Below are 55,048 nucleotides of genomic sequence, written 5' to 3' on the forward strand. Positions count from 1 at the left end.
CCGTGGAATCTTTCAGGATGCGCTCAAGTCGTACGAAGTCTGGCTGATGTTCGATGGCCAGCAGCAAGTGGGCCATGGTGTGATCAATGTGATCATCGATGAAGCGCACCTGCTCAACATCACCGTAAAACCGGAAAACCAAGGCTGCGGCCTGGGCCTGCGCCTGCTCGAACACCTGATGGCCCGGGCCTATCAGCTCAATGGCCGCGAATGCTTCCTGGAAGTACGCGCCAGCAACCAGTCGGCCTATCGTTTATACGAACGTTACGGCTTCAACGAAATTGGCCGCCGCCGCGACTATTATCCGATCGCCGGCGGCCGTGAAGACGCCCTGGTGATGGCCTGTACCCTGTTCGAAGACTGACTTTCCAGCGGCTTACCCCGTCACGCAGGCACCCCTCTGCTTCGGCCACCCGCTGACGCTGCAGTAACGGTTGCGCGTTGAACTAGTATGAGTTCCGGTGAGAGCGCAGGCTTTGTTCTCTGCAGGGACGGATAAAGAATGAGAAAACTGCTTTTGGCAGCGGGCTTGTGTTTAGCGAGTGTTGCCCACGCTGACGAGCGCGACGTGTGGATGTTCGCCCAGTGGGCGGGTGATCATCAAACCCGCCCTTTCCGCGAAATGCTGGTAGATGCCCGGCTTTACGGTGTAGTGCCAATTCACCAGTTGCTGCGCTCGGCTTCGGACTGGAAACTGTGCCACGCATCGCCTTTCGCTGTACCGCCCCCCGGCAATTGGGCGGCTGTACGCTCGACCCTCGCGTTGATCAGGGCACTCGACGATCAAGGCATCCTGCGCCAGTTCGAGGTGGTTTCGGCTTACCGTGAGCCGCGCCTGAACGCCTGTGCGGGCGGGGCAGCCAACAGTGCGCATACCCGCGCGTTCGCCGTCGATATACTGCTGCCGGCCTGGGCCGACCCCAATCCGCTGTGCCGTTTCTGGCAGCAGCACGGCCAAGTCTGGAACATGGGCCTGGGCCGCTACCCGTCAGGCCGCATTCATGTGGATACCGCCGGCTATCGCACCTGGGGCGGCGATGGCGGTGCGGGGTCGTCGTTCTGCGTCAAACCCAAATGAGCCAGGCAACCCCGGCATTCGTCCATTAGCCACTCTGCGAAGCGCTGGCACTTGCTGCTGTCGGCCAGAGGCTGTGGGCTAAGCAGGTGGTAGGCCGAGCCATCGCGCACAAAACCGTACGGTGCCTGCAATTGCCCGCTGTCGAGTTCGTCGCACACCATCAGGGCTGAGGCCATGGCCAGGCCCAGGCCGGCGTTGGCGGCCTGGATCGACAGGTAGAAATGCTCGTAGTCGCTGCGTTCGCAGTGCCGCGCCTGTTGGCCGCTCAGGCGCAGCCAGGTGGGCCAGGCAGCAGGGCGTGTGGTGCTGTGCAGCAGCCGTTGGCCATCGAGTCTGGCGCTGGCGGCGGGGAGGCACACCGGGCCGATCCATTCATCGCAGACCTTCTGGTTGAACAGCTGGTTATTCCAGTGGAAGTCGTCACGGCGGATGGCCATGTCGACCCCACTGCGGGCGAAGTCCGGCGGCCCGCCGGCAGCCACCAGGTGTAACTGCAGGTCGGGATGGGTGGCATGGAAGCGCGGCAGGCGCGGGATCAGCCAGCGCATGGCGATGGTCGGTTCGCAGGACAGCACAAGCACATTGTCGCGGACCTGGTGCTGCAAACGCTGCACGGCGCCTTCCAGCTGCTCGAAGATCGCCTGGGTGGTGCCATGCAGGGCGCGGCCGGCAGGGGTGAGGAAAATGGCCCTGTTGCGCCGTTCGAACAGTTCCACGCCAAGGCTTTCTTCCAGCAGGCGTATTTGGCGGCTGACCGCGCCGTGAGTGACGTGCAAGTGCTCGGCGGCGCGCACGAAGCTCTCGGTCTGGGCGGCAATGTCGAAGTAGCGGAAGGCGTTGAGTGGCGGCAGTTTCATGATTTCCCTGTTCAGCTGTGCCGGCCTCTTCGCGGGTAAACCCGCTGCTACATGGCCACATAGTTCCCTGCAGGAGCGGGTTTAGCCGCGAAGAGGCCAAGGCAGGCTGTACGTATCTGTGAGCAAAACTATCAGATTCATCTCAGCATAAATCGATTTTTCCGCATCTGTAAGCGCTCGATAATCGGCGGTCTGTGCATTTCCATCGCCTATCGAGAGCCCTCAGCATGACCGAACTCATCGCCGTCGCCCTGTTTACCCTGCTCGCCGTCATCAGCCCTGGCGCCGATTTCGCCATGGTCACCCGCAGCAGTTATGCGCAGGGCCGCAAGGCCGGGCTGGCGGCCGCCATAGGTATCGCACTGGGGGTGCAGGTGCATGTGTTGTACACAGTGTTGGGCATTGCCGTAATCATCAGCCAGAGCCCGGCGCTGTTCCTCGTCATGAAAGTGCTGGGTGCGGGCTACCTGATCTACCTCGGGTACAAGTCATTGACCAACACCCGACGCATCAGCCTGGACGGGGTTGGCCAGTCTGCTGCCAGCGTACTGCAAGCGCTGCGCACCGGCTTTTTGACCAACGCCCTCAACCCCAAGACCCTGTTGTTTGTCATCAGTGCCTTCACCCAGGTGGTACAGCCTGGCAGCCCGCTGACGCTGAACTTCGCCTACGGTGCGTTCATGTCCGTTGCCCATTGGCTATGGTTCAGCCTGGTGGCGGTATTTTTTTCCAGCACGGCATTGCGCAAGGCGATGATCGAACGGCAAGTGCTGGTGGACCGGGCCATTGGTCTGGCATTGATCGGGCTTGGCCTGGCTGTGGCGGTGACCGGAATACGTTAAGGCGACGATAGCAGCGCCGAAACCTGTGGTTCGGCGCCCGGCTGCTGCTGGATGGGTTAGCGCGGGCACCAGCAACTTTTTCGCAGGCAAAGAAAAAGGGCTTACCTTGCGGTAAGCCCTTCGTCTTGTTTGGTGGCTACACAGGGACTTGAACCCCGGACCCCAGCATTATGAATGCTATGCTCTAACCAACTGAGCTATGTAGCCGATGGCGCGCATTATTCTCTTGAACGCCCCCTCTGTCAACACTCATTTCAAAAAAAATTTGCACGCTTTCAAAAACTTAGCGGCCAGCCCCGGTTTTAGCGCACCACAAGCCAGTGCCCGAGCACACCCAGCAACTGCAGCTGCTGGGCTGCAGCCAGGGATTGCAGGCTTTGGCCAGGCCGGTCGAGGTTGAAATCGCCGCTCACACGGCGATGAGCCACGTGTTCATCCATGATCCACAGACGCTGCCCTTGGTAACCGGCAAGGCGCTCCAGCACCTGCCTCAATGGCATGTCTGTGGCTTTAAGGCGGCCGTTGCGCCAACTGTCAGCGGTTTTCAGATCAGCCTTACGCACCGGGTCGATGCGTGTGTCATCGAAGGTTACCCGCTCACCTGCCGAGACCATTCGCTGCTCACCCCCCTGGGTGACCATGGCCTTGCCACTGAATACCACGAGTTCGTCACGCCCTGCATGGCGGGCTATCTGCAAGCGAGTGCCGTATACCTGGATGCGTGCGTTGCCCACTTCCACGTCCATGGCCCGCCCGTCGAGCACGACTTCCATATGCACCTGGCCCTGCACCAGGTGCAGTTGGCGGGTGCGGCCGCGCAGGTCGACGTTCATCGCGCTGGCGCTGTCCAGGTTCAATGTCGTGCCATCCGCCAAGCGTATGCTGCGGCGCTCTCCCACATCGGTGTGCAGCTCGCTGGCCAGACGCTGTATCAGCGGCCAGTACAGGTAAGCAGCAGCGCCTAACCCTAGCAAGAACACAAGCGCCAACCCTTTACCCAGGTGACTGCGACGGACAGTGACATGCCGTGGGCGAGGGCGGGCAGGTGCGGGTTGCAGCTGTTGCCAGAACGTCTCCAGCTCGGCGTAGGCGTGGGCGTTCTCTTGTACCTGGCACCAGGCTGCAAATGCCTGGCGCTGGGTTTCGTCGCAACCGGGCTGGCGCAGCAACGAAAACCACGCCAGCGCTTCCTGTTGTGGGTCGGGCTGCAGCTGCTTGGCGGACATCGGGCTCATGGGGGCGGTCTGCTCACGATAGGGGCCGTTTGGCCTAACGATGACAGGAGTCATTGGCAGAGGATGCTAATTATATTGAGAACCATTTTCAAGCGCGTGGCGACAGGGGGATAAAAAAGGTAGCTATGTATCTATTTGATTCCTGATAATCGGATCCCAAACCAGAGGACGGAGATTCAGGCAAATGGCCACCAGTAGTGCCTCCACCGCATCCACCCCGGCAGCGGCAAGCCAAGCCTCGCCGATGGTGATGCGCATCATCGGTTTCTGCGCCTTGGCGCATTTGATCAACGACCTGATCCAGTCGGTGCTGCCGGCGATCTACCCGATGCTCAAGGCCAACTACGACCTGAGCTTCGCCCAGATCGGCATGATCACGCTCACGTTCCAGATCACCGCCTCGCTGTTGCAGCCTTGGGTCGGCTTCTTCACCGACCGCCGGCCCACGCCAAATCTGTTGCCGCTAGGCACCCTGTGCACGTTGGTGGGGATCGTGATGCTGGCCTTCGTTGGCAGTTTCCCGATGATCCTGCTGGCGTCGGCGCTGGTGGGCATTGGCTCGTCGACCTTCCACCCGGAAACCTCGCGTATTGCACGGCTGGCCTCGGGCGGGCGCTTCGGCCTGGCCCAGTCGACCTTCCAGGTCGGTGGCAACACCGGCTCCGCTCTGGGTCCGCTGCTGGCAGCGGCCATCGTCATTCCGTTCGGCCAGACCCATGTGGCCTGGTTCGGCCTGGCCGGGCTGTTCTTCCTCGGCGTTACCCTGATGCTGCGCGGCTGGTACAAGGAGCACCTCAATCAGGCCAAGGCGCGCAAGACGGTTCAGGCCACCCACGGCATTTCGCGCAATCGGGTAATTGCGGCGCTGATCGTGCTGGGCTTGCTGGTGTTCTCCAAGTACTTCTACATGGCCAGCTTCACCAGCTACTTCACCTTTTACCTGATCGAGAAGTTCGGTGTGTCGGTGGCCAGCTCGCAGCTGCATCTGTTCCTGTTCCTCGGCGCGGTGGCGGCGGGCACCTTCTTCGGCGGGCCGATCGGTGACCGTATCGGGCGCAAGGCTGTGATCTGGTTTTCGATACTGGGCGTGGCGCCGTTCACGCTGGCGCTGCCGTATGCCGACTTGTTCTGGACCACGGTGCTGAGCGTGGTGATCGGCTTTATCCTGGCTTCTGCGTTTTCTGCGATCGTGGTGTATGCGCAGGAACTGGTGCCGGGCAGCGTGGGCATGATTGCCGGGATCTTCTTTGGCCTGATGTTCGGTTTTGGCGGCATTGGTGCTGCGCTGTTGGGGTACGTAGCGGACCTGCGTGGTATCGAATACGTGTATGGGTTGTGCTCGTTCCTGCCATTGTTCGGGTTGTTGGCGGTGTTTCTGCCAAGTACAGGTAAACGCTGAACGCGCCGGGGGCCTGGCAGAGGCCCCTGGGCAATTGACGAGCCCCCCCGGAGGTGGCTAGAGTGCCGCCTCTTTTTTCAATCACCTGCGTAGTAGCCAAAGCAATGCGCCGTACCCAGTCCCTCCCACACGCCCGCCAGCCTGCCTTCCAGGCACTGCGTCGTGCATGGCCGAGTGACACGGTGCTCAAGCGCCGCCGCAGCGTGCTGTTTGCCTTCACCTTCTCGCCACACCTCGCCTGAACGGATCTGCGCTTTAGCGTCGCTCGCCGTCTCGGCGTGCGCGCCTGTTTCTGCACGTCTTTTCGGTTTGCCAGGGGTGGTACATGAACATGCGTTTATTGGCGGGCTTGTTGTTCGCCGTTTCTGTCGTGGGTTTCAGTTTGGGGGCCAGCTTGCCGCTGGTGTCGTTGCGCCTGCATGAAGCGGGGGCGAGCACACTGGAAATCGGCATCATCTCGGCCATCCCTGCCGCCGGCATGATGCTCTCTGCTTTTCTGGTCGACATCTGCTGCCGCCATCTCACCCGGCGCACTATCTATCTGCTGTGTTTCAGCCTGTGCACGGTCAGCATCGCCTTGCTCGAGTCCGCGTTCGGCTCGTTGTGGCTGCTGGCGTTGCTGCGCCTGGGCCTGGGGCTTGGCATGGGGATCGCCATCATCCTCGGCGAGTCGTGGGTCAACGAACTGTGCCCCGAACATAACCGCGGCAAGATCATGGCCCTGTACGCCACCAGCTTTACGGGCTTTCAGGTGCTGGGCCCGGCCATGCTGGCAGTGTTGGGCGCCGATAGCCCGTGGATCACGGGTGTCGTCACGGTCTGTTATGGGCTGGCGTTGCTGTGCATTGTGCTGACGGTGCCTAACGACCATGTCGAGCACGAAGAGGGCGAAAAAAGCTTCGGCCTGGCCGGGTTCTTCCGTGTGGCACCGGCGTTGTGCATGGCGGTGCTGTTCTTCTCGTTCTTCGATGCCGTGGTGCTGTCGCTGCTGCCGGTGTACGCCACCAGCCATGGCTTTGCCGTTGGCGTGGCGGCGTTGATGGTGACGGTGGTGTTTGCCGGCGACATGCTGTTCCAGCTGCCGCTGGGCTGGCTGGCCGATCGGGTTGAGCGCACAGGGCTGCACCTGGCGTGCGGGCTGGTGGCGATGGTGATCGGCATCGGTTTGCCTTGGCTGCTGAATCTGACCTGGCTGCTGTGGCCGCTGCTGGTGGTGCTGGGCGCGGTGGCGGGGGGCATCTATACCTTGGCGCTGGTGCTGATCGGGCAGCGCTTCAAGGGCCAGGACCTGGTCACTGCCAACGCCAGTGTGGGCTTGCTCTGGGGCGTAGGCAGCCTGGTCGGGCCGCTGGTCAGTGGGGCGGCCATGAATGTCGCGCCCCACGGTTTGCCCATGGCGCTGGCCCTGATGGCCGGGCTGTTCGTGTGCTTTGCCAGGCAGTCATACCGGCGCCGTGGGCGGATGCGGGCTGTGGCGCAGTGATATCCCTTTACGCCGCGCCGATGCTGACCCAATAGCGCGTTCGGTACTCGACCCGCACGGGCAGGCTGCGGGTGAGCAGTTGCAGGATTTGCCCGGTGTCAGCCAACTGATAGGTGCCGGAAACCTTCAAGCCCGCCACTTCTGGAGCGCAGCGCAACAGGCCCGGTCGGTAGCGGCCGAGTTCGCTGACAAACTCGGCAAGCGGCATCTGCTGCACGCTGAGCACACCTTCGGTCCAACCCCAGGGGTCGTTGTGCAGTGTTCTGGCCTGAATGCTGCCGTTGGCGCTGACTTGCAAGGTTTCACCGGGCAGCACCTGCCTCGCTGAGGCCGAGGCAGGGAACAGCGTGACTTCGCCACGCCGCACCGACAGCAGCAGGCCCTGGCTGTTTTCGCGCAGCAACAGCTGGCCATCGAAGGTGGTCAGCGGGCCGACACGGGTGGCGACGTGGAACGGGCGGTTGTCCTTGGGGTTGCTGTCCAGGCTGACCTCGCCATGGATCAGTTTCAGCTGGCGTTGGTCCGCACTGTAGTGCAAGTCGATGGCACTGGCAGTGTTGAGCTGGATGCGGCTGCCGTCACTGCCTTGCCATTGGCGCCGTTCACCGGTGGCGGTGCTGGTGTCGGCCAGCAGCTGTGGCAGGCCTAGCGGTTCGCGCGCGGCCCAGCCCAGGCTGCCGCCCACGGCCAACAGCCCCAGTAACTTCAGGTGGTCCCTGCGGCTGGCTTTGGGGTGCTGGCTAGCGTCCAGGGTGCGCCGGCTCAGGTCCTTGGGCAGCCCGGCCAGTTCATCGCCCAGATGACTGACCCGCTGCCAGGCCAGGCGGTTGTGTGGGTGGCTGGCCAGCCAGTGTTGAAACTGCTGCTCGGTGCGCGGGCTGGGGGTGTCGAAACGCAGCTTCACCAGCCAGTCGATGGCCTGATCGACCTGCGCCTGTGCGGGCGTACCATCAGGCATCGGCATAGCGCAACCGGTAGCAGACGCCCAGGGCCTTGGCCAGATCGCGCTCAACGGTGGCCCTGGACACCTCCAGACGTTGGGCAACCTGCACGATGCTCAAACCGTCTAGCTGGGCCAGCAGGAACGCTTGGCGGACGCGCGGTTTCAACTGGTGCAAGGCGCGGTCGAGGCGTTCCAGGCTATCGAGGATGACAAGCTTATCCTCTTCGCTGGGCACTTCTGCTTCGGGCAGGTGAGCCAGGCTCTCCTGGTAGGCCCGCTCCAGCGCGCGGCGGCGGAACTGGTCGATCATCAAACCACGGGCGATGCTGCTGAGGTAGGCGCGCGGTTCTTTGAGCGGCGACACGTGGCGGGCGCGCAACAACCGCACGAAGGTATCCTGGGCCAGGTCTGCGGCATGTTCACTGCAACCGACCCGGCTGCGTAACCAGCCACGCAACCAGGCATGGTGAGACTGGTAGAGCAGAGCGACCTCGGTGGGCTTGAGCGTGTCGTTGATCTGCATCGTAGAGAAGGCCCAGTCCAGTGATGTGTGCGATTGTGAATAGTTCTCAATTCTATGCGGGGAAGATGGCGCCGAGCAATGGCATGCCAAAGATTAGCTGCGCAAGAACCGGCGTTTGCCCGATGAACGGCTGCGCTAAGCTGGACCTGCAATCGACTTGATGGAGGTGCCATGATGCTGGCCGACCTTTCGCCTGAGGCCTATCACGAGGCCACGCAACACCTGGCGGCACTTGACCCGGACTGGTCGCGGCATATCGCAGCGATCGGGCCCTGCCTGCACCAGGCTACGCCGGGACGTGAGCCTTATGAGGCATTGGTGCGGGCGATTGCCTACCAGCAACTGCACGCCCGCGCCGCCGAGGCGATCCTGGGGCGTTTGCTGGCACTGTTCCCGGCAGATGATTTTCCGCAGCCAGAGCAGTTGTTGGCGGTAACCCCGGAAACCCTGCGTGCCTGCGGCTTTTCGGCGAGCAAGCTGGTGACGGTCCAGGGCATTGCTCAAGCCACCCTGGAGGGCTTGGTACCGACGCGGGAGCAGGCGTTAACCATGGCTGACGAGGCGTTGATCGAACGCCTGGTGGCGTTGCGTGGGGTAGGGCGGTGGACGGTGGAGATGCTGCTGATCTATAGCCTGGGGCGTTCTGACATTCTGCCGGTGGACGATTTTGGCGTGCGCGAGGGGTATCGGCGGCTCAAAGGGCTGGAGACGGCGCCGACTCCGGCGCAAATGCGTTCGCTGGGCGGCGCTTGGCGGCCGTTTCGTACCGTGGCGGCCTGGTACCTGTGGCGGGCCTGAGGTTTTTGCATCGCCCGTACAGGCAACAACATATCCGGGAATCGAAGATGAACCCCTACACCACCCCCGACCAACGCTGGCAAGCCGTAGAGAGCCGCGACACTGCCGCCACAGGCCACTTTGTCTACGCCGTACGTACCACTGGCGTCTACTGCCACCCCGGCTGCAAATCACGCCAGGCCAAGCGCGTGAACGTCGAGTTCTACGACACTGCCGCGGCTGCCGAGGTTGCCGGCTACCGTGCTTGCAAACGCTGTATCAGCAAGGCCAGCGCCACCCGCCACAGCCAGCTGGTTACCCACGCCTGCCGCTTGATCGAAACCAGCGACCCCGCGCCAAGCCTCGACCAACTCAGTGCACAGCTGGCCGTCAGCCCCTTCCACCTGCATCGGCTGTTCAAGGCCGAAACCGGAGTTACCCCCAAAGCCTACGCCACGGCCTTCCGGGCCCGGCGCCTGCGTGCGCATCTGGAAGACGGCCAGCACTCTGTCACTGATGCTATTTACAACGCCGGCTACAACTCCAACAGCCGCTTCTACGAAAGCGCCGACCAGCGCCTGGGCATGCGCCCCCGGCAATACCGCGCCGGCGGTGCCGGGGCAAGCATTCACTTCGCCCTTGGGCAGTGCTCGCTGGGTGCAATATTGGTCGCCCAGAGCGACAAGGGTATCTGCGCGATTCTGCTGGGCGACGACCCCGAGGGCTTGTTGCACGAGCTGCAGGATCAGTTCCCCAAGGCCCACCTGATTGGCGGCGACAGCGCCTACGAACAGAGGGTGGCCGAAGTGATCGGTTTCGTCGAAGCGCCCGCCTTGGGCCTGGCCCTGCCGCTGGATGTACAAGGCACCGCGTTTCAGGAGCGGGTGTGGCAGGCGCTGCGTGAGGTGCCGGCCGGCAGCCGGGTCAGCTACACCGACATCGCCGAGCGCATTGGCGCCCCCAAGGCCGTGCGGGCGGTAGCCATGGCCTGCGCGGCCAACCGTATTGCCGTGGCCATCCCTTGCCACCGCGTAGTGCGCCGGGATGGCGACATCAGCGGTTACCGCTGGGGCGTGGAGCGCAAACAGCAATTGCTGAAGCGAGAAACGGCACTCTCCTGACGGCCCGAAGCCGCGTAGAATCCCCCGCCAAATCGAATTGCAAAGAGGAATATTCGATGAGGCGTGTCAGCCTTGCCCGTTATTGCCCAGGTCTGATTGCCCTGCTGGCCCTGATGCTGTTGCTTGTCAGCCCGGCCTGGTCGGCCCCGGCCACGCCATTGTCCAACTTGGCGGCTGCCGAAGCGCCCGCACTGGACGAAAACGCCAGCCTCGAACAGCTGAGTGACCGCTTGGACCTGATCCGCCAAGGCGTCACCAGCGAGGCCAACGACGACGTGCTGTCGCAACTGCGCCTGGGCGCGATGCAGGTTCAGCGTCAAGCTGATGCACTGAGTACACAGCGCACTGCCGATGTGGGAAAACTCGACGACCAGCTGAAGGTCATCGGCCCGGCCCAGCCGGACGAGGCTGCTACCCTGACACAGCAGCGCAAAGCGCTGGAGGCCGAGAAAAAGGCGCTGGTAGCCCAGCAGGATCAGGCCACCAAGCTGACCCAGTCGGCCCGTGACCTGTCCACGCAAATCGTCAACCTGCGCCGCAGCCAGTTCAACTCGCAAATCACCAGCCGTGCAGCCTCGCCGCTGAGCCCAGCCTTCTGGCAGAGCATCATCCGCCCCACCCAGGACGACGTGGCGCGCCTGCGTGACCTGCGCAGCGAGGCGGCCGATGCCATCAGCAGCGCCTTCAGCGCCGAAAACCGCTGGCTGTTCGTTGCCAGCCTGGTGGCGGCGATTCTGGTGTGGACGTTGGTGCGGCGCGTGCTTGAACGCTTGCTGGCCAGTGCCATGGTTCACTGGCTGCCGGAAGGCCGCCTGCGCCGCAGCGCCTTGGCTCTGGGCGTTAGCCTGGCAACCCTGGGCACCATCGCCGGCTCGGTGTCGTTGCTGCGCTGGGGGCTGGAAAGCAATGCACGATTGGGTTCGGATATCGCCAGCCTGACCAATCACATTCTCACCCTGGTGGTGTTCAGTGCCTTCATCACAGGCCTGGGCCGCGCCATGCTGATGCTGCAGCGTCCGTCCTGGCGGTTGCCGGCGATCCACGACGAAGTCGCCAGTGCGCTGGGCTGGTTCCCGAAGGTGCTGGCATTGGCACTGATGGTCATGATGACCATGGAGCGCATGAACAGCGTGATCGGCGCCAGCCTGGCCCTGACGGTGGCCGTCAACGGGCTGACCGCGCTGGTGGTGGCGCTCACCTTTGCAGGCGCGCTGCTGTGTTACCGCCGCACCCTGCGCAAGCATGGCCTGGAGCGCCCGACGGGCCTGGCCGGGCTGATCCCGTTCGTGATGGTCATCTGGCTGACGTTGATCCTGCTGGCACTGCTCACCGGCTACCTGACACTCGCCTATTTCCTCACCGCCAAGCTGTTGTGGGTCAGCCTGGTGATCACCTGTGCCTACTTGCTGACCACCTTCTTCGGCGACCTGTGCGAAACCCTGCTGTCACCCCGCCAGCCCGGTGGCCTGGCACTGGCGTCGACCCTGGGCCTGGCGCCTCGCCACCAGGCCCAGGCCAGTACCATACTGGCCGGCATTGGCCGCACGGTCGTGCTGTTCCTGGCACTGTTGCTGGTGTTGATGCCGTCGGGCACCAGCCCTAGCGAATTGCTGTTGAGTCTGGGCGACTGGGATGGGACCGGCGGCAAGCTGCTCGGTAACCTGAACATCGTGCCGCAGGACATCCTGCTGGCCTTGGCCATCTTCCTCGGCGGCCTGTTCGCCATCCGTGTGGTCAAGCGCTGGCTGAGCGACCGCCTGCTGCCGGAAACCGAGATGGACGCCGGCATGCGGGCCTCGCTGGTAACCCTGGTGGGTTACCTGGGTTTCCTGTTCCTGGCCATGCTGGTGATGTCGACCTTGCGTATCAACCTCACCAGCCTGACCTGGGTGGTCAGTGCCCTGTCGGTCGGTATCGGTTTCGGTTTGCAGCAGATCGTGCAGAACTTCATTTCCGGCCTGATCCTGCTGACCGAGCGCCCGGTGAAGGTCGGCGACTGGGTCAGCCTGGCGGGTGTCGAGGGGGATATCCGCCGCATCAATGTCCGCGCCACCGAGATCCAGATGTCTGACCGTTCCACGGTGATCGTGCCCAACTCGCAGTTCATCTCGCAGAACGTGCGCAACGTGACCATGGGCAACGCGCTGGGCGTGGTCAGCATTACCCTGACACTGCCGCTGGAGACCGATGCCAACCGTGTGCGTGAGCTGCTGCTGGCGGCTTACCATGAGCACGAGGCGATTCTGGATGCGCCAGCTACCTCGGTGTCGTTCAAGGACCTGACGGCCAGCGGTATGGTGATCGGTGTGAGTGGCTATGTGGCTGGGCCGCGGCAGGTATCGGGCACCCGCAGCGACCTGCTGTTCACCATTCTTGGCCGTTTGCGTGATGAAGGCATTCCACTGTCTTCGCCGCAGAGCATGGTGCTGGTGCAGGAAGGTACGCGGCCGGCTGACGAGTCGGTGTAGGCATCGGGGGGCAAGGCCCCCCAACTCAATGCTGTTTGGCCTGCCTGATACGCAGCAGTATCACCAGCAGCACCAGCAGGACTGGCGGCGCCATGGCCATCAAGCCATCGCGCGCCGTCAGTCCCAACCCCAGTACATTCAGCCCGCCATACAAAAGCTTGAACAGATTCAGCAGGTAATAGGTGATGGCGATGATCGACAGCCCCTCCACCGCTCGCTGGATTTTCACCTGGGCATCTGCCCGGGCATTGAGGCTGCGCAAGATCTCGGCGTTCTGCTCCTCCATCTCAACTTGCACCCGCGCCTGCAGCAAGTCGCCCAGGTTGGCCACGTTCTTCGCCAACTGCTCCAGCCGTTGCTCGGTGGCTGCGCAGTAGCGCACGGTCGGCTTGAACCGGCGCTCGATGAATACCCCAAGGCGCTGGCAGTCACCCACATGGCTTTCCCGCAACTCCCCCAGGCGTTCGAACACCAGCTGTGCGTAGGCCTGGGTGGCGCCAAAGCGGTGACGGGTTTTTACTGTGCGGCTTACAACCTGACGTGACAGGTGGGCAATGGCTTCCAAGAGCCCCTTGGAATCATGGCCATCGACCCCGGCACTGCGCTCGGAGAGGCAGACCAGGGTCTTGTCGAAGGCATCCAGTTCCTGGCTCAGTTGCTTGGCCGTGCTCAGGGTCAGCGAAGCCATCATGCGGTACGTCTCGATTTCCAGCAGGCGGCGGATCATGCGGCCCTGGCGGTAGGCATTGAGGCGCCTGTTGATGAACAGGAAGCGGTTGGTGCCATCCTCGGTCAGGCGGAAGTCGCTCCACACCACCGCATCGCCACCACCCACGCACGAGCCGCACGGGTCTTTGAAACCGTAGTGGGCCAGGTTCAGGTCCTGTTCGTGACGTACCAGCACCTGCACTGCATTGATCACCTGCGCCGCCTGCGGCGCAATCGCCTCGGCCAGCACCGGCGGTAGGGTTTGCCATGTGGTATCGGCTGTGGTGCATGGCACAACCAGCGTCAACGTGAAGAACTCGGTGTGCCGCTCCCATTTGAACGGGTGGCCATCCATGTCAGTGATGCCTTGTGCGGCACCGGTGTCCGAAACATCAGGGCAGCAGCGTTGTAGCAATGCTGTACAGGCAGCATCGCCGCCGAGCAAGGCCAGGTGGAAGACATGCGCCGGGCCGTCGAAATAGAGTGACGGACGGGCGTGCAGTTCATTGTGCAAGGCGGTGCGTTGAGGGTGCATGGGTGGTCCGGCCTGGTGTTGTGATTATGGGGGTACCAGGAAGTGGGACTTTGCGGGCACTGGAGAAAGTCACGCGGGGGGAATGTTTGTATGGCCTGTACCGGCCTCTTCGCGGGTGAACTGCTCGTGGGCGCTCAACAGTTGAAAAGCCTTCGCGGTCGCCTGTAGGCGCGGGTTTACCCGCGAAAGGGCCGGCCCTGCTGGCCAATTTCCACCGGCCGCTCACCGTCGCAGCCGCCACCGTATTCGCGGGTAAACCCGCTCCTACACACGCACAGGTCGTTGTAGGCGCGGGTTTACCCCCGAACACCGGCAGAGCCGGTGCCATCCACCGCGTTGGTTTCTTCGCGGGCATGCCCGCTCCCACAAGATGACCACAGGCCTGAGGTGTTGTGGATTACCTGTGGGGGGTTACCCGCGAGGAGGCCGGAAAACCATAGATTTCGCCTTGCCCCACGGTTTGATGATTAATCACCTCGATTTCAAAGCCTTTCCAGGCATTGCCGCCGTTGAAGCTGCAGGTTGCTGCCTGTCGACTGACACCGGTGAGAAGCTTCAAGGCGGCCCCTTGCGATATCAGCCCAGACAGCGGGTTACATGCTTGACCGACTGATAGGCTGACAACCCCCAAGGCCCCAGCTCACGGCCGATCCCGCTGCCCTTGGTGCCCCCCCAGGACGTTTCGACGAACACCGCCTGCACCGAGTTGATCCACACATGGCCAACCTCCAGCGCATCGGCCACGCGCTCGGCGCGTTCCAGGTCGGCGGAGCACACCGTGGCGACCAGCCCGAAGCGGCTGTCATTGGCTTCGGCAATGGCCTGTTCCTCGGTGGCAAAGCGCCGTGCGCAGAGCACCGGGCCAAAGATTTCCTCGGTCCACAGGCGGCTGTCTTTCGGCACATCGGTATACAGCGTCGGGCTGACGAACCAGCCTTCACGGTCCAGTGCATGGCCGCCAGCCAGGCACTGCAAACCTTCTTCCCGCGCCGTGGCAAAGTAGCTGGCCACCTTCAGCCATTGCGCCTGGCTGGTCAGCGGCCCCATGTCGACCTCTTCGGTCAAAGGATTACCCACCCGCAGGTTTTCCAGTGCCGCCTGCAAGCGCGGCAGCAGTGCATCGGCAATGCCGTCCTGCACCAGCAGCCGCGATGTGGCTGAACACATCTGGCCGGCGTTCCAGCTGATGCCGGCAACAATCCATTCCACCGCCTGGTCGACATCGCAATCATCGAACACCACGATGGCCGACTTGCCGCCCAGTTCCAGCGTCACCGGCCGGCACTGTGCCGAAGCGCTGCGCATCACCTGGCTGCCGACGCTGTTGCTACCTGTGAAGGACAACTTGTCCAGGCCGTTGTGGTTGCTCAGTGCGGCGCCGGTCTCGGCCTTGCCGTTGACGATGTTCAGCACCCCAGCGGGCAGGCCCAGGGCGTCGGCGATCTGGCCGTAGGCCTGCTCGATCAGCGGGGTGACCTCTGAAGGCTTGAGCACCACGGTGCAACCAGCGGCCAAGGCCGGAGCAAGTTTCCAGGCGCTGGTCACCAACGGGAAGTTCCACGGCACGATCAGGCCGACCACGCCCACCGGTTCAAGGCGGGTGCGGGCGGTGAAACCCGGCGCAGCCAGCGGCACAGTGCGGTTTTTCGATGGCAGTTGCTCGGCCAGCTCGGCGTAATAGCCAAAGGTGGCGATGGCGTCATCCAGGTCGATTTCCGCTTCGTGACGCGGTTTGCCGTTATTGCGCATCTGCAGGGCGACAAGCGCTTCACGGCGTTGCCCGAGCTGTTCGGCAAAACCACGCAGGAAGGCGGCACGTTCACTGGCGCAGGTGCTTTTCCAGGCGGGCAGGGCGCTGCGGGCAGCGGCGACGGCCTGGTCGACCTGGCTCACGCTGGCGGCCATCAGCTCGGCGAACGGTTGCCCCAGTGCAGGGTCGTTGACACTGATGCAGTCGCTGCCTTGGCCTTCGACCCAATGGCCGGCGATATAGTGGGAAGTGGTCATGGTCGGTTTCCAGTCAGGCCATTTCGGCAGTGGTCACAGGCGTATGCGCGGTGCTTTTGCAACGCACCCATCGCGGGCCCAAGGGGCCATACACGCCAGCAGGTTCAGGGAACAGGTTGAGCAACAGCAGGTACAGCACGCCAGCCAGCCCCAGCGTGACCGGCAGGCTCAGGTCGATGCCGCCAGCCAGGTCACCCAGTGGGCCGACGAACTGCCCCGGCAGGTTGACGAAGCACAGGCCGACCGCCGCGCTGGGGATCCACGCCCCCATGCCGCGCCAGTTCCAACCGTGCAGGAACCAGTAGTGGCCACCACGCTGGCCGCGGGTGAATACCTGCAGGTCGTCGGCGTGGTAGAAGCCGCGGCGGGTAATCAGGCCAAGGATCATGATCACCATCCACGGGCTGGTGCAGGTAATGATCAGCACGGCAAAGGTCGATACGCTCTGCACGAGGTTGAAGGTGAAGCGGCCAATGAAGATGAAGCCGATCGCCAGCACGCCGATCAGCAGGGTGGCGCCGGCTCGGCTGAGCAAGCGTGGGAACACGCTGGACATGTCCAGGCCGGTGCCATACAGCGCGGTGGTGCCGGTGGACATGCCGCCGATCACCGCAATCAGGCACACCGGCAGGAAGAACCAGCTTGGCGCTACCGCCAGCAGTCCGCCCACATAATTGTTGGCGGCGATGTAGTCTGGAGCCTGGGTGGCGACCAGGGTGGCCGTACACAGGCCGAACAGGAACGGAATCAGCGTCGCCCCCTGTGCCGCGATCACTGCCAGCATGATGCGTGCCTTGGGGGTTTCGCGTGGAATGTAGCGCGACCAGTCACCCAGGAAGGCGCCAAACGACACCGGGTTGCTCATGGCCAGGATCGCCGCGCCGACGAACGCAGCCCAGAAGCCTGCCTGGCCAAGGTTGACGCTGCCTGCGTAGCCGGCATCGAAGGGCCCGGCAAAGGCGACGATGCCCAGCAGGAACAGCAGGCTCGAGGCCCAAACGGCAATCTTGTTGACCCACAGCATGAAGCGGAAGCCAAAGATGCAGACCACCAGGACCAGCACCGCGAACACACCGTAGGCCAGCCCCAGGGTCAGTTCGGTCTCTGGCAGACCGGCCAGGCGCTTGGCACCACCGACCAATGCATCGCCCGAGCTCCACACCGAGAGCGAGAAAAACGCCACCGCCGTGAGCAGCGACAGGAACGAGCCGACGATACGCCCGTGTACGCCAAAGTGCGCGCCCGATGAAACGGCGTTGTTGGTGCCGTTAAGCGCGCCGAACAGCCCCATCGGTGCAAGGATCAGCGCGCCGATGCCAACGCCAAGCAGAATCGCCCACACACCCGCCTGGAATGACAACCCGAAAAGCACCGGGAAGCTGCCCAGTACGGCGGTAGCGAAGGTATTGGCACCGCCGAAGATCAGGCGGAACAGGTCCAGCGGGGAGGCGTCGCGTTGATCGGCGGGGATCTGTTCGACGCCGTTGGTCTCGATACCGGTCGAGTGGCTCATGGTGGTGCTCCAGCGCGGTTGTTGTAGCCAGCGCAGTGCGCGGGCCTTTTTGTGGGTGCGATGGCAGGGCGGCAGCGCCGCGTAAAGGGTGATCAGGCCGGTGTTACGACCGACAGGTGCTCGTGGCAGGCCAGCCACTGGTCACCATGGCGGCGGAAGACAATGGTCTCGCGCTCGCTCAACGGGTGCTCTTCACCGCCGATGCGGATACGCGTGGCCACATCGTGCATGAAAACAGCCACGTCGCCTTGCAGGCTTACATGGGCGTTGCCCGATTCGCAGGCAAGCACGGTAAAGCCCTCGGCCTGCCACTGGGCCCACAGCTCTTCATAGGCGCGACGCGACAGCAGCGGATACGGCAAGGTGTGAAACAGAAAGGTGGCGTCTTCGCTGAAGCAGGCGAAATAGCGTGCGGTGTCGTTGCTGGCGAACGCCGCGACGAGGTCGGCGGCAGCTTGCCGCACTTGGAGTGTCTGGTCCACGGGAGTGGCCTCACGGTTTTTTGTGATTGTGGTGAAGCGATTCTGGTGGCGGTTGGCGAGGGGAAAAATCGCTGGCGGCAAATAATCAGTTCAGGAATTTGTGAAGTGATGGGGCACATGGCAGTACAGGCAAGCCGACTGACGGTCTCTCCCACCCTCCATCCTTGCCTACGCTGATACTCCCAACCCGCTGAAGCAAGGAGATCCACTGTGACCTTCCAATACAAGCGTCTGGACAAGAACAACGCAGCCGTACTGCTGGTCGACCACCAGACCGGCTTGCTCTCGCTGGTAAGGGACATCGACCCCGACCGCTTCAAGAACAACGTCTTGGCCCTGTCTGACCTGGCCAAATACTTCAAGCTGCCGACCATCCTCACCACCAGTTTCGAGACGGGGCCCAACGGCCCGCTGGTGCCAGAGCTGAAAGAGCAGTTCCCTGATGCCCCCTACATTGCACGCCCGGGCAACATCAACGCCTGGGACAACGAAGATTTCGTCAAAGCGGTAAAAGCCACCGGCAAGAAACAGCTGCTGATTGCTGGCGTGGTCACTGAAGTATGCGTGGCTTTCCCGGCCCTGTCGGCGTTGGAGGAGGGCTTCGAGGTATTCGTCGTCACCGACGCCTCTGGCACGTTCAACGAACTGACCCGTGATTCGGCCTGGCGACGCATGGAGGCTGCCGGGGCGCAGCTGATGACCTGGTTCGGCGTGGCCTGCGAACTGCACCGTGACTGGCGCAACGACATCGAAGGGCTGGGTACTCTGTTCTCCAACCATATCCCGGACTACCGCAACCTGATGACCAGTTACAACAAGCTGGCCAAATAGTGCCTCCCGGGGGCTGCACGACAGCCCCCCACATCAATCTGCAAGCGAAGCGGCAAACTGGCATTAATCGACCATACTCACTCTTCATTCGCCTTCAGGAGCGTGTCATGTCGAAGCCGTCCAGGAAGCCCCCCAAAAAACAGCCAGAAAAGCTGGGCGGCAAGGCCTACGAAAAAGCGCTCAAGAACCTGCATGTAGAGTTGGTCAAGCTACAGGAGTGGGTGGTCGCCAAGGGCCTGAAGGTATGCATTGTCTTCGAAGGCCGCGATGGCGCCGGCAAGGGCGGCACCATCAAGGCCATTACCGAGCGTGTCAGCCCGCGGGTGTTTCGTGTAGTGGCGCTGCCCGCACCGACCGAGCGGGAAAAGACCCAGATGTACCTGCAGCGTTACCTGGGCCATCTGCCTGCGGCGGGTGAAGTGGTGATCTTCGATCGCAGCTGGTACAACCGTGCGGGCGTTGAGCGGGTAATGGGCTTTTGCTCTGGCGAGCAAGTGGACAAGTTTCTGACCGGAGTACCCGGGTTCGAAAGGGTCATGGTCGATTCAGGGATCATCCTCATCAAGTACTGGCTTGAAGTCAGCGCCGATGAGCAGACCCGGCGCCTGCAGGATCGCATCAACGACGGCCGCAAGCTGTGGAAGTTGTCGCCGATGGACCTCAAGTCGTATAGCCGCTGGGATGAATACACCCAAGCGCGTGACGAAATGTTCCAGGCGTCGGATACCGCTTGGGCACCGTGGTTCATGGCCAATTCCAACGACAAACGTCGCGCCCGGCTGAATATCATCAGCCATCTGCTCAGCCGTATTCCCTACAAGGATATAACCCGCGACCAGCACGTGAAGCTGCCCAAACGCGGCAAGATCGGCAAGTACAAGGCTGTCGCCTACCCGTTCAAGTTCGTCGAAGAACGTTTCTGAACCCCTCCCTGCAGGGAGCTGCGAAGGTACGAGCTCATGCCACATGACGGCAGCCTGTTGCAGGCGACGGTGGTATTCCTTTTGGCTGTGGTGCTTCTGGTACCGCTGGCGCAGCGTCTGAAAATGGGCGCAGTACCGGGATACCTCTTGGCGGGTATCTTGATTGGTCCGTCGGTGTTTGGCCTGCTCGGCAACCCGGACAACGTGGCGCGGCTGTCGGAAATGGGCGTGGTCATGCTGCTGTTCGTGATTGGCCTGGAGTTGTCCCCAAGGCGCCTGTGGACCATGCGCCGGGCGCTATTTGGCGTCGGCAGTTTGCAAGTGGGGCTGACCGCCGTGCTGCTTGGGCTACTGGCATTCTGGTTGTTCGACCAATCGAAACCCGCCGCCATCGTGCTGGGGCTGGGCCTGGCGCTGTCGTCCACCGCCTTTGGCTTGCAGGTACTGGCCGAGCGCAAGGACCTGGGCAAACCTCATGGCCGCCTGGCCGTGGCCATCCTGCTGTTCCAGGACATTGCCGCCATTCCCTTGATTGCCGTGGTGCCGCTGCTCGGTGGCGATGTCAGCACTGCTGACGAAGGTGCCTGGCCTTTGTTGGCTGTAGTTGTCGGCATTGGTGTGCTGATTGTTTTTGGCCGTTATCTGCTGACCCCGATATTCAAGTGGACGGTGGGTTCGGGCCTGCCTGAGCTGTCGACCGCCACGGCCTTGCTGGTCGTGCTGGGCACCGCTTGGTTGATGGAGCATGTGGGTGTGTCGATGGCGCTGGGGGCGTTTCTGGCCGGTGTGCTGATGGCCGAGTCGCCGTTCCGCCACGAACTGGAAACCCAGATCGAGCCGATCAAAGGCCTGCTGCTTGGATTGTTCTTCGTTGGCGTAGGTATGAGCGCCGACCTGCGTCTGCTGTTCGGCATGCCGCTGATGGTGCTGGGCCTGACCGTGCTGCTGGTGGCCATCAAGCTGCCCTTGCTGTATGGCCTGGGGCATACGGCCGGAGGGCTCAACCAGGCCCAGGCGTTATGCCTGGGCGTGGTGTTGGCTTCGGGTGGCGAGTTTGCCTTCGTGGTGTTCAAGCTGGCGCTGGAGCACCAGGTACTCACCCAGCAGGTACACGACCTGCTGGTGCTGGCCATCACCTTGTCGATGGCGGTGGTGCCCTTGGTCATGATGGCCCTGGCGCGGCAGCTACGCGATGACAGCCCTTTACAGGCATCCCCTGAAACGGGCCAGTGAATTGCGCCTTGCTGGCGCATTGGGTATCGGGAGGTGAGTCATGCAGTCGAGTTTCAAGCTGGACAGCGCCCTTTCGCGGGGCTTGCTCGATGTGCTCATCAAGGCCGGTCTGGTGGCAGCCTTGGTGATCTTCGTCTTCCAGGTGTTTCAGCCGTTCCTGGAGTTGATGATGTGGGCGGTGATCCTGGCGGTTACGTTGTACCCATTGCATTGCCGTATCCAGCGCCGCACCGGGCTCAAGCAAGGCTATGTGGCGACGCTGGTGGTGCTACTGGTTCTGGTGCTGCTGCTGGTACCTATCTACCTGGTGATGATGTCCATTGGCGAATCGGTGGACAGCCTGGTGACGCTGCTCAAGAGCGGCGCCTGGAGCGTGCCGGTCCCGCCTGATTCCGTGGCGACCTGGCCACTGATCGGGCCGAAGGTGCATGCGCTGTGGTTGGCGGCCTCCGAAAACATGGCCAGTGTGCTGAATCAGTGGATGCCCCAGATCAAGGGGGCCGGGCTAACGGTGCTGGGCGCTGCGGCCAGCGCCGGTGGGGCTTTCCTTCTGTTCATCGGTGCAATCATCATTTCCGGGGTCATCATGGCCTTCGGTGAACGCGGTGAAATCGCTGCCCAGCGCATCGCCATGCGGGTTTCAGGCGCAGAGCGCGGGAAACCCCTGGCCACGCTGTGTACGGCTACCATTCGCGCGGTGGCACAAGGGGTGATTGGCATTGCCTTCATCCAGATGCTGCTGATCGGTGTTGGTTTTATCGTCAAAGGGGTTCCCGGTGCCGGGATGCTGGCCATCGTCATCCTCATGCTGGGCATTGCACAGGCCCCGGCGACGCTGGTGACCTTGCCGGTGATCATTTATGTGTTCAACGCCGAAGGCTTCACGGTGGCGACCATCATTTTTGCCGTCTACACCTTTGTCGCCGGCCTTGCCGACAACGTGCTCAAGCCGCTGCTGCTGGGGCGCGGGGTCGATGTACCAATGCCGGTGGTACTGATCGGCGCATTGGGCGGGATGGTGGTCAAAGGCATCATCGGCTTGTTCATCGGCCCGGTAATCCTTGGCGTGGCCTACGTATTGTTCTGGCAATGGGTTGCGCTGCAGGTGCCGGAGCAACCGGCGCCACCTGCTGCCTGAGCCATGCCCAACCGCTGCTGTGGCCTGGGGCTGCTGATGGTGCTGGCCGGTTGCACCCAAGTCGGCCCGGATTATGAAAAGCCCCAAACGCCGTGGTTGGGCGGCTGGAGCACGCCAATGCTGGAGCAGGCCGAGCGCAGCGCGGCGGCGCCCGACCTGCGCCAGTGGTGGGCGGTGTTTGCCGACCCGACGCTGGATACGCTGATAGCTGAGGCCGATGCCAACAACACCAACCTGCGCGTGGCTGGCCTGCGTATCGCTGAAGCCCGTGCCCAGTTGGCCATCGTGCAAACCGGGCGTTACCCACAGCTGCAGCAACTGAGTGCGCAGAGCCTGTACCTGAAGCAGCACCAGTCCGGTACGCCCTCCGCCCGTGATTCGGTGTTCTGGCAATCCAGCGTGGGCTTCGACATCGGCTGGGAAATTGACTTCTGGGGCCGCTTCAGTCGCGCCATCGAAAGCGCCGATGCCGTCTATTTCGCCTCCCAGGCCAACTACGCCGATGCCATGCTGCTGCTACGTGCGCAGGTGGCCGACACCTACTTTGCCCTGCGCACTGCCGAAGCGCGGCTGGCTATTGCACAAGAGAACGCCAAGCGCCAGGCGCGTAGCCTGGAGATCACCGAGCGGTTGTTCCGCCACGGTGAAAATGACGAACTCGACTGGCAGCAGGCGCGTACTCAATACCTGGCGACCCAGGCCACCATTCCCGAGTTCGAGAACCAGCTCAATGCCCTGCGCAATGTGCTGTGTTCGCTGCTCGGCCGCCCGCCTGGGCCGCTGCCGCAGCTGGCGGCCGGCCATGGCCAACTGCCCTTGCCAGACCGGGCAGTGTTGCAGGATGTACCGGCCAGCCTGCTGCAGCGCCGCCCGGACATCCGTGCCGCCGAGCAGGCAGTGGCGGCGCAGTCGGCGCTGGTCGGGGTGGCCGAGGCCGATCTTTATCCACAGCTGAGCTTGCTTGGCAGTATCGGCTGGACCTTTTTATCGGCCAATCATCTGCCCGACACCTTCGACCTGGCGGCTGGCCCAAGCCTGATCTGGAACCCGTTCGACTATGGCCGGCGCAAGAACACCGTACGCGTGGAAGATGCCCGCTTGCAGCAACTGATCGAGTTGTACCACCAGGGCGTGCGCGAAGCCGCCCGTGAGGCCGACGATGCTGCCAGCGGGCTGGTGCGCTCGCTGCAGAGTGCAACCATTCGCGACCAGGCCTCTCAGGCTGCGCAGCGCTCGCTGAATCTGGCCAGCTCGCAATACCGCGAAGGCTTCGCTGATTTTCAACGGGTGCTCGATGCTCAGCAACTGCTGTTGCAGCAACAGGACGGTTACCTGGTCAGCCGTGGCAACGCGGTCAGCAGCCTGGTGACGTTGTACAAGGCCCTGGGTGGTGGTTGGGACGCCAGCCGCGCGCCGATCGACCCGGCGACCCGCCAGCAAATGCAGCAACGCACCGACTGGGGCGAATTGCTCGACGAGCCAGCCCCCTCCGCACATGCACAAGGTGAAACCGAATGAGCGACGCCACGCCCACGCCGCCCCCGTCAGCCCCGGATCGCGGCATGCGCTGGGTGCTGCTGCTGATTGCCGTCAGCCTGCTCTGGTACTTGCTGGCTGACCGCTATACGCCGTACACCCAGCAAGCTCGCCTGCAGGCTTACGTGGTCCCGGTGGCCGCCGAAGTGGCCGGGCAGATCAAGCGTGTGGCCGTAGGCAACAACCAGGAGGTGCGCCAGGGCGATGTGCTGTTCGAACTCGATCAGGAGCAGTACCGCATTGCCTTGGCCCGTGCCGAAGCCGACCTCGATACCGTGCGCCGGCAGATCGGCGCCAGTACCGCCGGCATCGATTCGGCGCAGGCAGCGCTGGTGGCCGCCCAGGCCAACGAACGTAAGGCGCGGCAGGACGCCGAGCGCCTCAAACGGCTGATTGACGAGGACCCCGGTACGGTGTCGGTGCGCCGCCTGGAAGGCGCCCAGGCCACCCGCGACCAGGCCATCAGCCAAGTGGCGGCAGCCCGCGCAGAGGTAGAGCGCGCCCGTGAGCAGCAGGGCGGGGCACAGGAAGACAACGCCCAGCTGCGCAGTGCTGCGGCCAATGTGGAAAAGGCCCGCCTGGACCTTGCCCGTACCGTCGTGCGTGCCGACGCGAACGGGTTGATCACCGACCTGCGCACAGACGTTGGCCACTATGTCGGGGCAGGCAGCCCGATGATGACCCTGATCAGTATCCATGATGTGTGGATAAGTGCCGACATGACCGAGAACAACCTCGGTCGCTTGCGCCCTGAAACCCCGGTGCTGGTGGTGCTCGATGCGCTGCCGGGCACCGTGTTGAAAGGGCGTATACGCAGCATTGGCTATGGCGTGAGCGTGGGCCAGAGCACGCCGCCGGGTACGCTGCCGACCGTGCAGAATAGCCGCGAGTGGCTGCGTTCGGCGCAGCGCTTTCCGGTGATTGTCCAGCTGGAGCGCGACCAGCTTCAGGACAAGACCGTGCTGCGGGTCGGTGGTCAGGCCGAGGTCATGGCCCTGCCCAGCGAAGGCAACCCACTGAACCTGCTGGGCCGGTTGTTCATGTGGCTGATGAGCTGGCTGTCGTATGCCTATTGAATGGCGCCGCTTGCGGGCGCTGCGCCTGGCCTGGGGTGTGGCGTTGTGCCTGGCGGTGAGCTTTGGTATCGGCTTGCCGGTGCCGATCCTGGCGCCGGTGTTTGCGGTGCTGTTACTGGCCATGCGCAGTCAGCCATTGCCGCTGCGTGCGGCACCGGCCCTGGCGTTACTGGTGCTGCTCGCTTGCGGCAGCGGGTTGCTGCTGATTCCGCTGTTGCGCCATGCTCCGTTGGCCGGGGTGTTACTGGTCGGGGTGGGTGTTTTCCTGACCTTGCGCTATGCACTGAAGGGCGGCAACGGCCTGCTGGCCAACCTGCTGGTGGTCGGCCTGACCATGATCGCCGCTGCCGGCACCAGTGACTTCACCCTGGCATTGTCGGTGGTCGAAGCGCTGGCCAAAGGCATGCTGCTGGCAGTGCTGGGCACGTCAGTGGCGCACAGGTTGTTCCCCGAACCTGCCAATGCGCCAGCACCGCCGGTGCCGCCGCTGCTGGGCAGCGAGCATGTCAGCTGGGTGGCGCTGCGTGCCACGTTGATCGTGATGCCGGCTTTTCTGCTGGCATTGATCGCCCCTGACCAGTACATGCCGTTGATCATGAAGGCCGTGAGCGTGGGGCAACAAGCCGGTGAAACCCGCGCGCGGCACGCCAGCCGCGAGCTGATCGGTTCAACCGTGCTTGCCGGGATGTTGGCGATAGTGCTGTGGGTAGCGCTGAGCCTGTTCGTTCACCTGTGGATGTTCTTCTTGTGGGTCCTGCTGTTCGCCCTCTGGCAGGCTCGGCGCCTGTACCAGGCGGTGCCGAGCCGGCAGAGCCCGGCGTACTGGGTCAGTTGCCTGACGACCATGTTGATCTTGCTGGGGCAGTCGGTGCAGGACAGTGCAGGTGGGCAAGATGTGTACAAGGCATTTGCGGTGCGTATGGCGCTGTTTCTGGCGGTGTCGGTGTATGCCAGCGCCATGTTGATCTGGATTGACCGGCTTCGGAGTCGGCGCGGGCTTCTTCGCAGTTAAGCCCGCTCCCCCAGGCCATTCAGGGCTGCCAATCAACCCCACTCTCTTCCAGATAGGCATCCACCGCTGCACCCACCGTTGGATGAAAGGCCTTCTCCCCCATATGCTCGAACAACTCGAACTGCCGCATCTTGTCCTTCACCGGGTCCTTCATTTCGGCGAACTGCAACTCCACCCCCCGCGCCTCCAATGCCCGGTCCAGCTCGGCCAGCATGTCCGCCGAAGTGATATCGATACTGGTCACAGGCTCAGCGGCAATTACCACCCGCTGTACCGGCGTTGGCGACGCGTCTACCGCCGCCATCACTGTGTTCTGGAACTGCTCGGCGTTGGCAAAGAACAACGGCGCGTCCCAGCGCAGCAGCACCAGCCCTGGAATACGCCGGGCCTGTGGATAACGCTGCATGTCATGGTAACCGCGCAGCCCATCCGCCCGGCCAAGCACCGCGTGGTGCGGCCGCCAGCCGTCCCACAGGAACTCGATCACCGACACCACCACGGCAATGCAGATACCGGGAATGGCGCCGAACACTGCCACGCCGACAAAGCAGGTGAACGACAGCCAGAACTCCCACTGCTGCATGCGGAAGATACGCTTGAGGTCGGCAAACTCGAACAGCCCCAGTGCAGCGGCAATCACCACCGCAGCCAAAGCGCTGTTGGGCAGGTGCTGCATCAGATTGGGCGCTACCAGCAGCAACAGGGTTACCGCCAGGGCGCCGATTATGCCGGTGAGCTGGGTCTGCGAGCCGGCAGCTTCGGCCACTGGTGTGCGCGATGAACTGCTGCTGATCGGGATGCCCTGGAACAGCCCCGAGGCCAGGTTGGCCACGCCCAGGCCGAACATTTCCTGGTTGGGGTTCACCCGCATCTTGAGGCGCGCGGCATAGGAGCGTGACAGCACACTGGTGTCGGCGAACGACACCAGCGCCACTGCGATCCCGCCCAGTAGCACCTCGACCAGGTCAATGTCGCTGACCCAGGGGAAGACGAAGCCGGGCAGGCCCTGGGGCAATTGCCCGAGTACCTTGACGCCCATCTGATCGAGGTTGAACACGCTCACTGCCAGCGTCGCCAGTACCACGGCGATCAGGATGCCCGGCAGGCGCTTGAACGGTTTGAGCAGCAGAATCAGCGCCAGGCTACCGGCACCCACGACAAAGCTTGGCCAGTGCCCTTGGCCGGCGTATAGCGCCTGGCCCAAGGACCAAAGGTCACGCAAGGGCCCTTCGCTGTCGACTTTGATGCCGAACAGCTTGGGCAACTGGCTGATCAATACGGTCAGGGCGATGCCGTTCATGTACCCATAGCGGATGGGCTTGGACAGCAACTCGGTGATAAAGCCCAGGCGCAGCAGCCCGGCAATCACACAGAACGCCCCGGCGACCAAGGCCATCATGCTGGCGATGGCGATCGCCCGCTGCGGGTCGCTGGCCGCGTATTGCACCACCACCGCCAGGATAGGCGCGGCCAGCGCCGAGTCCGGGCCCAGCACCAGAATGCGGCTGGGACCGAACAGGGCATAGGCCAGCAGGGGGATGATGGTGGCGTACAGGCCATAGATGCCGGGGACGCCGGAAGCCTCGGCGTAGGCGATGCCCACAGGCACCAGCATGGTGGTGAGCACCAGGCCGGCGGCGATGTCCTTGGGTAGCCAGGCTGCCTTGTAGTGGAGCAGGGTGACCAGGCCGGGTAACCAGCGTTGCCAGTCGAAACGAGTGGGGTGGGGCATGGTGTCGGCTCTGGGCGAGAAGGGCGCTGAACCTCAGCTTAGATGCTGGGGGCGGGGCCCGCTTTGTGGCCCGTTGCGACACAAGGCCGCCCCTGCACAGGGCGCATGTCCGGGCAAAACAAAACCCCTTGAAGCGCAAGCCTCAAGGGGTTTGTGTGTGCTGCAGGTTACCGCTTAGACGTTGAAGCGGAAGTGCATCACGTCGCCGTCTTTGACGATGTAATCCTTGCCTTCCAGACGCCACTTACCGGCTTCCTTGGCACCGGCTTCACCCTTGAACTGGATGAAGTCGTCATAGGCCACCACTTCAGCGCGGATGAAGCCTTTTTCGAAGTCGGTGTGGATAACGCCGGCTGCCTGCGGGGCAGTGGCTCCGACGCGAACGGTCCAGGCGCGTACTTCCTGCACACCGGCAGTGAAGTAGGTCTGCAGGTTCAGCAGCTCGTAACCGGCGCGGATCACGCGGTTCAGGCCAGGCTCTTCCAGGCCCAGGGCCTCGAGGAACATGTCCTTCTCTTCACCGTCTTCCAGCTCGGCGATTTCCGCTTCGATCTTGTTGCACACCGGCACCACGACCGCGCCTTCTTCTTCGGCAATAGCCTTGACCACGTCCAGGTGCGGGTTGTTGTCGAAGCCGTCTTCGGCCACGTTGGCGATGTACATCACCGGTTTGCTGGTCAGCAAGTGGAAGCCACGGATGACGGCCTTTTCGTCGTCAGCCATGTGCTTCATCAGGCTGCGCGCAGGCTTGCCTTCGGTAAAGTGCGGGATCAGCTTTTCCAGAATGGCCTTTTGCGCCAAGGCATCCTTGTCGCCGCCCTTGGCGTTGCGGGCTACCTTCTGCAGTTGCTTTTCGCAGCTGTCGAGGTCGGCGAAGATCAGTTCGAGGTCGATGATCTCGATGTCACGCTTGGGGTCGACGCTGTTGGAAACGTGGATCACGTTCTCGTCTTCGAAGCAGCGCACCACGTGGGCAATGGCGTCGGTCTCGCGGATGTTGGCGAGGAACTTGTTGCCCAGGCCTTCGCCTTTCGAGGCACCGGCAACCAGGCCGGCGATGTCGACGAATTCCATGGTGGTCGGCAGGATGCGGTTTGGCTTGACGATTTCAGCCAGCGCAGCCAGGCGAGCGTCGGGCATAGGCACAATGCCGCTGTTCGGCTCGATGGTGCAGAAAGGGAAATTCTCCGCCGCGATGCCAGACTTGGTCAGGGCGTTGAACAGGGTGGACTTGCCGACGTTGGGCAGGCCGACGATGCCGCAATTGAAACCCATGGGTATTCCCCTCTCTAAAGGAAATCAGGCCTTCTGGCTGTGCAGCTCGCGCATCGCCTTGGCGAAATCGCCGGCAAGCACGTCCGGCAGCACGCCGAGGGCAAAATCGATGCTGGCGTCGAGCTTCTCCTGCTCGGCGCGCGGCGCGCGGCCCAGGACGAAGTTGGATACCAGTTTGGCGTCACCCGGGTGGCCAATGCCAAGCCGCAGGCGGTGGAAGTCGTTCTGGTTACCGAGCTGCGCGATGATGTCGCGCAGGCCGTTGTGCCCACCATGGCCGCCGCCGCGCTTGAGCTTGGCAACGCCCGGGGGCAGATCGAGTTCGTCGTGTGCCACCAGTATCGCTTCCGGCTTGATGCGGAAGAAATTGGCCAAGGCCGCTACGGACTGGCCGCTGCGGTTCATGTAGGTGGTGGGGATCAACAAACGAACGTCGTTGCCCTGATGGCTGAATTTAGCCGTCAGGCCGAAATACTTTTTGTCAGCGGTCAGCGAAACACGCTGGGCGCTGGCAAGGCGTTCAACGAAAAGAGCCCCTGCGTTATGCCGGGTCTGTTCGTATTCGGGGCCGGGGTTACCCAGGCCAACGATCAACTGGATGGCGGTCACGTCAGGGGCTCTTCCTTGGAGTTGGTGGGTTACAGTGCGCGCGGCACTGTAACCCGATCAACGCCGGCGTGCGAGTGGATTACTCGGCAGCGCCTTCTGCTTCTGGAGCAACGCGTGGAGCGTGAACGTTGGCAACAGCTTTGTCATCACCGTGGGCCAGAGCGACGAACTCTACGCCTTTCGGAGCTTTCAGGTCCGACAGGTGGATGATGGTGCCGATTTCGGCGTTGCCCAGGTCAACTTCGATGAACTCAGGCAGGTCTTTGGCTTCGCAGGAAACTTCGATCTCGGACTCAACGTGGGAGATCTCGCCGCCTTTCTTGACCGGGGCTTCTTCGTTGATGAAGTGAACCGGAACCTTGGCGGTCAGCTTCTGGCCAGCAACGACGCGAACGAAGTCAGCGTGCATGATGAACTGCTTGGCTGGGTGGCGCTGCATGGCCTTGATGATGACGTTCTGCTTAACACCGTCAACGTTCAGTTCGATAACGTGGCTGAAGGCAGCTTCGTTTTCGAACAGCTTGGTGATTTCCTTGGCCAGGATGGTCAGGGATTGAGCTTCTTTATCACCACCGTAGACAACGGCTGGGATGCTCAGCGAGTGACGCAGGCGGCGGCTCGCACCTTTCCCCAGGTCAGTACGCGCTTGGGCGTTCAGAATAAAATCAGTCATTTTGTTTCTCCAAAATAGCCCCCCGAGGGCGTTTGCGACCAGCGCCAACGGGGATGGCAAAAAAGCCCCGCCCCAACACAGGTTGGGGCGGGGCGCTTCACATCAACACGTGTCCCGCTTAGCGGAACATCGCGCTGATCGATTCTTCGTTGCTGATGCGGCGTACCGCTTCAGCGACAACCGGTGCGATATCCAGCTGGCGGATACGATCACAGGCTTGAGCAGCGGCGGACAGCGGAACGGTGTTGGTCACCACCAGCTCGTCCAGTACCGACTTCTCGATGTTCTCGATGGCGCGGCCCGACAGGACAGGGTGCGTGCAATAGGCGTAAACCTTGGCAGCGCCGTGCTCTTTCAGGGCTTTGGCCGCGTGGCACAGGGTGCCAGCGGTGTCGACCATGTCGTCTACCAGGATGCAGGTGCGCCCTTCGACGTCGCCGATTATGTGCATAACCTCGGAGTGGTTAGCCTTTTCGCGGCGTTTGTCGATGATACCCAGATCGACGCCCAGGGACTTGGCGACAGCGCGTGCGCGCACGACACCACCGATGTCCGGGGAGACGATCATCAGGTTCTCGAAACGCTGGTCTTCGATATCGTCAACCAGTACGGGCGAGCCGTAGATGTTGTCGACGGGGATATCGAAGAAGCCTTGGATCTGGTCAGCGTGCAGGTCGACGGTGAGTACACGGTCGATACCTACGACAGTGAGCATGTCAGCAACGACTTTGGCGCTGATGGCTACACGTGCCGAACGCGGACGGCGGTCCTGGCGGGCATATCCGAAGTAGGGAATCACGGCGGTGATTCGGGATGCTGAGGAGCGGCGGAAGGCGTCGGCCATCACTACCAGTTCCATCAGGTTATCGTTGGTCGGGGCGCAGGTCGGCTGAATAATGAAAACGTCTTTACCGCGAACATTTTCATTGATCTCAGTACTGATCTCGCCGTCGGAGAATTTACCGACAGAGACGTCACCGAGAGGGATATGCAGCTGACGTACGACACGCCGAGCCAGATCGGGGTTAGCGTTCCCCGTAAAGACCATCATCTTGGACACGCGCAGTACCTGAAGGCTGAGGGTATACCTGGATGAGTATAAGGAAAATGGCAGGGGCGGCTGGATTCGAACCAACGCATGGCAGGATCAAAACCTGCTGCCTTACCGCTTGGCGACGCCCCTGTATCTGTTGCTGCGAACGCTCATGCGCTCGACTTCTTGACCAGACTTTGCAGCTTGCGATGCAACATCGAAATATTGCTTCCTTTCGCCACAAACCCTGTTTGGGTCGCTGAAAGAAGGGCCAGAACTTTATCAGCTTCGGCTTTGCTTGGGAAGGCCCCAAACACACAACTTCCAGTGCCGGTTAGTCGAGCCTCAGTGAATTTTCCCAGTGAATTCAATGCATTGCGAACTTCTGGGTAATTCTGCTCTACCACCGGTTGGCAGTCATTTCGACTGTTTCCCTCGGGAACGGGGCGCATCTTAAGGGGGAGAGAATCACGTGTCAACTGTGGATGTGAAAAAATTTCTACTGTGCTGACAGACACTTGCGGCACCAGCACGACATACCAGGGTTCGATCGGGTCGACCGGGGTCAGTTGTTCGCCTACGCCTTGCGCGAATGCTGCGTGGCCGCGTACGAACACCGGCACATCGGCGCCCAGGCTAAGCCCCAGTGCGGCCAGGCGGTCTTCGTCCCAGTCCAGTTGCCACAGGTGGGCCAGGGCGAGCAGGGTGGTCGCGGCGTCCGAGCTGCCACCGCCGATACCTCCGCCCATGGGCAGTACCTTGGTCAGCCAGATGTCGGCGCCAAGCGTGGTGCCCGATTGTGCTTGCAACATGCGCGCGGCCCGTACGATCAGGTTGCTGTCGTGGGGGACGGCCTCGATCTCGGTGTGCAAGCGGATCACGCCATCGTCACGCAGGGCAAAACTCAGTTCGTCGCCATGGTCTAGAAACTGAAACACCGTTTCCAGTTCGTGGTAACCGTCTGCGCGGCGGCCGATGATGTGCAGCCACAGGTTGAGCTTGGCCGGGGCGGGCAGGGTGAGCTTTTGCATGCGATCAATGCCCCAGCTGGCGCGGCTGCCAGTCCTTGACCACCAGGGTCACGTCCAGGTCTTTGCCGTGCAGCTTCAGGCGCTCGGGCAACCAGTAGCCGTTCTGTTCGGTGTAGCTCAGGTACTGCACCTGCCAGCCATCCTGGTCGAGGCTGGCCAGGCGGCTGTCGCCATCCAGGGTCAGCTTGCTCTTGCTGTCGGGGGCGGGCAGGCCGCGCACCCACCAGACCAGGTGCGAAACCGGCAGTTGCCAGCCCAGTTGCTCTTCCAGCAGGGCTTCTGGGCTGGTGGCTTCGTAGCGGCCCTGGTTGGCCACTTCCAGCACCACGCCACCCAGGCGGCCGGTAAGGCGTGCGGCGCCACGGCCCAGCGGGCCGGCCAGGCGAATGTCGTAATAGTCCTGACGTTGCAGCCAGAACAGCGTGCCGCTGCCGGAATCGCGCGGGGCACGGATACCGACCTTGCCGTTGATCTGCCAGCCATCGAGGCTGCTCAGCTGCGCTTTGTGGGCGCGCCACTGCTGCGGGTCGCCGTGGCCCTGCAGGGCCTCGCGGCTACCGAAGCCGGCACAGCCGGCCAGCAGGGCGATCATGGTAAAGGTGATGCAATGGCGCAGGAACATGGCGTTAAAGAGTCTCGGATCCGGTCAGGCGCAAAAGGGTCTTGCGCAGGATAGGGCTGTCGGCCTGGGCCTCGAAGCCCTTGGCCCATACATGGCGAGCTTCGCGGCGCTTGCCGTTGGCCCACAGTACTTCGCCCAGGTGGGCGGCCACTTCGTGGTCGGGGAAGTTGGCAAAGGCCTGGCGCAGGTAGGTTTCAGCGACGTCGAGGTTGCCCAGGCGATAGTTGACCCAACCCAGGCTGTCGAGCACTGCCGGGTCATCGGGGGTCAATTGGTGGGCCTTGTCGATCAGTGCCTTGGCTTCGGCATAGCGGGTGGTGCGGTCGGCCAGGGTGTAGCCCAGGGCGTTCAGGGCCATGGCGTTTTCTGGCTCGCGGGCGATGATGGCGCGCAGGTCTTTTTCCATCTGCGTCAAATCGTTGCGCTTCTCGGCCAGCATGGCGCGGGTGTAAAGCAGGTTGAGGTCGTCCGGGTAGCGCTGGATGGCTTGCTGCAGCACCTGATTGGCCTGGGCGTCCTTGTTGTTGTTGCTGTAGCTTTCCGATTCGATCAGGAATAGCTGGATGGCGTAGTCTGGCTGGGCTTCGCGTGCTTCGGCCAGCAGGCGCGAGGCATCGCTGCCGCGACCGTTGGCGATCAGGATGTCGGCCTGACGCAGCTGTGCCGGCAGGTAGTCTGGGCCTGGGCCGACCAGGGCGTATTCATCCAGAGCGCCAGCAGGGTCGTGGCGCTCCTCGTGGATGCGGCCCAGGTTCAGGTGCGCGGCGTCAACGTAGCTGTCGCGCTCGATCAGCTCCTGCAAGTAGCCTTCGGCTTCATCCCAGTCTTTGTTCTCCAGGCACACCAGCGCCAGCGAGTAGCGCAATTCGTCATCATCGGGGTATTGCTGGACCAGGCTGATGAACTCGCCTTTGGCATCGGCGATACGGTCCTGTTCGACCAGGGTGCGAGCGTAGGTGAGGCGCAGGCGTTTGTCGTCCGGGTTGTCGCGAATCGCCCCGCGCAGCAGTGGCAGGGCCTCTGGACCACGGTCCAGGGCCTGTAGCAGACGGGCGCGCAGCAGGATCGGGGCGACTTCGCCGTTTTGTGCCGGGTGCGACTCAAGCAGTTCCAGGGCTTCTTCGGTCTTGCCGTCCTGGTTCAGCAGCAGGGCCTTGCCGAATATCAGCTGGCCGTTGTCGGGGTATTTCACCAGCAGGCGTTCGAAACTTTGCAGCAGGCCGTCGCGGGTGCTCTGGTCGGTTTCGGCTGCGGACAGGGCGAGGAAGTCGAAGTGGGTGTCGCCCTGGCCCTGCAGTACCTTTTCCATGTAGGCCATGGACTCGTCATAGCGGCCGGCGCGGGCCAGCTGGATGGCGGCGGCGCGCTGGGCGTCGAGGTTCTGCGGGTCGTTGCGCGCCCAGACCAGTGCATTCTCCAGTGACGGCTCGTCGGCGCCGAGGTACTCGGCAATGCGGTAGGCGCGCTCGGAAACTGCTGGGTCCTGGGTTTTTGCCGCCTGATCGGTGTAGTTGGCCAGGGCGATGTCGAAACGGTTGCGCTGGCCAGCCAGCTCTGCCACCAACAGGCTATAGAGTGTGTCCTGCTTGAACGAACCATACACCACGGGCTTTTCCGCCTCTGCCTTGCCAGCTTCGGCGACGGGAGGCTCGGCCTTTTGCGGGGCCAGGCTCTGGCAGCCCTGGAGCAGGGCGAAGGCAAGCAGCAATGCGTATGGTTTGTTCATAGAAAGGCTTATAGGAGGACTCACCGGCGGTCGGAGCATGATGACACAAGCGCGGAGGCAAACCCACCTGCGAAGGTATGAAGCTACGCTTAGCCTATGCAGACCGCACTGCGCGCGCAGGGTTCGCCCCAGGCTGGCCACGATGCCCAGCGTTCGTGCTGTTGTTCTGCTTCTGCTTCTAAGCGCGCGATAGTTCAGGCGACGCAGATTGCGACTTCAGGAGGCCGAGCGCAGGGCTTGCGGAGGGAGGTGACGGGCATGGATGCCCGTCAAGCGCTGGGCCCCAGGATGGGGCCTGCAGCGCGGTCCTCCCGGGAGCTAGCCCGGAGCGAGGGGACCCCGGAGCGCAGCGCAGGGGCCGGATGATGGGAGCCGACGGTTTTGGTTACTTTGGCCACGACCAAAGTAACCCGCCGGAAGGGCGGAAAGGTGAATAGGCGCCTACATCGTGAATGAATGTCTACTTGATGTGAAAGCGCACAACCCAAAGGCCCAAAAGCTCAAAAGCTTAAGCGCTGGTTCTGATCGGGCGTACAGTCCGTTTGCGATGGCGACGCCGACTCACCTTTCCGCCCTTACGGCGGGTCCCTTTTTGTCGTGGCAAAAAGGGACCAAAAACCGTCGGCTCCCATCATCCGGCCCCTACGCTCCGCTCCGGGGTCCCCTCGCTCCGGCCTTGCTCCCGGGAGCACGCGCTGCAGGCCCCATCCATGGGGCCTCAGCGCTTGACGGGCATCCATGCCCGTCATCTCCCTCCGCAAGCCCTGCGCTCGGCCTCCTGAAGTCGCAATCTGCGTTGCCTGGACTACCGCGCACTTAGAAGCAAAATCAAAAGCGAGAAGCGAATTCGGTGATCGGCCGGGCATCGCCGATGCATTCGGTGACGTTTTGCCCGGTCATCTGGATAAGGATATCGCCGGCATGGCTGCCCTCGGCCTGGTGTACCTGGAAGAACGTCGTTGCTCTTGCTCTTGCTCTTGCTCTTGCTTTGGCTTTTGCTTTTGCTTCTAAGCGCGCGGTAGTCCAGGCGACGCAGATTGCGACTTCAGGAGGCCGAGCGCAGGGCTTGCGGAGGGAGGTGACGGGCATGGATGCCCGTCAAGCGCTGGGCCCCAGGATGGGGCCTGCAGCGCGGTCCTCCCGGGAGCAAGCCCGGAGCGAGGGGACCCCGGAGCGTAGCGTAGGGGCCGGATGATGGGAGCCGACGGCTTTGGTTACTTTGGCCACGACCAAAGTAACCCGCCGGAAGGGCGGAAAGGTGACTACGCGCCACCTTCGCGAATGAATACCTATTTAATGTGGATGCTCACATCCAAGAAGCAAGAAGCAAACTCGTCTGTTTTGACTCGGCGAACCGTCCATTTGCGATGGCGACGCTGACTCACCTTTTCGCCGGTATGGCTCACCCACATGGGTTACAAATCAGTTCACGCACATAGGTAACAGCCTTTAACTGGCAAGCACTGCGTTCGGCCTCCTGAAGTCGCGAAGATCAGAAGCAGATCAAAAGCGGGAGTGAAACCTGAAATCAACGTTGATGCTGGCCCGCGAGCGGCGATAGCCGCAGGACTATCAGCACAATAGCGAACGGTGGTTGTCCTGAAACCTGCGAAAGAGGACAATTATCGGCTTCCCGTCACAACCAGCGACCTTGCATGGCCTTTCTTGCACTTGGTATCAACCATAAGACTGCCTCGGTAGACGTACGCGAGCGCGTGGCGTTTACCCCAGAGCAGCTGGTAGACGCCCTGCAGCAGCTCTGCAGACTGACGTCCAGCCGCGAGGCGGCGATCCTGTCGACCTGCAACCGCAGTGAGCTCTATATAGAGCAGGACCACCTGTCCGCCGACGCCGTGCTGCAGTGGCTGGCCGACTATCACCGCCTCAGCCTCGACGAGCTGCGCGCCAGCGCCTACGTGCATGAAGAGCACGAAGCCGTGAAGCACATGATGCGCGTGGCCTCGGGCCTGGACTCGCTGGTTCTCGGCGAGCCTCAGATTCTGGGCCAGATGAAGTCCGCCTACGCCGTGGCCCGCGAAGCCGGTACTGTCGGGCCGTTGCTTGGGCGCCTGTTCCAGGCCACCTTCAGCGCCGCCAAGCAGGTGCGTACCGATACGGCCATCGGTGAAAACCCGGTTTCGGTTGCGTTCGCCGCGGTCAGCCTGGCCAAGCAGATTTTCGCCGACCTGGGCCGCAGCCAGGCCCTGCTGATCGGTGCCGGCGAAACCATCACCCTGGTCGCCCGCCACCTGCACGAGCAGGGCGTACGCCGTATCGTGGTGGCCAACCGCACCCTGGAGCGCGCCAGCATCCTGGCCGAGCAGTTCGGTGCGCATGCCGTGCTGCTGGCAGACATCCCCCAGGAACTGGCCAACAGTGACATCGTGATCAGTTCCACCGCCAGCCAGTTGCCGATCCTGGGCAAGGGCGCGGTCGAGAGCGCACTGAAACAGCGCCGACACAAGCCGATCTTCATGGTCGACATCGCTGTACCTCGCGATATCGAAACCGAAGTAGGCGAGCTGGACGATGTCTACCTGTACACCGTCGACGACCTGCACGATGTAGTGGCAGAAAACCTCAAGAGCCGCCAGGGGGCAGCTCAGGCGGCCGAAGAGCTGGTATCCGTGGGCGCCGAAGACTTCATGCTGCGCCTGCGCGAACTGGCGGCAGTGGACGTGCTCAGGGCCTATCGCCAGCAAAGTGAGCGCCTTCGCGACGAAGAACTGCAAAAGGCCCTGCGCCTGCTGGCCAATGGCGGCAACCCCGAAGACGTGCTGGCCCAGCTGGCCCGGGGCCTGACCAACAAACTCCTGCATGCGCCCAGCGTGCAGCTGAAAAAGCTCTCGGCCGAGGGCCGCCTCGATGCGCTGGCCATGGCCCAGGAACTCTTTGCCCTCAACGAGGGCTCCACGGACAAATCCCCGCAATGAAAGCGTCGCTGCTGAACAAACTGGAAATCCTCCAGGACCGTTTCGAAGAACTCACCGCCCTGCTCGGTGACGCCGAGGTTATTTCCGACCAGACGCGTTTTCGCGCCTACTCCCGCGAGTATGCCGAGGTAGAGCCGGTCTACGCTGCTTATAAAGAGTGGCGCAAAGTCCAGGACGACCTCGAAGGTGCCCAGGCGCTGCTCAAGGACAGTGACCCGGACCTGCGTGAAATGGCCGTGGAAGAGGTGCGTGAAGCCAAGGAGCAACTGCTGACGCTGGAGGCGCAGCTGCAGCGCATGCTGCTGCCCAAAGACCCCAACGACGGTCGCAACGTGTTTCTGGAAATCCGCGCCGGTACGGGTGGCGACGAGGCAGCCATCTTCTCTGGTGACCTGTTCCGCATGTATTCGCGCTACGCCGAAAAGCGCGGCTGGCGCCTGGAAATCTTGTCCGAGAACGAAGGCGAGCACGGCGGCTACAAGGAAATCATTGCCCGCGTCGAGGGCGAGAATGTCTACGGCAAGCTCAAGTTCGAGTCCGGTGCACACCGGGTTCAGCGTGTGCCCGAGACCGAGTCCCAAGGCCGTGTCCACACTTCCGCGTGCACGGTGGCGGTGCTCCCCGAGCCGGACGAGCAAGCCGCCATCGAAATCAACCCGGCCGACTTGCGCGTGGACACCTACCGTGCCTCCGGTGCCGGCGGCCAGCACGTCAACAAAACCGATTCGGCGATCCGTATCACCCACTTGCCCACCGGTATCGTGGTCGAATGCCAGGAGGAGCGGTCGCAGCACAAGAACCGCGCTCGCGCCATGTCCTGGCTGTCGGCCAAGCTGAACGACATGCAGACCAGTGCCGCGCAGAACGCCATTGCCAGTGAGCGCAAGCTGCTGGTGGGGTCCGGTGACCGCTCCGAGCGCATCCGCACCTACAATTATCCACAGGGGCGGGTGACCGATCACCGCATCAACCTGACCTTGTATTCGTTGGACGACATCCTCAGCGGTGGCGTAGACGCGGTGATCGAACCGCTGCTGGCCGAATACCAGGCCGATCAACTGGCCGCCTTGGGGGACTGATGACTGTCATCGCCAGCCTGTTGCGCAACGCGCAGTTGCCTGAATCGCCCACTGAGCGCCTGGATGCCGAACTGCTGCTGGCTGCGGCCATCGGTAAATCGCGCAGCTACCTGCATACCTGGCCCGAGCGTATCGTCAGCAGCGAAGATGCCGAGACCTATGCCGGCTACCTGCAGCGCCGCCGTGGCGGCGAGCCAGTGGCCTATATCCTTGGGCTGCAGGGCTTCTGGAAGATCGACCTGGAGGTTGCGCCGCATACCCTGATCCCGCGGCCGGATACCGAACTGCTGGTCGAGACGGCGCTTGAACTGCAACCCGCTTCGCCAGCCAAGGTTCTCGACCTGGGTACGGGTACGGGGGCCATCGCTCTGGCGCTGGCCAGCGAACGCCCGGCCTGGCAGGTGACAGCGGTTGACCGGGTGGAGGAGGCTGCTGCCCTCGCCGAGCGCAACCGCCAGCGGTTAGGCCTGGCCAACGCTCGGGTACGGCTAAGCCACTGGTTCGACAGCCTGGCCGGGGAGCGTTTCGACCTCATTGTCAGCAACCCGCCCTACATCGCCGCTGAAGACCCGCACCTGGTGGCCGGCGACGTGCGCTTCGAACCCAGCAGTGCCCTGGTGGCCGGTGCCGATGGCCTGGACGACCTTCGCGTGATCGCCGCCCAGGCCCCCGCGCACTTGTTGCCAGGTGGTTGGCTGCTGCTGGAACATGGCTACGATCAGGCGGCAGCGGTACGCGCTCTGCTGGCTGAACATGGCTTTATCGAGGTGGCCAGCCGCACGGACCTGGGCGGCCATGAACGCATTACCCTGGGGCGACTGCCATGCTGAGTGATCAGGAACTGCTGCGTTACAGCCGCCAGGTGCTGCTGTCCCAGATCGACATCGATGGCCAGCTGCGGCTCAAACAGAGCAAAGCGCTGATCATCGGGCTGGGTGGCCTGGGCTCGCCAGTCGCCCTGTACCTGGCCGCCGCTGGCGTGGGTGAGCTGCACCTGGCCGACTTCGACACCGTCGACCTGACCAACCTGCAACGCCAGGTTATCCACGACAGTGCCAGCGTCGGCATGAGCAAGGTCGACTCGGCCTTGCAGCGCTTGCAGGCAATCAACCCGGAAGTCAGCCTGGTTGCTCACCGCCAGGCACTGGACGAGGACTCGCTGGCGGCTGCGGTGTCGGCAGTCGACCTGGTACTGGACTGCTCCGACAATTTCTCTACCCGCGAGGCGGTCAACGTTGCCTGTGTCGCCGCCGGCAAGCCGCTGGTCAGCGGAGCGGCAATCCGTCTGGAAGGCCAACTGTCGGTGTTCGACCCGCGGCGCGACTACAGCCCGTGCTACCACTGCCTGTACGGGCATGGTAGCGAAGCCGAACTGACCTGCAGCGAAGCTGGCGTCATTGGCCCACTGGTGGGGCTGGTGGGTAGCCTGCAGGCGCTGGAGGCAATGAAGTTGCTGGCTGGCTTCGGTGAGCCGTTGGTCGGCCGCTTGCTGTTGATCGATGCCCTCGGCACCCGTATCCGCGAGCTTCGTGTCAAGCGCGACCCGGCTTGCACGGTCTGTGGTAAGCGCGATGGCTGAGCGCTCGGCGCCGATCGGCGTCATGGACTCGGGGGTTGGCGGTTTGTCGGTGCTGGCCGAGATCCAGCGCCTGCTGCCCAACGAAACGTTGCTGTATGTGGGCGATTGCGGGCATATACCCTACGGTGAGAAGTCGCCGGACTATATCCGCGAGCGCTGCCGGCACATTGCCGGGTTCTTCCATGAACAAGGCGCAAAGGCCATGGTGTTGGCCTGCAACACTGCCACGGTGGCGGCAGTGGCTGACCTGCGTGAGTTGTATCCGACCTGGCCGTTGGTGGGCATGGAACCGGCCGTCAAGCCTGCAGCGGCAGCCACCCGCTCGGGCGTGGTCGGTGTGCTGGCCACCACCGGTACCCTGCAGAGTGCCAAGTTCGCAGCCTTGCTCGACCGCTTCGCCAACAACGTACAGGTTATTACCCAGCCTTGCCCGGGGCTGGTCGAGCTGATCGAAGCCGGTGACCTTGTAAGCCCAGCGGTGCGCCAGCTGCTGCAAGGTTATGTGCAGCCGCTACTGGCTGCAGGTTGCGATACGCTGATCCTCGGCTGCACCCATTACCCTTTCCTTCGCCCATTGCTGGCCGGCATGGTCCCGGATGACGTGGCCATCATCGACACCGGCGCGGCCGTGGCGCGTCAGTTGCGACGGCTGCTGGGTGCCAATGATCTATTGGCCGAAGGCCCGGCCGGCGCTGCACGCTTCTGGACAAGCGCTGACCCAGAAGCCTTAAGAAAAATCCTACCTGTGCTGTGGCATAAGTCTGACGATGTGCAAAGCTTTGCGTTGTGAAAAAAACGTGAAAAAAGGCTGAACTATCGTTCCACTTCTGCTTTCTACCGCTTTGCCTGAGATGAGGCGGACACTAACAACAGCATCAGAAAGAAGGATGTTTCTTATGAGGAAACTGCTCGGCTTGGCAGCGGCTGCTGCCTTTGTTTTGGGGCAAACGATGTCGGCACAAGCTGCCGATGTTTCGTTTTCGGTGGGGCAGACCGGCGATTCGACAATGGTTTACCGGCTAGGGCTGCAATCGAATTGGGATGCGAGTTGGTGGCAGACCAGCGTTGGTCGGCTGACCGGCTATTGGGATGGGGCCTACACCTACTGGGATGGCGACGAGACCGCAAGCAATCACAGCCTGTCCTTCGCGCCCGTGTTCGTCTATGAATTTGCCGGGGAGTCGGTGAAGCCTTACATCGAAGCCGGGATAGGGGTAGCGGCGTTCTCCAGCACCGAGCTGGAAAGCAACGAGCTGGGTTCGGCTTTCCAGTTTGAGGACCGCATCGGCTTTGGTTTGCGCTTTGCCGGCGGGCATGAGATTGGGGTGCGGGCGATTCACTATTCCAACGCGGGCATCAAAGAGCCCAATGATGGTGTAGAAAGCTACAGCCTGCATTACAGAATGGCGCTCTGAGTTCGCCTGCATTCGCCACTTCGCGGGCAATGCCCGCTCCTGCCGGCATACCACAGCACTCAAGGTCTGGGTAATTTGCAGGAGCGGGCTTGCCCGCGAAGTCGGTAATGCTGATTTCAGGTGTTAACGCGCCAGCGGCCACAGGCTACTGAGGTCCAGCGTCTCCAGGATCAGTTCGGGTTCTCTCTGAGGCCAACGCCGCAGCAACTCCTCTGCGGCACTGCCGGGCGTCCACTCCTCCGGTATCGCCTGTGCCGACGTTAGCGTAACCTTCAACGATTGTGGCCCTACAATGGTCAGTGCTACCCCTTGGTCCTCAAGGGCCTTGCGTTGCTCACGCATCCATTGCGGCAAATTGTTCCAGCCCGCAGTCACCTGTGTCGGTGCAAACAGCTGCAACGCCGAATAGCGGTTGAAAAGCGCCATCACCTGCGGCGACTGACCCTTTTCCAGCAACGGCAGCGCATTGCTCAGGCAATGCTCTGCGGCCAGCTGGTTGGTAGTGACGATCGCTTCGATCAGCTCACTGTCACTGGCATTGTCTGGCAGGTAATCGGTGGTGCCGGTGTTGAGGATCAGCCCGTCCAGCGAACACCAGGCATGGCAAATTTGTTGGCACGCATGGCTGACGTGTTGTTCTTCATGCAACTGCCACGGCAACCGCAACAATTGGCTGCCGTAGCGTGCCCCCAAAGCATCCAGTGCGTCGCTATTCTTGCCACTCGCGGCAACGCGATGTCCTTCATCGAGCATCCGCTCCACCAAAGCCAAGCCAAGTCCGTTGCTTGCGCCCGTAACCCAGAAACTGCGTGAGTTAATCAACACGTTATCCCCTAATTCTGCCGGCGTGGCAGCCCTTTGAACGCTTCCAGGGCCCGCTGGCGACTGCTACTGAGATCTACGATTGGACTTAGGTAATTAGTATTACCGAAAAGGTCCGTCGATTTAATGGGCTGATGGATGGCTTTTTCATCGAGCTCCTGTAGTTCCGGTACCCAGTGGCGAATGAAATGCCCCTGAGGATCGAAGCGCTGCGACTGCGAAACCGGGTTGAAGATACGGAAATAGGGCACCGCATCAGTGCCGGTGGACGCACTCCACTGCCAACCCCCGTTGTTGGCGGCCAGATCGCCGTCTATCAGGTTTCGCATGAAGTGTCGCTCGCCCTTGCGCCAGTCAATCAGCAGGTTCTTGCTGAGGAACATGGCCACGATCATGCGCAAGCGGTTGTGCATCCACCCGGTGTGCAGCAACTGGCGCATGGCGGCATCGATGATCGGGAAGCCGGTGCGGCCCTGCTCCCAGGCCTCCAGGTCTGCCGGGGCGTCACGCCAGGGCAAGGCTTCGGTCTGGGCGCGGAAGGCGCGGTGGCGCGAGACCTGTGGATAACCGCTCAGGATGTGCTTGTAGAACTCCCGCCACAGTAGCTCATTGATCCAGGTCTGCACGCCTGTGCTGCCACTGTCGAACTCGCCCCGGTTGCCGGCCAGTGCACCGTGCAAACATTGGCGGGGCGAAATCACGCCGGCGGCCAGGTAGGGGGAAAGCTGGCTGGTACCAGGCTTGGCAGGTAAGTCGCGCAAGTGGTGGTAGTCGTCGATGGTTTCGTCCAGGAAGCGTGACAGGCGGGACTGTGCCTCAGCTTCACCGGCTGGCCAGTGGTCGCGCAGTGCGGGCGTGGTTTTTCCGAACCCCTCTACGTGTTGCGGGATTGGGTCGCTGCCGATGTTCAGCGGGGCCTGGCGCTTCACCCGCCGTGCCAGGGCCGGCAGGCTGCGGTGCAGATGCTCCAGGCAGGTTTTCTTGAACTGGCTGAACACCTGGAAGTAATCGCCACTGCGAGTCAGTACGGTGCCCGGACGGAAGAACAGCTGGTCGAGGTAGCTGTGCGCCTGGATGGCCGACTTTTCCAGCAGTGCCCGGGTGGCATCATCCCGGCGCTGCTCATTGATGCCGTACTCCTCGTTCCAGTGCACGCTTTGCACCTGATGTTGGCGACAGACATCGAGCACCGCCTGTGGCGCCTGGTCCCAGGTATCGAATGTGCGGATCAGCAGGGGTATGTTCAGCTTTTCCAGTGATTGGCGCAGGTCATGCAGGTTACGCAGCCAGAAGTCGACTTTGCAGGCGGCATCGTCATGGGCTTGCCATTGTCCGGGGCTGACCAGCCACAGGGCGATGGTCGGGCCGCGCTCGGTGGAGGCGCTGAGTGCAGTGTTGTCATCGATACGCAGGTCGCTGCGCAGCCAGGTCAGGTGCATGGGGCATTTATCTCTACAGGCTGTCGATCATGGGCTTGAAGCACGCGCAATGCCGCCTGCGGGGTGTCGAACAGGAAAAGGTCGGGTAGCTCAAAAGCCTTCAAGCGGGCTTCATGCAGCGCCAGCGTGGCACCACCCAACAGCTTGGGGATTGGTAAGCCTTGCAGGGTGCGCAGCAACGCCTTGTCGTCGATGCGTGGGCCCAAGTGCAGGAGTAAGGCGCGTGGTTTGAGCGCGTTGACGGCGCTTAGCAATTGCGGGCCTGCGACGGGCTGCTCGAGCACCTCGACCTGGAAGCCATTGCTGGTGAGCAGCCAGGCGCACAACCATAAGTCTGGGCTGAAGGTGCGTTCGCTGTCTTCGGCCAGCAACACGGCGGGCCCTTGCAGCAGCTGGTTGTCGTGGTACACGCGGGCACCGAGCTTGCTGCGCAGCCAGCTGTGGAAAAACACCTGCTCCAGCCGAGCGTTGAAGTAATTGCGCCAGCGCTGGTCGAGCATGTCGAGCAGCGGCAGCAGCAGTTGTTCGCACAGGGTGACTGCCGGGTACAGCGCCATGGCCTGGTTAAGTTGCTGGTCGAGGGCGCGCTGTGAAAGGCCGGCGATGGCTTCGATCAGCTGGAATTGCCTGGCTTGCCAGTCCCCCTTCGGTGGGGTGCTGGCGGGTTTGTCGAGCAACTCGCGGACTTGGCCGACCGACGCGCCACGCTGCAGCCAGGCCAGGACCGCCTCGACGCGTTCGACCTGCTCAAGTGGGTACAGGCGATGCCCCTTGGCGGTGCGCTGTGGCTTGAGCAACCCATACCGGCGCTCCCAGGCGCGCAGGGTGACCGGGTTTACGCCGGTGCGACGGGCAAGTTCGCCGATGGGCAGCAAGTCCTCAGACCGCATTGCGCAAACCCAGGCTCTCGGGGTGCGGCTGCAGGTAGGCTTGTTGCTGCAGGTAGGGGTCTGGGTGCTTGCGCAAATGGTGTTTGAGCAAGGTCAGTGGCACTACCAGTGGTACCACGCCTTGTTGGTATTGGCCGATGACTGCCTGCAACTCGGCCTTGTCCTGCTGCGTCAGGGCATCCTTGAAGTAACCGCTCAGGTGCTGCAGCACGTTACTGTGGGTGCCGCGGCTCGCGCAGCGGCGCAGGGCTTGCATCAGCTGGCTGAAATAGCGCGGGCCGATGCTCTGTGGTTCATCAGCCTTGCTCATGCTGCCAAGCAGGCGGCCGAGGGTGCGATAGGCCTGGGGGTTATTGGCCATCAGCAAATACTTGTAGCGCGAATGAAAGCGTACCAGCGCGCCACGGTTCAGGCCCTCGGCCAGCAGGCGCTGCCAGTCGGCGTAGGCGTAAACGCGGCTTATGAAGTTCTCGCGCAGCACGGGGTCATGCAGGCGGCCTTCTTCCTCTACTGGCAGGTCCGGGCGCAATGCACAGAAAGCCTGGGCATAGACGCCGCGCCCGCCATGCACGGCCGGGTGGCCATTGTCCTGATAAACCTTTACCCGTTCCAGGCCGCAAGAAGGTGACTTCTGCATGAAGATGTAGCCGCAGATGTCGTCAAGTTCGTTGGCCATCTGCTCGCCATAGGTGCGCAGCGGGTCGGTCAGGTCCTTGCCGGGGTCGCGGGTGCCGACCACTTCGGGTTGCTCGGGGTTGCCGACCAGGCGAATCGGGTCGCGCGGAACACCCAGGCCGATTGCCACTTCCGGACACACAGGTAGCCAGTCGAAGTGCTGTTCCAGTTGTTTACGGCACAGGTCGGAGGCCTTGTGGCCGCCGTTGTAGCGCACGCTGTGCCCGGTCAGGCAGGCGCTGATGGCGATACGCGGCTTGCGGTGGGCGGAAGGGTCGTGCATGGCTGCCTCCGAAAATAAACCTGTACGTGACTCGAAACTTGTACAGGTTTATTTCAGCACAGCGCTGAAGTTATGCAAACTAGTATTTTTGTATAGTTCGGCATCACTCAAGGTGTTCGAGCAAGCGCCGCGCCGCTTCCTGGCCACTGAGCCATGCGCCCTCGACGCGGCCGGACAGGCACCAGTCCCCACAGGCGTACAAGCCCTGGTCGGCATCGGCCAGTGCGCCCCACTCATGGTTGCTACTGGGGCGGGCATAGAGCCAGCGGTGAGCCAGGGAGAAGGAGGGCGGCGGTACCACGCAGCCGACCAGTTCGGCGAATTCACCCCACAACTGTTCGATCACTTCTTCCTTGGGCAGGTCGATGTGTTGCCGGCTCCAGTCTGAGGTCGCGTGCAGTACCCAGGTGTCCAGGTGCTCGTCGCGGCCGGGCTTGCTGCGATTGCGAGCCAGCCAGTCCAGCGGGTTGTCCTGCACGAAGCAGCCTTGCATTGGCGTATCCAGCGGTGCCTGGAAGGCGAGGGCGACGGCCCAGGTAGGTTCCATTTGCACGCCAGCGGCCACGGCCGCCAGCTTCGGTGTGGCGGCCAGAAGTGGCGTGGCCTGCGGTGCCGGGACGGCGATGACCACACGGCTGTAGGGGCCGTGGCTGCAACCTTCGGTGTCTTGCAGGTGCCAGTACTGCTTGCCGCGAAACACTTCCGCTATGCGGCAGCCGAAGTTGACCGTGACGTCCTTGAGCAAGCCGCGGGTAATGGCGCTCATGCGTGGCACGCCTACCCAGCGCGTCTGCTCGTCAGGGGAAGGGGTGAGTTCGCCGTCACGGTAGTTATACAGTTGAGGCTTCCATTGTTCGGCCCAGCCGGCGGCCACCCATTGCTGCACCTGATCGACAAAGCGTCGGTCACGGGCAGTGAAGTACTGTGCGCCCAGGTCGAGCGCGCCGGCTTCGCTGCGCTTGCTGGCCATGCGCCCGCCACTGCCGTGGCCTTTGTCGAACAAGTGCACGGATTGCCCGGCCTTTTGCAAAGCCTGGGCGGCTGACAAACCGGCGATGCCGGCCCCGATGATGGCGATAGGTATTGTCATGATGGCCTCTTCAAACCTTGCTGTGAGCAGACTACGCTGTCAGGCAAACCTGTACAATGCAAAAATTCTGTATAAGGTTATTCCGTGTTGGCGGGCAGGTTGGCCTATGTTTATCCGAGAGCGTCGGGTCAAAAAAGTGCCTTGCTGTTAAAAATAGACCACCGATGCATTCTGCGAGGACACAGCCATGCATATATTGCTGACAGGTGGCACCGGTTTGATTGGCAAGCATCTATGCCAGTACTGGCTGGGCCAAGGGCATCGGCTTACGGTTTGGAGCAGGCGTCCTGAACAGGTGGCAAAAATCTGTGGTAGCGGGGTGCGTGGTATCGCGCGCCTGGAGCAGCTGGAGGCCGACGATCATCTTGATGCGGTGGTCAACCTTGCTGGTGCGCCGATTGCCGACAGGCCCTGGACGGCCGCCCGGCGCAACGTGCTGTGGGTCAGCCGTGTCACCCTTACCGAGCAATTGCTGGCGTGGTTGGGCACCCGTGAGCAGCGCCCGGAGGTGTTGATCTCCGGCTCTGCGGTAGGTTGGTACGGAGACGGTGGCGAACGCGAACTGACCGAGGCTTCACCCCCGGTGCGTGAAGATTTCGCCAGCCAGTTGTGCATTGCCTGGGAAGAGACCGCCCAGCGTTCGCAAGCCCAGGGGATACGCGTGGTACTGGTCCGTACTGGCCTGGTGCTGGCCAGCGATGGCGGCTTTTTGTCGCGCCTGCGCATGCCCTTCAAACTGGGGCTGGGCGGGCCTTTGGGCGACGGGCGGCAGTGGATGCCCTGGGTTCATATAGACGACCAGGTCGCCCTGATTGATTTTCTCTTGCAGCGCAAGGATGCCAGCGGTCCTTATAATGCCTGCGCGCCGGAGCCTGTACGCAACCGTGAGTTTGCCAGGCGACTGGGCCGAGCCCTGCATCGGCCGGCGCTGTTGCCAGTGCCGGCATTGCTGCTCAAGGCCGGGCTTGGCGAGATGTCGACCTTGCTGCTGGGAGGCCAGCGGGCGCGCCCGGTACGCTTGCTGGAAGCAGGCTTCACCTTCCGTTTCAACGATCTGCAATCGGCGCTGGACAACCTGTCCAGTGGCCTCTGACATAGGACGCTGCATGACCGATCACGCCCTGCTGCTGGTCAACCTGGGTTCCCCGGCCTCCACCTCGGTGGCCGATGTGCGCCGTTACCTCAACCAGTTCCTCATGGACCCGTACGTGGTCGACCTGCCGTGGCCGGTGCGGCGCTTGCTGGTGTCGCTGATCCTGATCAAGCGCCCTGAGCAGTCGGCACACGCCTACGCTTCGATCTGGTGGGAGGAGGGCTCGCCTCTGGTTGTGCTGACCCGTCGCCTGCAGGCAGCGATGGTCGAGCACTGGCCCCATGGCCCAGTGGAAATTGCCATGCGCTACGGCCAGCCAGCGTTGCCTGATGTGTTGGAGCGGCTGGCCGCCCAAGGTGTGCGCAAGGTGACTTTGGCGCCGCTTTATCCACAGTTCGCCGACAGCACGGTGACCACGGTGGTCGAGCTGGCAAAACAGACCGTCAGCGAGCGCCAGTTGCCGTTGCAGATGCGTGTGCTGCAGCCGTTCTACGAGCATCCGGCGTACATCGAGGCACTGGCTGCCAGTGCCCGGCCGTACCTTGAGACGGGTTACGACCACCTGCTGTTGAGCTTCCATGGTTTGCCGGAACGGCACCTGAAAAAGCTGTTTCCGAAAGGGGTCAAGCACGACCTGCGTGCTGCCGATTGCTGCCACGGTGCAACCGCCGAAGTACGTTCGGTTTGCTATCGCGGGCAATGCCTGGCCACAGCCAAAGCCTTTGCGCAGAAAATGGGCATACCTGATGGCAAGTGGTCGGTATCGTTCCAGTCGCGGCTGGGCCGGGACAAGTGGATCGAACCCTACACCGAGACGCGGTTGGATGAACTGGCCAAGGCCGGTGTGAAGAAGCTGCTGGTGATGTGCCCGGCATTTGTGGCGGATTGCATCGAGACGCTGGAAGAGATAGGCATGCGTGGCAGCGAGCAGTTTGTCGAGGCGGGTGGCCGGGAGCTGGTGCTGGTGCCGTGCCTGAATGATCACCCGGAGTGGGTGAGGGTGTTGGCTGATATGAGTGAAAAGGCCTGAATCGAAGGGGCCGCCTTGCGGCCCCTACCGACCGTTTATACATCCAGCTTCTTGTGCTTCCAGCTGTCATTACCCGGCAGAATCAGGTTCAGCGCAATAGCCACAATCGCGCACAGGGCAATACCCTTCAGGCCCCAGTCATCCGGGCCGTCACCGCTGCCGATCAGCACGCCGCCGATACCGAACACCAGTGTCACCGAGACGATCACCAGGTTGCGTGCCTCGCCCAGGTCAATCTTGTGGCGGATCATGGTGTTCATGCCCACCGCTGCAATCGAGCCGAACAGCAGGCACAGAATGCCGCCCATCACCGGCACCGGGATGCTCTGCAGCAGCGCGCCGAACTTGCCGATGAACGCCAGGGTAATGGCGAAGACCGCCGCCCAGGTCATGATCTTCGGGTTGTAGTTCTTGGTCAGCATCACCGCGCCGGTCACTTCGGCATAGGTGGTGTTGGGCGGGCCGCCGAACAGGCCGGCTGCAGTAGTCGCCAGGCCGTCGCCCAGCAACGTCCGGTGCAGGCCAGGCTTCTTCAGGTAGTCACGGCCGGTCACGCTGCCCACTGCAATCACCCCGCCGATATGCTCGATCGCCGGCGCCAGCGCAACCGGGACGATGAACAGAATGGCCTGCCAGTTGAACGCAGGGGCGGTGAAATTGGGGATTTCCAGCCACGGTGCGGCAGCGATCCTGGCGGTGTCGACCACGCCAAAGGCGAACGACAGGGCAAAGCCCACCAGCACGCCGGAGATGATGGGCACCAGGCGGAAAATGCCCTTGCCGAATACGGCAACGATCAAGGTTGTCAGCAGCGCTGGCATCGAGATCAGCATGGCCGTCTTGTATGGCATCAGCGCTGTACCGTCCCCACCTTTGCCCATCGCCATGTTGGCGGCGATCGGTGCCATGGCCAGGCCGATGGAGATGATCACCGGGCCGATCACCACCGGCGGTAGCATGCGGTCGATGAAACCGGTGCCGTTGATTTTTACCATCAGGCCCATGAAGGTGTACACGAAGCCAGCAGCCATTACGCCGCCCATGGTCTCGGCCAGGCCGAACTGGCCTTTGGCGAGGATGATCGGCGTGATGAAGGCAAAGCTCGAGGCCAGGAACACCGGTACCTGACGTCCGGTGACCAGCTGGAATAGCAGGGTGCCGATGCCGGCGGTGAACAGCGCGACGTTCGGGTCGAGGCCGGTGATCAGGGGCATCAGCACCAGCGCGCCGAATGCCACGAAGAGCATCTGCGCGCCCGAAACGACCTGGCGCCAGAGCGGGTCGTTGAAGCCGTCCTGCATGGTCAGGCGTCCTTTTGCTTGGTGCCGAAGATCTTGTCACCGGCATCACCCAGGCCTGGCACGATGTAGCCGTGCTCGTTCAGGCGCTGGTCGATCGAGGCGGTGTAGATCTTCACGTCCGGGTGGGCTTTTTCTACCACCTCGATGCCTTCTGGCGCGGCGACCAGCACCATGGCGCGAATCTCTTTGCAGCCGGCCTTTTTCAGCAGGTCGATGGTGGCAACCATCGAGCCGCCGGTGGCCAGCATCGGGTCGATGATCAGGGCCAGGCGCTGGTTGATGTCCGGCGCGAGCTTTTCCAGGTAGGTGTGGGCTTCGAGGGTTTCTTCGTTTCGGGCAACGCCGACGGCGCTGACCTTGGCACCCGGGATCAGGCTGAGCACGCCGTCGAGCATGCCGATGCCGGCGCGCAGGATCGGTACTACGGTGATCTTCTTGCCGGCGATTTTTTCAACCGAGACCTTGCCACACCAGCCGTCGATCTCGTAGGTTTCGAGGGGCAGGTCCTGGGTGGCTTCATACGTCAGGAGCGCGCCGACTTCCTGGGCGAGTTCGCGAAAATTCTTGGTGCTGATATCGGCACGGCGCATCAGGCCAAGCTTGTGGCGGATCAGCGGATGGCGGATCTCACGAGTGGGCATAGGGGAGGGCTCCGAAAGGCGGGCAAAAAAACCGCGCTAGATTAATCTATTCAGCCTGTGCTGTCGTCTGGTCATTCTGGACGTTAGTCCATAAATGCTTGATCTGTGACGAGCGGATGCGTACCTTTGCCCGCTTTTCCAAAATGCCCCCCCGGAGAGCGCCATGTCCGCCGATCTCGAGCATATCCGTCAAGTCATGCGTGAAGCTGACTGCCTGTACACCGAAGCCGAAGTCGAAGCGGCCATCGCCAAAGTCGGCGAGCAGATCTGCAAGGACCTGCACGACAAGAACCCGGTTGTGTTCTGCGTGATGAACGGCGGCCTGATCTTCTCCGGCAAACTGCTGACCCACCTGCAGTTCCCACTGGAAGCCTCCTACCTGCACGCTACCCGCTACCGCAACCAGACCAGCGGCGGCGAGCTTTTCTGGAAGGCCAAGCCGGAAGTGTCGTTCATCGACCGTGACGTGTTGATCGTCGACGATATCCTCGACGAAGGCCACACCCTCAGCGCCATCATCGAGTTTTGCAAGCATGCCGGCGCCCGCTCGGTGTACACCGCTGTGCTGATCGACAAGGATCACGACCGCAAGGCAAGCCCTGACCTCAAGGCCAACTATGTGGGCCTGCCTTGTGTCGATCGCTATATCTTCGGTTACGGCATGGACTACAAAGGGTACTGGCGCAACGCTAACGGCATCTTCGCCGTAAAGGGGCTGTAACCGTGCGCCAGCCTGCGTTCATCGACCAATCGCTGTTCGCCGGGCTGGCCGAAAAGGCCGCTGCCAACCCGCGCGGGCGGCAGCACCATAACTTTCACGCTATGGAAGAGCCCTGCCACCGCATGGCGGTCGGGCTGCAACCGAGCACCTACATTCCGCCGCATCGCCATGTGAGCGCCGACAAGGCTGAAACCTTGATAGCGCTCAAGGGGTGCTTTGGCCTGCTGATCTTCGATGAGCAAGGCGCGGTGACTGACAAGCGGGTGCTGCAGGCCGGTGGCGACTGTCTGGGTGTAGATCTGGCGCCTGGTACCTACCATGGCTTGGTGGTGCTGGAGCCCGACAGCATCCTGTTCGAGTGCAAGGCTGGGCCATACCGACCAGTGGGCGAGGGCGAGCACGCACACTGGGCGCCGCGCGAGGGTGAAGCCGGCGTGGCCGATTACCAGGCCTGGATGCGCGCGCAGTTCGATTGATATCGGCTGTACCCGGCATGCTAGAGTGCTCCTTCATACAAGGAGCCTCACATGCGTGCGATTCTTCCCCTCCTGCTGGCGGTCAGCCTGCCGCTCGCTGCCGCACCGCTGCACAGTCAGTTCCTGCCACCTGATGACCAGTCCCTGCGCCAGGAAGCGCCGACCAGCCAGCAATTGCTGCAAGTGACTGACTATTCGGTGGTCGTAGGGGCCCAGCGCCAGTCCGATCAGCAGCCGATCCCGATCACATCGTCGTTGCAGGTGCGCCTGAAGGGCAAGCCGCTGAGCAAGGGCGCGACCATTGCCCAGGTGCTGCTGACGTTCGATGGTGAAGCGGCCAAAAGCCTGAAAAAGCCTGTGTATGACGCTAAAACCCGCACCTTGAGCCTGAATTACCCGGTCAGCAACTACCGGGTGGTCATGGACCTGCTGCGTAACGAAACCCTGTACGTGCAGTTTCTGACTTACGGCAACGGCCATATCTGGGCCGACCTGCACACCGGGACGGTACGTACGCGTTGAGGCGCGAAGCCTGCGGGGGGTAAACTGCCGGCCTTCGAAATTCCGTGATGGTCCAGTTGGAGTCGGCAATGCGTAAAGACAAGAAACAGGTAATCGGTGACGAAATCAGCGACGACTACATCAAGTCGTTCCTTCAGTTCGAGCCGGCCGATGGTGTGACTTCGCCGTCGCTGCACAAGCTGGTCAAGGCCTACCGCGGCCTGCGCGTGGACGACTTTGAGCGCTTTGTAGGCTTCTTCGTCGAAGCTGGCCTGGACCTGGATGGCAAGGACGAGCACGGCAAGACCTTCGTCGAGCAGATTGCCGACCAGCGCAATGCCCCTGAGTACATCGAGATCATCGATAAAGCCCGCGGTTGATCTTCAACCTGTGCTGGCCCTTTCGCGGGCTCGCCCGCTCCCACAGGGATGAGGGCAGCGCCGAACCTGTGGGAGCGGGCAAGCCCGCGAAGAGGCCGGCACAGGCTGATAGGTCTCCACGTACAAAAAAACGCCCCGAGGGGCGTTTTTCCGTTAGCGGGCGAATCAGGCGTAATGCTTGGCCGCCGGGCTGCTTTCTGCCAGGTCCAGGGCCGCGTCGTTATCGGCACTGATCTTGTGGTACAGCGCAGCATCGGTTGCCAGGGTCTTCTCGCGAGCCGGGAAGATTTCCTTGAGCTTGGCAGCCCAGGCGCCCTTGGCCTGCTCGGGGAAGCAGCGCTCGATCAGTTCCAGCATGATCGACACGGTCACCGAGGCACCCGGCGATGCGCCGAGCAGTGCTGCCAGGCTGCCGTCCTGGGCCGAGACCAACTCGGTACCGAACTGCAGCACGCCGCCTTTTTTCGGGTCTTTCTTGATGATTTGCACGCGCTGACCCGCCACTTCCAGGCGCCAGTCCTCGGCCTTGGCCTGCGGATAGAAACGACGCAGGGCTTCCAGACGCTGCTCCATCGACTGCATCACTTCGCTGACCAGGTACTTGGTCAGGTCCATGTTGTCGCGGGCCACGGCCAGCATCGGGCCAATGTTGCCCATGCGCACCGACAGCGGCAGGTCCATCAGCGAGCCGTGCTTGAGGAACTTGGTGGTGAAACCGGCATACGGGCCGAACAGCAGCGAGGTCTTGCCGTCCACGACGCGGGTGTCCAGGTGCGGTACCGACATCGGCGGGGCGCCGACAGCGGCCTGGCTGTAGACCTTGGCCTGGTGCTGCTTGACGATTTCCGGGTTGTCGCAACGCAGCCACTGGCCGCTGACAGGGAAGCCGCCAAAACCTTTGCTTTCCGGGATGCCGGACAACTGCAGCAGCGGCAGGGCCGCGCCGCCGGCGCCGAGGAAGACGAAGCGGGCGTCGACTTCACGGCTGCCGCCGCTGTTGACGTCCTTGATGCTCACGGTCCAGCCGCTGCCGTTACGGCGCAGGCCGACAACCTTCTTGCTGTACTTGACCTGCGCGTCCGGCGAGTCGCCCAGCAGCTTGAGCAGCTTGTTGGTCAGTGCGCCGAAGTTGACGTCGGTGCCTTTGGCCACGCGGGTAGCGGCGATGTGCTGGTCGGCCGGGCGGCCAGGCATCATCAGCGGCATCCAGTCGTTCATCACGGCCTTGTCTTCGGTGTATTCCATCTCGGCGAAGGCGTGGTGCTGCTTGAGCAGCTCGAAGCGCTTCTTGAGGAAGGAAACACCCTTGTCACCCTCGACATAGCTCAGGTGCGGGACAGGGTTGATGAAGGCACGCGCCGAGCCGAAGTTGCCCTTCTTGCTAAGGTAGGCCCAGAACTGGCGCGAAACCTCGAACTGGGTGTTGATGTGCACGGCCTTCTTGATGTCGATGCTGCCATCGGCGGCCTGCGGCGTATAGTTCAGCTCGCACAGGCCGGCGTGGCCGGTGCCTGCGTTGTTCCAGGGGTTGGAGCTTTCCGCGGCCCCGGAGTCCATCGCCTCGACGACCTCAAGCTTCAGGGTCGGGTCAAGCTCCTTGAGCAGTACGGCCAGGGTGGCACTCATGATGCCCGCGCCTACCAGTACCACATCAACCGATTCGTTCTGCGCCATTTAACGCGTCTCCACAATCTACAGCTACCTAATTGACAGCATAGGACCTGGGTTTGCCAGGGTCGCCATGTCCGACTTTTCGCAGTTCTTGCAACTTCCGCGGACACCGCCAATCAGTCTTCGGGTTCGTGTATTGAACGCCGTTTGCCACAGGTGCGGCAATTCGACTTATGGTCAAGGTGTCGTGCGTGCGTTATGGAACGGTTCAGACACTCATACGGGATGAGCGCATCTGCCGCCTGTTCAGGGCTGTTCGGGACACATCTGCCGCTTTTGCACATGCCAGACTGTTCATTTGCTCGCCACACTCTTGTGAAGTTGTGAAAACCGTTTTTTCACGCTCTTTTGGAGACGTGAACCTCAAAAGGGGACTGCGCGATGGCAACCCGCAGGTTCATGCAGTGTGAAGGGCCGGAAAAAGCAGGCACGACAGCCGATGCAAGACCTGAGTGGAAGGCTCTCTGTGGGCGAGGCGGTGAAGTTGCCGGGGTCAATCGGCGAATGCGGGGCCCGATCAGGAGACGTCCTTATAATCGGGGGGAGATTATAGCGATGTCGCGGGCAGAAATGTCGCCATTCGTGGTTTTTATTGCAGCGTTTGTCAG

The 55,048-nt window shown here is 62.4% G+C and carries 54 protein-coding genes, 2 tRNA genes and 1 pseudogene (2 of these 57 running past the window's edge); 28 read left to right on the forward strand and 29 right to left on the reverse strand.

The window, feature by feature from the left end:
- Both rimI and LMH93_RS03815 read left to right on the forward strand, forming a co-directional pair.
- A protein-coding gene (rimI, locus tag LMH93_RS03810) for a ribosomal protein S18-alanine N-acetyltransferase (protein ID WP_004575708.1) crosses the window boundary here: on the forward strand, positions 1-364 show its 3' portion. Its footprint begins 92 nt before the window's first position; the window shows 364 of its 456 coding nt (coding positions 93-456); its start codon lies off the left edge, out of view; the stop codon is at positions 362-364.
- A 138-nt stretch (positions 365-502) separates the two neighbouring features.
- Positions 503-1,078 (forward strand): D-Ala-D-Ala carboxypeptidase family metallohydrolase, encoded by a 576-nt coding sequence (locus tag LMH93_RS03815; RefSeq protein WP_185279724.1) that lies wholly within the window; start codon positions 503-505, stop codon positions 1,076-1,078.
- Here the strand turns inward: LMH93_RS03815 and LMH93_RS03820 are convergent.
- Entirely contained in the window at positions 1,018-1,935 is a 918-nt protein-coding gene (locus tag LMH93_RS03820) for a LysR substrate-binding domain-containing protein (RefSeq protein ID WP_230064842.1), read from the reverse strand. The two genes, LMH93_RS03815 and LMH93_RS03820, sit on opposite strands and share 61 nt — an antisense overlap.
- 227 nt (positions 1,936-2,162) lie before the next feature.
- Here LMH93_RS03820 and LMH93_RS03825 point away from each other — a divergent pair, with 227 nt between their 5' ends.
- On the forward strand, positions 2,163-2,777 hold the full coding sequence (locus LMH93_RS03825; RefSeq protein WP_004575706.1) for a LysE family translocator: 615 nt from the start codon (positions 2,163-2,165) through the stop codon (positions 2,775-2,777).
- A gap of 130 nt (positions 2,778-2,907) precedes the next feature.
- Here the strand turns inward: LMH93_RS03825 and LMH93_RS03830 are convergent.
- Positions 2,908-2,984: transfer RNA gene (locus LMH93_RS03830), tRNA-Met, on the reverse strand.
- Positions 2,985-3,079: 95 nt separating this feature from the next.
- Entirely contained in the window at positions 3,080-4,003 is a 924-nt protein-coding gene (locus LMH93_RS03835; RefSeq protein WP_230065344.1) for a FecR family protein, read from the reverse strand.
- A gap of 193 nt (positions 4,004-4,196) precedes the next feature.
- Here LMH93_RS03835 and LMH93_RS03840 point away from each other — a divergent pair, with 193 nt between their 5' ends.
- The 3 genes from LMH93_RS03840 (at position 4,197) to LMH93_RS03850 (ending at position 6,894) form a co-directional block, all read left to right on the forward strand.
- On the forward strand, positions 4,197-5,411 hold the full coding sequence (locus LMH93_RS03840; protein ID WP_003247436.1) for an MFS transporter: 1,215 nt from the start codon (positions 4,197-4,199) through the stop codon (positions 5,409-5,411).
- A gap of 104 nt (positions 5,412-5,515) precedes the next feature.
- Positions 5,516-5,653 (forward strand): hypothetical protein, encoded by a 138-nt coding sequence (locus LMH93_RS03845; RefSeq protein ID WP_003247435.1) that lies wholly within the window; start codon positions 5,516-5,518, stop codon positions 5,651-5,653.
- An 83-nt stretch (positions 5,654-5,736) separates the two neighbouring features.
- Positions 5,737-6,894 (forward strand): MFS transporter, encoded by a 1,158-nt coding sequence (locus tag LMH93_RS03850; RefSeq protein WP_019750431.1) that lies wholly within the window; start codon positions 5,737-5,739, stop codon positions 6,892-6,894.
- A gap of 7 nt (positions 6,895-6,901) precedes the next feature.
- Here LMH93_RS03850 and LMH93_RS03855 read toward each other — a convergent pair whose 3' ends face one another.
- Together LMH93_RS03855 and LMH93_RS03860 are read right to left on the reverse strand one after the other, a co-directional pair.
- A complete protein-coding gene (locus LMH93_RS03855) occupies positions 6,902-7,858 on the reverse strand; it encodes a FecR domain-containing protein (protein ID WP_230064843.1) in 957 nt (318 codons plus the stop codon).
- Positions 7,845-8,360 (reverse strand): sigma-70 family RNA polymerase sigma factor, encoded by a 516-nt coding sequence (locus LMH93_RS03860; protein WP_003247432.1) that lies wholly within the window; start codon positions 8,358-8,360, stop codon positions 7,845-7,847. Before LMH93_RS03860 ends, LMH93_RS03855 begins: the two co-directional genes overlap by 14 nt.
- Before the next feature lie 171 nt (positions 8,361-8,531).
- Here LMH93_RS03860 and LMH93_RS03865 point away from each other — a divergent pair, with 171 nt between their 5' ends.
- The 3 genes from LMH93_RS03865 to LMH93_RS03875 are packed head-to-tail and all read left to right on the forward strand — an operon-like array spanning position 8,532 to position 12,726.
- Positions 8,532-9,158 carry a DNA-3-methyladenine glycosylase family protein gene (locus LMH93_RS03865; RefSeq protein ID WP_003247431.1) on the forward strand — a complete coding sequence of 209 codons (627 nt, stop codon included), beginning with the start codon at positions 8,532-8,534 and terminating at the stop codon, positions 9,156-9,158.
- A gap of 47 nt (positions 9,159-9,205) precedes the next feature.
- Positions 9,206-10,258, forward strand: coding sequence for a bifunctional DNA-binding transcriptional regulator/O6-methylguanine-DNA methyltransferase Ada (gene ada / locus LMH93_RS03870; RefSeq protein ID WP_100773952.1), 1,053 nt, complete (start codon positions 9,206-9,208; stop codon positions 10,256-10,258).
- Positions 10,259-10,314: 56 nt separating this feature from the next.
- Positions 10,315-12,726 (forward strand): DUF3772 domain-containing protein, encoded by a 2,412-nt coding sequence (locus LMH93_RS03875; RefSeq protein ID WP_003247429.1) that lies wholly within the window; start codon positions 10,315-10,317, stop codon positions 12,724-12,726.
- 25 nt (positions 12,727-12,751) lie between these two features.
- On the opposite strand, the gene LMH93_RS03880 is transcribed toward LMH93_RS03875, so the two are convergent.
- The 5 genes from LMH93_RS03880 to LMH93_RS03900 form a co-directional block, all read right to left on the reverse strand.
- On the reverse strand, positions 12,752-13,969 hold the full coding sequence (locus LMH93_RS03880) for a DUF3422 domain-containing protein (RefSeq protein WP_003247428.1): 1,218 nt from the start codon (positions 13,967-13,969) through the stop codon (positions 12,752-12,754).
- A 397-nt stretch (positions 13,970-14,366) separates the two neighbouring features.
- Positions 14,367-14,528, reverse strand: coding sequence for a hypothetical protein (locus LMH93_RS03885; RefSeq protein ID WP_176393427.1), 162 nt, complete (start codon positions 14,526-14,528; stop codon positions 14,367-14,369).
- 17 nt (positions 14,529-14,545) lie between these two features.
- On the reverse strand, positions 14,546-15,976 hold the full coding sequence (locus LMH93_RS03890; protein WP_003247427.1) for an aldehyde dehydrogenase family protein: 1,431 nt from the start codon (positions 15,974-15,976) through the stop codon (positions 14,546-14,548).
- 13 nt (positions 15,977-15,989) lie between these two features.
- A complete protein-coding gene (locus LMH93_RS03895) occupies positions 15,990-17,489 on the reverse strand; it encodes a purine-cytosine permease family protein (RefSeq protein WP_230064844.1) in 1,500 nt (499 codons plus the stop codon).
- Between the two features lie 92 nt (positions 17,490-17,581).
- Positions 17,582-17,971 carry a YybH family protein gene (locus LMH93_RS03900; protein ID WP_004575697.1) on the reverse strand — a complete coding sequence of 130 codons (390 nt, stop codon included), beginning with the start codon at positions 17,969-17,971 and terminating at the stop codon, positions 17,582-17,584.
- Between the two features lie 210 nt (positions 17,972-18,181).
- Between LMH93_RS03900 and ycaC the strand changes: the two genes are divergently transcribed.
- The 7 genes from ycaC to LMH93_RS03935 all read left to right on the forward strand — a co-directional run bounded on the left by ycaC (position 18,182) and on the right by LMH93_RS03935 (position 25,720).
- A complete protein-coding gene (gene ycaC, locus LMH93_RS03905; protein WP_003247424.1) occupies positions 18,182-18,802 on the forward strand; it encodes an isochorismate family cysteine hydrolase YcaC in 621 nt (206 codons plus the stop codon).
- 107 nt (positions 18,803-18,909) lie between these two features.
- Positions 18,910-19,725 carry a polyphosphate kinase 2 gene (ppk2, locus tag LMH93_RS03910; protein WP_230064845.1) on the forward strand — a complete coding sequence of 272 codons (816 nt, stop codon included), beginning with the start codon at positions 18,910-18,912 and terminating at the stop codon, positions 19,723-19,725.
- A 36-nt stretch (positions 19,726-19,761) separates the two neighbouring features.
- On the forward strand, positions 19,762-20,958 hold the full coding sequence (locus tag LMH93_RS03915; RefSeq protein WP_004575695.1) for a monovalent cation:proton antiporter-2 (CPA2) family protein: 1,197 nt from the start codon (positions 19,762-19,764) through the stop codon (positions 20,956-20,958).
- A gap of 40 nt (positions 20,959-20,998) precedes the next feature.
- Positions 20,999-22,096: an AI-2E family transporter gene (locus tag LMH93_RS03920; RefSeq protein WP_230064846.1), complete on the forward strand. Its 1,098-nt coding sequence runs from the start codon at positions 20,999-21,001 to the stop codon at positions 22,094-22,096.
- A 3-nt stretch (positions 22,097-22,099) separates the two neighbouring features.
- Positions 22,100-23,614, forward strand: a complete 1,515-nt coding sequence (locus LMH93_RS03925) for an efflux transporter outer membrane subunit (RefSeq protein WP_230064847.1) — start codon at positions 22,100-22,102, stop codon at positions 23,612-23,614.
- Positions 23,611-24,708 (forward strand): HlyD family secretion protein, encoded by a 1,098-nt coding sequence (locus LMH93_RS03930; protein WP_003247419.1) that lies wholly within the window; start codon positions 23,611-23,613, stop codon positions 24,706-24,708. The genes LMH93_RS03925 and LMH93_RS03930 overlap by 4 nt, the downstream gene beginning before the upstream one ends.
- Complete coding sequence (locus LMH93_RS03935; protein WP_054888546.1) at positions 24,698-25,720, forward strand: DUF2955 domain-containing protein; 1,023 nt, start codon at positions 24,698-24,700, stop codon at positions 25,718-25,720. The genes LMH93_RS03930 and LMH93_RS03935 overlap by 11 nt, the downstream gene beginning before the upstream one ends.
- A 19-nt stretch (positions 25,721-25,739) precedes the next feature.
- On the opposite strand, the gene LMH93_RS03940 is transcribed toward LMH93_RS03935, so the two are convergent.
- The 10 genes and pseudogenes from LMH93_RS03940 to LMH93_RS03985 all read right to left on the reverse strand — a co-directional run.
- A complete protein-coding gene (locus LMH93_RS03940) occupies positions 25,740-27,452 on the reverse strand; it encodes a SulP family inorganic anion transporter (RefSeq protein WP_014862061.1) in 1,713 nt (570 codons plus the stop codon).
- A 174-nt stretch (positions 27,453-27,626) separates the two neighbouring features.
- A complete protein-coding gene (gene ychF / locus LMH93_RS03945; protein ID WP_003247414.1) occupies positions 27,627-28,727 on the reverse strand; it encodes a redox-regulated ATPase YchF in 1,101 nt (366 codons plus the stop codon).
- 24 nt (positions 28,728-28,751) lie between these two features.
- Complete coding sequence (gene pth, locus LMH93_RS03950; protein ID WP_003247413.1) at positions 28,752-29,336, reverse strand: aminoacyl-tRNA hydrolase; 585 nt, start codon at positions 29,334-29,336, stop codon at positions 28,752-28,754.
- A gap of 79 nt (positions 29,337-29,415) precedes the next feature.
- Complete coding sequence (locus tag LMH93_RS03955) at positions 29,416-30,009, reverse strand: 50S ribosomal protein L25/general stress protein Ctc (RefSeq protein WP_003247411.1); 594 nt, start codon at positions 30,007-30,009, stop codon at positions 29,416-29,418.
- Between the two features lie 118 nt (positions 30,010-30,127).
- Positions 30,128-31,069, reverse strand: coding sequence for a ribose-phosphate pyrophosphokinase (locus LMH93_RS03960; protein ID WP_003247410.1), 942 nt, complete (start codon positions 31,067-31,069; stop codon positions 30,128-30,130).
- A gap of 48 nt (positions 31,070-31,117) precedes the next feature.
- Positions 31,118-31,192, reverse strand: a tRNA-Gln gene (locus LMH93_RS03965).
- A gap of 20 nt (positions 31,193-31,212) precedes the next feature.
- The gene (gene ispE, locus LMH93_RS03970) at positions 31,213-32,073 is read right to left on the reverse strand and encodes a 4-(cytidine 5'-diphospho)-2-C-methyl-D-erythritol kinase (RefSeq protein ID WP_019750445.1); all 861 of its coding nucleotides are present in this window, start codon (positions 32,071-32,073) and stop codon (positions 31,213-31,215) included.
- 4 nt (positions 32,074-32,077) lie between these two features.
- Positions 32,078-32,695, reverse strand: coding sequence for a lipoprotein insertase outer membrane protein LolB (lolB, locus tag LMH93_RS03975; RefSeq protein WP_230064848.1), 618 nt, complete (start codon positions 32,693-32,695; stop codon positions 32,078-32,080).
- 4 nt (positions 32,696-32,699) lie between these two features.
- Entirely contained in the window at positions 32,700-34,421 is a 1,722-nt protein-coding gene (locus LMH93_RS03980) for a tetratricopeptide repeat protein (protein ID WP_003247399.1), read from the reverse strand.
- 846 nt (positions 34,422-35,267) lie between these two features.
- Positions 35,268-35,375, reverse strand: a pseudogene (locus tag LMH93_RS03985) (3-deoxy-7-phosphoheptulonate synthase); the annotation flags it as partial.
- Between the two features lie 701 nt (positions 35,376-36,076).
- Between LMH93_RS03985 and hemA the strand changes: the two are divergent.
- From hemA to LMH93_RS04015, 6 genes are all read left to right on the forward strand, one after another.
- Positions 36,077-37,354 carry a glutamyl-tRNA reductase gene (gene hemA / locus LMH93_RS03990; protein ID WP_003247394.1) on the forward strand — a complete coding sequence of 426 codons (1,278 nt, stop codon included), beginning with the start codon at positions 36,077-36,079 and terminating at the stop codon, positions 37,352-37,354.
- Complete coding sequence (prfA, locus tag LMH93_RS03995; RefSeq protein WP_003247392.1) at positions 37,351-38,433, forward strand: peptide chain release factor 1; 1,083 nt, start codon at positions 37,351-37,353, stop codon at positions 38,431-38,433. Before hemA ends, prfA begins: the two co-directional genes overlap by 4 nt.
- On the forward strand, positions 38,433-39,263 hold the full coding sequence (gene prmC, locus LMH93_RS04000) for a peptide chain release factor N(5)-glutamine methyltransferase (RefSeq protein ID WP_004575885.1): 831 nt from the start codon (positions 38,433-38,435) through the stop codon (positions 39,261-39,263). Before prfA ends, prmC begins: the two co-directional genes overlap by 1 nt.
- Complete coding sequence (locus LMH93_RS04005; protein WP_230064849.1) at positions 39,257-40,012, forward strand: molybdopterin-synthase adenylyltransferase MoeB; 756 nt, start codon at positions 39,257-39,259, stop codon at positions 40,010-40,012. The genes prmC and LMH93_RS04005 overlap by 7 nt, the downstream gene beginning before the upstream one ends.
- The gene (murI, locus tag LMH93_RS04010) at positions 40,005-40,802 is read left to right on the forward strand and encodes a glutamate racemase (RefSeq protein WP_003247387.1); all 798 of its coding nucleotides are present in this window, start codon (positions 40,005-40,007) and stop codon (positions 40,800-40,802) included. The genes LMH93_RS04005 and murI overlap by 8 nt, the downstream gene beginning before the upstream one ends.
- A gap of 106 nt (positions 40,803-40,908) precedes the next feature.
- Positions 40,909-41,427 (forward strand): acyloxyacyl hydrolase, encoded by a 519-nt coding sequence (locus LMH93_RS04015; protein WP_004575884.1) that lies wholly within the window; start codon positions 40,909-40,911, stop codon positions 41,425-41,427.
- A gap of 123 nt (positions 41,428-41,550) precedes the next feature.
- On the opposite strand, the gene LMH93_RS04020 is transcribed toward LMH93_RS04015, so the two are convergent.
- The 5 genes from LMH93_RS04020 to LMH93_RS04040 all read right to left on the reverse strand — a co-directional run bounded on the left by LMH93_RS04020 (position 41,551) and on the right by LMH93_RS04040 (position 46,626).
- Complete coding sequence (locus tag LMH93_RS04020; protein ID WP_185280395.1) at positions 41,551-42,249, reverse strand: SDR family oxidoreductase; 699 nt, start codon at positions 42,247-42,249, stop codon at positions 41,551-41,553.
- Between the two features lie 11 nt (positions 42,250-42,260).
- Positions 42,261-43,688: a deoxyribodipyrimidine photo-lyase gene (phrB, locus tag LMH93_RS04025; RefSeq protein WP_230064850.1), complete on the reverse strand. Its 1,428-nt coding sequence runs from the start codon at positions 43,686-43,688 to the stop codon at positions 42,261-42,263.
- Positions 43,679-44,578, reverse strand: coding sequence for a MerR family transcriptional regulator (locus LMH93_RS04030; RefSeq protein WP_230064851.1), 900 nt, complete (start codon positions 44,576-44,578; stop codon positions 43,679-43,681). The genes phrB and LMH93_RS04030 overlap by 10 nt, the downstream gene beginning before the upstream one ends.
- Complete coding sequence (locus tag LMH93_RS04035) at positions 44,568-45,536, reverse strand: YbgA family protein (protein WP_003247377.1); 969 nt, start codon at positions 45,534-45,536, stop codon at positions 44,568-44,570. Before LMH93_RS04035 ends, LMH93_RS04030 begins: the two co-directional genes overlap by 11 nt.
- Positions 45,537-45,639: 103 nt before the next feature.
- A complete protein-coding gene (locus LMH93_RS04040; protein ID WP_185279714.1) occupies positions 45,640-46,626 on the reverse strand; it encodes an NAD(P)/FAD-dependent oxidoreductase in 987 nt (328 codons plus the stop codon).
- 187 nt (positions 46,627-46,813) lie between these two features.
- Here LMH93_RS04040 and LMH93_RS04045 point away from each other — a divergent pair, with 187 nt between their 5' ends.
- Positions 46,814-47,719, forward strand: coding sequence for a TIGR01777 family oxidoreductase (locus LMH93_RS04045; protein WP_185279713.1), 906 nt, complete (start codon positions 46,814-46,816; stop codon positions 47,717-47,719).
- Between the two features lie 13 nt (positions 47,720-47,732).
- Entirely contained in the window at positions 47,733-48,749 is a 1,017-nt protein-coding gene (gene hemH / locus LMH93_RS04050; protein WP_003247370.1) for a ferrochelatase, read from the forward strand.
- 35 nt (positions 48,750-48,784) lie between these two features.
- On the opposite strand, the gene LMH93_RS04055 is transcribed toward hemH, so the two are convergent.
- Together LMH93_RS04055 and upp are read right to left on the reverse strand one after the other, a co-directional pair.
- Positions 48,785-50,050, reverse strand: a complete 1,266-nt coding sequence (locus LMH93_RS04055) for a uracil-xanthine permease family protein (RefSeq protein ID WP_070096898.1) — start codon at positions 50,048-50,050, stop codon at positions 48,785-48,787.
- A gap of 2 nt (positions 50,051-50,052) precedes the next feature.
- Complete coding sequence (gene upp, locus LMH93_RS04060; protein WP_003247366.1) at positions 50,053-50,691, reverse strand: uracil phosphoribosyltransferase; 639 nt, start codon at positions 50,689-50,691, stop codon at positions 50,053-50,055.
- A gap of 163 nt (positions 50,692-50,854) precedes the next feature.
- Here upp and LMH93_RS04065 point away from each other — a divergent pair, with 163 nt between their 5' ends.
- The 4 genes from LMH93_RS04065 (at position 50,855) to LMH93_RS04080 (ending at position 52,769) form a co-directional block, all read left to right on the forward strand.
- Positions 50,855-51,412, forward strand: coding sequence for a hypoxanthine-guanine phosphoribosyltransferase (locus tag LMH93_RS04065; RefSeq protein WP_003247364.1), 558 nt, complete (start codon positions 50,855-50,857; stop codon positions 51,410-51,412).
- 2 nt (positions 51,413-51,414) lie between these two features.
- Positions 51,415-51,888 (forward strand): WbuC family cupin fold metalloprotein, encoded by a 474-nt coding sequence (locus tag LMH93_RS04070; RefSeq protein WP_003247362.1) that lies wholly within the window; start codon positions 51,415-51,417, stop codon positions 51,886-51,888.
- A 51-nt stretch (positions 51,889-51,939) separates the two neighbouring features.
- Positions 51,940-52,410 (forward strand): hypothetical protein, encoded by a 471-nt coding sequence (locus LMH93_RS04075; RefSeq protein ID WP_003247361.1) that lies wholly within the window; start codon positions 51,940-51,942, stop codon positions 52,408-52,410.
- A 68-nt stretch (positions 52,411-52,478) separates the two neighbouring features.
- Positions 52,479-52,769, forward strand: a complete 291-nt coding sequence (locus LMH93_RS04080) for a PA4642 family protein (protein WP_003247360.1) — start codon at positions 52,479-52,481, stop codon at positions 52,767-52,769.
- 165 nt (positions 52,770-52,934) lie between these two features.
- Here the strand turns inward: LMH93_RS04080 and mqo are convergent, their stop codons facing one another.
- Both mqo and LMH93_RS04090 read right to left on the reverse strand, forming a co-directional pair.
- Complete coding sequence (gene mqo, locus LMH93_RS04085) at positions 52,935-54,443, reverse strand: malate dehydrogenase (quinone) (protein ID WP_003247357.1); 1,509 nt, start codon at positions 54,441-54,443, stop codon at positions 52,935-52,937.
- A 601-nt stretch (positions 54,444-55,044) separates the two neighbouring features.
- On the reverse strand, positions 55,045-55,048 hold the 3' end of the coding sequence (locus LMH93_RS04090) for a hypothetical protein (RefSeq protein ID WP_003247356.1). It continues 230 nt past the right edge of the window; the window shows 4 of its 234 coding nt (coding positions 231-234); its start codon lies beyond the right edge, outside the window; the stop codon is at positions 55,045-55,047.

Source organism: Pseudomonas sp. CIP-10 (assembly GCF_020911845.1).
Lineage (GTDB): Bacteria > Pseudomonadota > Gammaproteobacteria > Pseudomonadales > Pseudomonadaceae > Aquipseudomonas > Aquipseudomonas alloputida.

What these genes read in the sequence shown, in the direction of transcription:
- LMH93_RS03815 (WP_185279724.1), top strand. Translation starts at nt 503, where the DNA reads ATGAGAAAACTGCTTTTGGCAGCGGGCTTGTGTTTAGCGAGTGTTGCC.
- LMH93_RS03820 (WP_230064842.1), bottom strand. Translation starts at nt 1,935, where the DNA reads ATGAAACTGCCGCCACTCAACGCCTTCCGCTACTTCGACATTGCCGCC.
- LMH93_RS03825 (WP_004575706.1), top strand. Translation starts at nt 2,163, where the DNA reads ATGACCGAACTCATCGCCGTCGCCCTGTTTACCCTGCTCGCCGTCATC.
- LMH93_RS03835 (WP_230065344.1), bottom strand. Translation starts at nt 4,003, where the DNA reads ATGTCCGCCAAGCAGCTGCAGCCCGACCCACAACAGGAAGCGCTGGCG.
- LMH93_RS03840 (WP_003247436.1), top strand. Translation starts at nt 4,197, where the DNA reads ATGGCCACCAGTAGTGCCTCCACCGCATCCACCCCGGCAGCGGCAAGC.
- LMH93_RS03845 (WP_003247435.1), top strand. Translation starts at nt 5,516, where the DNA reads ATGCGCCGTACCCAGTCCCTCCCACACGCCCGCCAGCCTGCCTTCCAG.
- LMH93_RS03850 (WP_019750431.1), top strand. Translation starts at nt 5,737, where the DNA reads ATGAACATGCGTTTATTGGCGGGCTTGTTGTTCGCCGTTTCTGTCGTG.
- LMH93_RS03855 (WP_230064843.1), bottom strand. Translation starts at nt 7,858, where the DNA reads ATGCCGATGCCTGATGGTACGCCCGCACAGGCGCAGGTCGATCAGGCC.
- LMH93_RS03860 (WP_003247432.1), bottom strand. Translation starts at nt 8,360, where the DNA reads ATGCAGATCAACGACACGCTCAAGCCCACCGAGGTCGCTCTGCTCTAC.
- LMH93_RS03865 (WP_003247431.1), top strand. Translation starts at nt 8,532, where the DNA reads ATGATGCTGGCCGACCTTTCGCCTGAGGCCTATCACGAGGCCACGCAA.
- ada (WP_100773952.1), top strand. Translation starts at nt 9,206, where the DNA reads ATGAACCCCTACACCACCCCCGACCAACGCTGGCAAGCCGTAGAGAGC.
- LMH93_RS03875 (WP_003247429.1), top strand. Translation starts at nt 10,315, where the DNA reads ATGAGGCGTGTCAGCCTTGCCCGTTATTGCCCAGGTCTGATTGCCCTG.
- LMH93_RS03880 (WP_003247428.1), bottom strand. Translation starts at nt 13,969, where the DNA reads ATGCACCCTCAACGCACCGCCTTGCACAATGAACTGCACGCCCGTCCG.
- LMH93_RS03890 (WP_003247427.1), bottom strand. Translation starts at nt 15,976, where the DNA reads ATGACCACTTCCCACTATATCGCCGGCCATTGGGTCGAAGGCCAAGGC.
- LMH93_RS03895 (WP_230064844.1), bottom strand. Translation starts at nt 17,489, where the DNA reads ATGAGCCACTCGACCGGTATCGAGACCAACGGCGTCGAACAGATCCCC.
- ppk2 (WP_230064845.1), top strand. Translation starts at nt 18,910, where the DNA reads ATGTCGAAGCCGTCCAGGAAGCCCCCCAAAAAACAGCCAGAAAAGCTG.
- LMH93_RS03915 (WP_004575695.1), top strand. Translation starts at nt 19,762, where the DNA reads ATGCCACATGACGGCAGCCTGTTGCAGGCGACGGTGGTATTCCTTTTG.
- LMH93_RS03920 (WP_230064846.1), top strand. Translation starts at nt 20,999, where the DNA reads ATGCAGTCGAGTTTCAAGCTGGACAGCGCCCTTTCGCGGGGCTTGCTC.
- LMH93_RS03925 (WP_230064847.1), top strand. Translation starts at nt 22,100, where the DNA reads ATGCCCAACCGCTGCTGTGGCCTGGGGCTGCTGATGGTGCTGGCCGGT.
- LMH93_RS03930 (WP_003247419.1), top strand. Translation starts at nt 23,611, where the DNA reads ATGAGCGACGCCACGCCCACGCCGCCCCCGTCAGCCCCGGATCGCGGC.
- LMH93_RS03935 (WP_054888546.1), top strand. Translation starts at nt 24,698, where the DNA reads ATGCCTATTGAATGGCGCCGCTTGCGGGCGCTGCGCCTGGCCTGGGGT.
- LMH93_RS03940 (WP_014862061.1), bottom strand. Translation starts at nt 27,452, where the DNA reads ATGCCCCACCCCACTCGTTTCGACTGGCAACGCTGGTTACCCGGCCTG.
- ychF (WP_003247414.1), bottom strand. Translation starts at nt 28,727, where the DNA reads ATGGGTTTCAATTGCGGCATCGTCGGCCTGCCCAACGTCGGCAAGTCC.
- LMH93_RS03955 (WP_003247411.1), bottom strand. Translation starts at nt 30,009, where the DNA reads ATGACTGATTTTATTCTGAACGCCCAAGCGCGTACTGACCTGGGGAAA.
- ispE (WP_019750445.1), bottom strand. Translation starts at nt 32,073, where the DNA reads ATGCAAAAGCTCACCCTGCCCGCCCCGGCCAAGCTCAACCTGTGGCTG.
- lolB (WP_230064848.1), bottom strand. Translation starts at nt 32,695, where the DNA reads ATGTTCCTGCGCCATTGCATCACCTTTACCATGATCGCCCTGCTGGCC.
- LMH93_RS03980 (WP_003247399.1), bottom strand. Translation starts at nt 34,421, where the DNA reads ATGAACAAACCATACGCATTGCTGCTTGCCTTCGCCCTGCTCCAGGGC.
- hemA (WP_003247394.1), top strand. Translation starts at nt 36,077, where the DNA reads ATGGCCTTTCTTGCACTTGGTATCAACCATAAGACTGCCTCGGTAGAC.
- prfA (WP_003247392.1), top strand. Translation starts at nt 37,351, where the DNA reads ATGAAAGCGTCGCTGCTGAACAAACTGGAAATCCTCCAGGACCGTTTC.
- prmC (WP_004575885.1), top strand. Translation starts at nt 38,433, where the DNA reads ATGACTGTCATCGCCAGCCTGTTGCGCAACGCGCAGTTGCCTGAATCG.
- LMH93_RS04005 (WP_230064849.1), top strand. Translation starts at nt 39,257, where the DNA reads ATGCTGAGTGATCAGGAACTGCTGCGTTACAGCCGCCAGGTGCTGCTG.
- murI (WP_003247387.1), top strand. Translation starts at nt 40,005, where the DNA reads ATGGCTGAGCGCTCGGCGCCGATCGGCGTCATGGACTCGGGGGTTGGC.
- LMH93_RS04015 (WP_004575884.1), top strand. Translation starts at nt 40,909, where the DNA reads ATGAGGAAACTGCTCGGCTTGGCAGCGGCTGCTGCCTTTGTTTTGGGG.
- phrB (WP_230064850.1), bottom strand. Translation starts at nt 43,688, where the DNA reads ATGCACCTGACCTGGCTGCGCAGCGACCTGCGTATCGATGACAACACT.
- LMH93_RS04030 (WP_230064851.1), bottom strand. Translation starts at nt 44,578, where the DNA reads ATGCGGTCTGAGGACTTGCTGCCCATCGGCGAACTTGCCCGTCGCACC.
- LMH93_RS04035 (WP_003247377.1), bottom strand. Translation starts at nt 45,536, where the DNA reads ATGCACGACCCTTCCGCCCACCGCAAGCCGCGTATCGCCATCAGCGCC.
- LMH93_RS04040 (WP_185279714.1), bottom strand. Translation starts at nt 46,626, where the DNA reads ATGACAATACCTATCGCCATCATCGGGGCCGGCATCGCCGGTTTGTCA.
- LMH93_RS04045 (WP_185279713.1), top strand. Translation starts at nt 46,814, where the DNA reads ATGCATATATTGCTGACAGGTGGCACCGGTTTGATTGGCAAGCATCTA.
- hemH (WP_003247370.1), top strand. Translation starts at nt 47,733, where the DNA reads ATGACCGATCACGCCCTGCTGCTGGTCAACCTGGGTTCCCCGGCCTCC.
- LMH93_RS04055 (WP_070096898.1), bottom strand. Translation starts at nt 50,050, where the DNA reads ATGCAGGACGGCTTCAACGACCCGCTCTGGCGCCAGGTCGTTTCGGGC.
- upp (WP_003247366.1), bottom strand. Translation starts at nt 50,691, where the DNA reads ATGCCCACTCGTGAGATCCGCCATCCGCTGATCCGCCACAAGCTTGGC.
- LMH93_RS04065 (WP_003247364.1), top strand. Translation starts at nt 50,855, where the DNA reads ATGTCCGCCGATCTCGAGCATATCCGTCAAGTCATGCGTGAAGCTGAC.
- LMH93_RS04075 (WP_003247361.1), top strand. Translation starts at nt 51,940, where the DNA reads ATGCGTGCGATTCTTCCCCTCCTGCTGGCGGTCAGCCTGCCGCTCGCT.
- LMH93_RS04080 (WP_003247360.1), top strand. Translation starts at nt 52,479, where the DNA reads ATGCGTAAAGACAAGAAACAGGTAATCGGTGACGAAATCAGCGACGAC.
- mqo (WP_003247357.1), bottom strand. Translation starts at nt 54,443, where the DNA reads ATGGCGCAGAACGAATCGGTTGATGTGGTACTGGTAGGCGCGGGCATC.